The organism is Mesorhizobium sp. BHbdii, from assembly GCF_053848045.1.
This window is the reverse complement of sequence record NZ_JBSPKX010000004.1, coordinates 1-56588: the sequence shown is the minus strand read 5'-3', so window position 1 is coordinate 56588 and position 56588 is coordinate 1. Positions and strand designations below refer to the sequence as shown.

The following is a 56588-nucleotide window of genomic DNA, read 5'->3' as shown; positions in this document are numbered from 1 at the left end:
CCAAGATCGTCGACCGCAAGAAGGACATGATCCTGGTGTCCGGCTTCAACGTCTATCCGAACGAACTGGAGGAAGTCGTGGCCCTGCATCCGGGCGTGCTCGAAGTGGCGGCGATCGGTGTGCCGGACGAGCATTCAGGCGAAGTGCCGAAGCTGTTCGTCGTCAAGAAGGACCCGTTGCTGACCGCTGAGGTGCTGACCGTCTATTGCCGCGAGAACCTGACCGGCTACAAGCGGCCAAAATACATCGAGTTTCGGACCGAACTGCCGAAGACGCCGGTGGGCAAGATTCTGCGGCGGGCGTTACGGGGATAGGGATAATTTTGGGCGATTGCCTTACTGTAGATGACACGGCGGACACGCTTTCCCGTCACGATCCGCTGACATTCATCAAGACGAACATGCGTATCGCCCCTGTTCCTGCGCTTCCCGAAATCCGGCTTTATGCAGCCCATCCCGCGAGCGGTCTGTGGCGGCTCACGCATGAAGAAGGACAAGCAGCCGAGCCGGAAGAAGAAGGAACCGAAGCCGACGAGGACGGGCCCGAGCCGCAGCCACCTTACTGGGCCTATGCCTGGGCCGGCGGCGCGGTGCTTGCCCGCTACATCCTCGATCGGCCGGAGTCCGTGGCCGGGCTTCGCGTGCTCGACCTCGGCGCCGGGTCGGGCCTTGTCGGCATCGCCGCGGCAAAGGCCGGAGCGCGCGAAGTGCTCGCGTCCGAGATCGACCGCAACGGCGTCGCCGCGCTCGGTCTCAATGCGGCCGCGAACGGCGTCGCAATCACAGTCGTCGGCCACGACATCACCGCTGGTCGGCCGCCGCCGGTGGATGTCGTGGCAGCCGGCGACTTGTTTTACGGGCAAGATCTCGCCGACCGGGTCATCCCCTTCCTCGACCGCTGCCTGGCCGCACGCATCAATGCGCTGATCGGCGACCCGGGCCGGGCCTACCTGCCCCGCTCGCGGCTTCGGCTGCTGGCCGAATACCGCGTGCCGGATGTCGGCGAAGCAAAAGGCGCGGCGATGAAGCGGAGCGGTGTCTTCTCGTTCGAGCCGGAGTAACCCTGCGAGTTCAGGTCGTCTCCTTGACCCTTGCCGAAAGAAAGTCGGGCAGGTCGGCAACCGAATCCAGAATGACGTCGGCGATCTGTGACAGTGATTCCCGCGTGCCGGTGCCGGAGAGCACGCCTATTGCCAGACCGCAGCCGCCGGCCCGCGCCATCTCCAGATCGTGGCGATTGTCGCCGACCATGGCGATCGCGGTCGGCCTCAGGCCGGTCAGGTCCGAGAAGGCAAGGATGGTATCCGGCGCCGGTTTCGGATTGGCCACCGCGTCGTAACCATAGGCGGCGTCGAACAGCTGCGCGACGCCGAGCGTCAGCAATGTCTTTTCCGCGCCAGTGGTCGAATCGTTGGTGGCGACGCCGAGCCGGTAGGATTTCCTGTGAAGAACGCCGAGCGTCTCGACGATGCCCGGCAGCGCCACCGCCATCGCCGAGCCCTGCACCGAGGTGATCTCGTTGAAGCGGGCGACGGCAAGCATCTGGTCTTCATCCGACAGCCGCGGAAACCAAAGCTCGACGACATCCATGTTGGTGCCGGAGGCAAAGATGGAGTCGGGCTTGAAGCGTTTGGTGGCGAAATCGTAGCCCGCCGCGGCAAGCAGCCTGTCGGCCTTCCAGCGGTCGCCCTCCGACGCATCCATCGCCATGAAATCGGCTACGCCGAGCCATGTTGCGTTGAAGTCGACAAGCGTGCCGTCCTTGTCGAACAATATTCCCTTGATCTCGGCCAAGCCGCTTACTCCGATCCGCGCAATCGGTGGATGTGTCCCACCAGTCCGGCGGTCGAAGCGTCCCGCTTTGCGGCATTCTCCTTGCCTTCCACGACAGGCAGCAGCCCGGTCGCCAGTTCCTTGCCCAATTCGACGCCCCACTGGTCGAAGGAATTGATGTTGAAGAGCGTGCCTTCGACGAAGACGCGGTGCTCATAGAGCGCGATCAGCCGTCCGAACGTATGCGGATCGAGTTGTCTGTAGAGGATCGTCACAGAGGGCCGGTTGCCGGAGAAGACGCGGTGCGGGGCGATCCTGTCGACCTCGGCGGGCGCCATGCCTTTCGCCAGCATCTGCGCGCGCGCTTCCTCCAGCGTGCGGCCCTTCATGAAAGCCTCCGACTGCGCCAGGCAGTTGGCGAGCAACAGATCGTGGTGATGCTTGAGGTCCGGCTCATGGCCGATGGCCGCTGCGAGGAATTCGACCGGAATGAAATCGGTGCCCTGGTGCAGCAGCTGGAAGAAGGCGTGCTGGCCATTGGTGCCGGGCTCGCCCCAGACCAGCGGGCCGGTCGGCGTGGTCACAGCGCCGCCGTCGAGGGTGACGCTCTTGCCGTTCGATTCCATGTCGAGCTGCTGCAGATAGGCCGGCAGCCTCGACAGGCGCTGATCGTAGGGGATGACGGCGCGAGCGGGGTATTTACAGATCACCCGATGCCACCAGCCGACCAGCCCCATCAGCGCCGGCAGGTTCCTGGCCAGCGGCGCAGTCTGGAAATGCTCGTCCATCGCATGCGCGCCGTCGAGAAAGGCGCGAAAATTCTTCGGGCCGACGGCGATCATCACCGGCAGGCCGATCGCGCCCCAGACCGAATAGCGTCCGCCGACCCAGTCCCAGAAGCCGAAGACGCGGTCGGACGCGATGCCGAACTTGGCCACCAGCTCCAGCGCCGTCGAGACGGCGGCGAAATGCTTGCCGACCGCTTCCTTGCCGAGCGCCTTCTGCACCCATTCGCGCGCCGTCTCGGCATTGGTCATCGTCTCGACCGTGGTGAAGGTCTTCGAGGCCACGATGAACAGCGTGGTTTCGGCGGAAAGGCCCATCAGCGTGTCGTGGATATGAGCGCCGTCGATGTTGGACACGTAGTGCGTGCGCGGCCCGTCGTGATAGGGCGCCAGAGCCAGCGTCGCCATGGCCGGGCCAAGGTCGGACCCGCCGATGCCGATGTTGACGATGTCGGTGATCTTCTTGCCTGTGGCGCCGGCCGCCTTGCCGGAGCGCACGGCATCGGCGAAGACGCCCATCGCGTCGAGCACGGCGACAACCTCCGCCTTCACATCCTGACCGTCGAGCACGATGCCCTTGCCGTTCAGGTTGCGCAGGGCGGTGTGCAGCACGGCGCGGCGTTCGGTGACGTTGATCTTCTTGCCTGAGAACATCGCGGCGCGCCGGCCTTCGAGATCGGCGGCTCCCGCCAGCTTCTCCAGCATATCCATCGTCTGCGCATCGACCGCGCATTTCGACCAGTCGAGCAGCAGGTCGCCGTCGGTGGCGGAGAATTTTTCGAAGCGCTGCGGATCGGCGGCGAAAGCCTCGCGCATGCTGCCCGATTTGGCCGCACGGTGATCGCGCAGGGCGTCGAGCTGTTTTTGAAAGGACGATTGATCCACTGCCTCACTCCGAGCCTTGAAATGCCAACCTAACAGACCGGATGTTTCCGGCGCGTGTCGTCGCGTCCAAACTATCTAGCCGAAATCAACTGGTTTCAATGCGCAGCGATGACGCACGGCGTCACGCTGGGATGACGCGTTGCGTCACGCTGCGTCACGCTGGGATGACGCGTTGCGTCACGCCAGGGGATGACGCGTTGCGTCACGCCAGGGGATGACGCGTTGCAGCGAAGGATCACTGGCGTAAATCCCAGCGATCAGAAAAATTGATTGGCGCAACAGCTTGTGCCACCGGTACATTCGACTGGTCCAGCCAAGTGAAAAAAGCTGGCCATCGAGGAACATCTTCCATGCCACAGCGAAACGACACGGCCATATGGTCCGGCTTGTTCCGGATTTCGGCGGAATCCGGCCAGACCCTGCAGGCACAGATCCGTCAAGCGATCGTCGCCGCCATCCTAGACCGGCAGATCGCCGCCTCGATGCCGCTTCCGTCCTGCCGGATCCTGGCCGAGAAACTCGGCGTGGCGCGCGGCACCGTGGTGCTGGCCTTCCAGCAACTCGTCGACCAGGGTTTCCTTGTGGCGCGCGAACGGCGCGGCCATTTCGTCAATCCGGACGTGCTGGCGACGCCGGCCAAACCGCACCAGAAGGCGCCCGACCAGGCCAATGAGATCGACTGGAAGGCGCGCCGACAGATCGCGGCCAGCGACATGCCGCCGCCGGCCAAGCACGACAACTGGATCAAGTCGTCCTACCCCTTTGTCTATGGCCAGTTCGATCCGGCACTGTTCCCGACCGCCGAGTGGCGCGAGTGCAACCGCATGGCGCTCGCCGTGCTCGAAATCCGCAACTGGGCGTCCGACATGGTCGACCGCGACGATCCGCTGCTGATCGAGCAGATCCAGGCGCGGCTGTTGCCGCGGCGCGGCATCTTCGCCAACCCCGATGAGATCATCGTCACGCTCGGCGCGCAGAATGCGCTCTACATGCTGGCGACGCTGCTGATGACCAAAGGCTCCAAGGTCGCCATGGAGGACCCCGGCTATCCCGACGCACGCTCGATCTTCCGGCTGGCGGGCGCCGACGTCACACCGGTCCCGGTCGACCACTCCGGCATCGTAACCGCTTCTATTTCCAGTGATTCCGGCTTCGTCTTCGTGACGCCCAGCCACCATTGCCCGACCATGGTGCCGCTGTCGGCGGAGCGCCGGCAGGACCTGCTGGCGCGCGCCAATCGTCACAATCAGATCATCATCGAGGACGGCTATGACAGCCAGCTTCTGGACGAAGCGCCGCAGCAGGCGCTGAAGAGCCTCGACCGCTCGGGCCGCGTCATCTATGTCGGCTCGATGTCGAAGACGCTGGCTCCGGGCCTTAGGCTCGGCTACATCGTGGCCTCGGCCGGGCTGATCTCCGAGCTTCGCGCGCTACGCCGCTTCATGCTGCGTCATCCGCCGGCCAACAACCAGCGCGCGGTCGCACTGTTCTTGTCGCTTGGCCACCATGAGGCGCTGGTGCGGCGGCTGTCGAGCGCTTTCGACGAACGGCGCAAGCGTCTGATCCATGCAATTTCCGCTTTCCTGCCGGAGTGGCGCTCGACCGATTCCGCCGGTGGCGCGTCGCTCTGGCTCGAAGGGCCGCGCGGCACCGATTCGCGCGGGCTGGCCGAGGCCGCTGCCTCGCGCAGCGTCATCATCGAGCCTGGCGACCGCTTCTTCGACCGCACCGAAAAGCCGTCGCGCTTCATGCGGCTGGGCATCTCCTCGATTGCGCTGCAGCACATCGAGCCCGGCATCCGCGAACTGGCGACGGCGGCCGGGCGCAGGCCGGCGGCGGCTTGATGCCTCGGTCGGGGCGTGACAGAGACCGGCCGCCATTCTTTAGCGCTCTGGCATATGTGACGGGACCGTCTGGCTCATAGGCTGCACCAATGCCGGCGGCATAGTTCGAGGCATAAGGGGACGAAGCACGCCGATGGTGGACCAACCACCGCCGCCCGCTTCGCAGCTAAAGGTGGAGTGCCTCCCATGTCAGTGGCTGTTGAGAAGCCGGATATGCCCTCGGACCAACGTTCGCGGCGTTCCGGGGGGCGCGAAGCGCGCCGCGCCATGCGGGCGGCGCCGCTTGCCGACGATATCAAGCCGGTGCGCGCCGGCCTCGAAGGCGGAAGCTACGGGCCGCTCAGCGAAAACGACCGCGAGCGCATCCACGAAGCGGTGCTAACGCTGCTTGAAACGGTCGGCTTCGCCAATGCCATCCCATCCTGCATCGAGGCGCTGACCAAGGCCGGCGCCACGCTCGGCGAGGACGGCCGCATTCGTTTTCCGCGCGCGCTCGTCCTCGACACCATCAAGAAGGCCGCACGCCACTTCACCCTGCATGGCCAGGATCCCAAGCACGACATGCTGATCCAGGGCAAGCGCGTGCATTACGGCACGGCGGGCGCCGCCGTGCATCTGGTCGACGTCGAGAAGCGCGAGTATCGAGAGTCGCTGCTGCAGGACATCTATGACGCCGCCCGCATCGTCGAAGGGCTCGACAACATCCATTTCTTCCAGCGGCCGATGGTGCCGCGCGACATTCCCGATCCGCTCGACATGGATTTCAACACGCTCTACGCCTGCGTGATGGGCACGTCGAAGCATGTCGGCACGTCCTTCACGGTGCGCGAGAACGTCAAGCCGGCGCTCGACATGCTCTATGCCATTGCCGGCGGCGAAGCGAATTTTCGCGCGCGGCCTTTCGTCTCAAATTCGAACTGTTTTGTCGTGCCGCCAATGAAATTCGCCGAGGACGCCTGCGGCGTGCTCGAGGCCTGCGTCGAAGGCGGCATTCCAATCCTGTTGCTGTCGGCCGGCCAGGCAGGCGCCACGGCGCCGGCGGCGATCGCCGGGGCGGTGGTGCAAGCAGTGGCCGAAGTGCTCGCCGGCCTCGTCTATGTCAACGCCATCAAGCCGGGGCATCCGGCGATCTTCGGCACCTGGCCGTTCGTCTCGGATCTCAGGACCGGCGCCATGTCAGGCGGTTCGGCCGAGCAAGCGGTGCTGACGGCTGCCTGCGCCCAGATGGCGCAGTTCTACGACCTGCCCGGTGGTTCGGCCGCCGGCATGACGGATTCGAAACTGCCTGATATCCAGTCCGGTTACGAAAAGGGCATCACCGACGTGATGGCGGGCCTTGCCGGCCTCAATCTCGTCTACGAATCGGCCGGCATGCACGCCTCGCTGCTCGGTTTCTGCCTGGAAAGCCTGATCATCGACAACGACATGCTTGGCCATTGCCTGCGCTGCGTGCGCGGCATCGAGGTGACCGATGAGTCGCTGTCGATAGACACCATCGCCGACGTCTGCCTGAAGGGGCCGGGTCACTATCTCGGCAATGAGCAGACGCTGCGGCTGATGCAGACGGAATATTTCTACCCGGCGGTTGGCGACCGGTTTTCGCCGAAGGAGTGGAACGAGAAAGGCAGGCCCGACATCTTGCAGCGGGCGATCATCGAGAAGAAACGCATCCTCGCCGAGCGCTTCCCGCGCCATGTCCCGAAGCTGGTCGACGACAAGTTGCGCGCCCGCTTCGGCAATCTTATCCATCTGCCGCGCAGCGGCATGGGCGGCTGAGAACGCTTCTCGTCAAAACGGTCAGTCGGTCCTCAACCCATAGCGCTCGACGACCTCGCCACTGATCAGCTTGGCATGCAGCGTCATCAGTATGATTTGCGCATCGAAGCTGTCGCCGGCCTCAAGTGCCGCCTCCAGCCGGCGCTCCGCATCCAACCTATGTTGAAGGCCGTTGGATTGCTCGAATGCTTCCGGCCCGGCAACACAATAGCCAAATAGCTGCGCCACCGCTGGATAGGCTTGTAGTGGCGGCTCGTCAGACCAGTGGTCCTTCATCAGATTGACGATGGTGAGCTTTGCTCCCTCCGGCACAAGGGCGGGATGAAGGTCGACGCCGCGTAACGCGGCGTCGAGTTGCCTGAGGTCGCCTGATCGGCCGAACATTCCGAGGAAGCCTAGGGAAGAGCGTGGTCTCGCCATGATGTTCCTATCCGAATGCCCGAACTACAATGAAGCGACGGCTGCACGCAGCCGCTATCCGCTCGCTGCCAGCAACAAAACACCGGCGAGGGCCGATCCCGCAAGCGTCGGCAGCATGCCGATCTTCAGCTTCAGAATGGCGATCATGGCAGCACACGACAGCAGCGCCGCGCGCCAGTCGATGGATGAGAGCACCGGCACGTCCATTCCAAGCCCGATGTTGCGCACTTCGCCGAAGATGACGTGCAAGCCGAACCACAGAGCGAGATTCATGATGACGCCGACGACGGCGGCAGTGATCGCGGTCAGCGCTGCCGACAGCGCCTTGTTGCCGCGCAGGGCTTCGATGTAGGGCGCACCGAGGAATATCCAGAAGAAGCAAGGCGTGAACGTCGCCCATAGGGTGAGCATCGCCCCAAGCGATCCTGCAAGCAGCGGGCTCAACGATCCGGATTGGCGGAACGCGGCAAGAAAGCCAACGAACTGCAGGACCAGAATGAGCGGACCAGGCGTGGTTTCGGCAAGCCCGAGGCCATCGACCATTTCACCGGGTGCGAGCCAGCCGAAGGACTCGACCGCTGCCTGCGCGACATAGGCAAGGACCGCGTAAGCGCCGCCGAAGGTGACGACCGCCATGACGCTGAAGAAGCCACCGATCTCAGTCCACACGCTGGTGGATCCGGTGAACGCCCAGATCAGCAGCACGGGGCCGAGCCAGATCGGCAGCCAGATCGCAATGATGCGCGGCGCATGCCATCGCGTCGGCCTGGTGTGGGCCAGCTCGCCGCGCTCGAACATCAGGTCGACCGCGCCCTTGATGTCGGGAACCGCGTCTTTGCCGTGTGCCGCACCCGAAAAAAGGGCCGGCGCAACACGGTTTCCAATCCAGCCCGTCACGCCGGCAAGCAGGATGATGAGCGGAAACGGCAGGTTCAATGCATAGATGGCAATGAAGGCGGCGAGCGCGATCGAAACCATGACCCGGTTCTTCAGGGCCCGACGTCCGATCCGGATCATCGCCTCGATCACGATGGCGAGCACGGCCGCTTTCACCCCGAAAAACAGCGCCTCGACGAGGGGAGCGTCGCCGTATAGCGCATAGAGGATGCTCAAGGTGAGCATCACAAGCGCGCCCGGAGCGACGAACAGGATACCGGCGACCAGGCCGCCGATCGTCCGGTGCAACAGCCAGCCGATATAGATGGCGAGTTGCTGGGCTTCAGGGCCGGGCAGCATCATGCAGTAGTTCAATGCATGCAGGAAACGTTGCTCGCCGATCCAACGCCGTTCCTCGACCAATTCCTTGTGCATGAGCGCGATCTGGCCGGCCGGCCCGCCGAAGCTGAGCAGGCCGATTTTCGCCCAGAGCTTTACGCCTTCGCGGAAGGTTGGCGCAGTCGGCGCTTCGACGATCTCGCCCCCCGAAGCCTCGGTTCTGTCAGAAACCGGGGCGCTCATGGCTTGCTCACGCTTGGCCAGTTGTGCGTCTCCTCGGTGGCGTCGCGGCACCATCGGTAAAACGCATCGTAGAGCAGCATGCCTGCCTCCAGCTGTTCCAGATCGTCGCGAAACATCCGCGACAGGCCAAGCGAGGCGGCCAGGAGTCCGGCCGCCTGGGGAACCAGATCGAGACTTGCAGTGTCGGCTGCGCGCACAATAATGGCCAGGCGGTCGAGCGCCTCGGATTCGAGCCCGAACTCTTCGATCATCGTGTCGAAGGTGCAGCGTTCGCCGCGATGTGACCAGAACACATTGTCGATGTCGAAAGGCACGGCCTGAAAGCGATCCGCAGTGGCCAACACTTCGGCCGCCTCGACAAAGAGGAAAACAGCGCTCGGATCGATGAAACGCCGGATCAACCAGGGGCAGGCGATGCGATCGACCTTCGGGCGGGCCCGCGTCACCCATACGGTGCGGCCTTTTCCATCGCGGGGCGGTATCTTGCCGGCATCGACCAAAAGCCCCTTGGCATCGCGCCAGGCCTCGAAGCCGCCTTCGAGGGATTCGGCACTGACGCCCTCATGCCGCAGCCATGCGGCCACGCCTTGCGAGAGCTTTTGTCCTCTTTGGCAGATGACCTCCACTCGGCTGCCGGCGTATTCGGACGCCCAGGTAGAGACGGTTTTGAAATCACGCCGGCTTGTGGCCGGGAGCAGGCGCGGATCGGCGTTGTAATCATCTTCGATGCGAACATCGATGATTGCAGGCGCACCCGGCAGACCAATCAGACGGGATAGTTGGGATACGGTGATAGCGGTTGTCGACGGCATGGCGTCCACCTCCTTGAGAGAGAAGCTTGGACGCGAACGTTGGGCTGACGCCTCACGGGGTCGTCGCGATGCACCCCTTGCATGATCGTGGATTTGTTGCGCCCGCTTGTCAAGCGTTATGCCTGAAGCAAAGGATGCTCTGGCTCCGGCGGCCGGTTTGGCGGAGCCAGAACACGTCTGGGAGGAAAACCATGAAAAAGACCTATCACGGCAGCTGCCATTGCGGTGCGGTGCGTTTCGAAGCCGACATCGACCTCGCCGAAGGCATCCGCAAATGCAATTGCAGCTTCTGCTGGAAGCTCGGCTACCGGAAATCCTTCGCGGCCTATGAGGCCGTGCGGGTGACGGGCCGCGACCGGATGAGGGAATACAAGGCGACGCCGTCGAACTGGCCGGAAGGCGACATCAACCACCATATGTGCCCGAACTGCGGCGCGAATTTTCTCTCGCGCGGCTATCTCGACTTCATGGGCGGGAACTTCTGGGCGGTGAACGTCGCCTGCCTCGACGACGTCACCGAAGAGGAACTCTCCGCAGCACCAATTGTCTATGAGGACGGCAAGCGCGACAGGCAGGACAAAGCGCCGGAGATCACCGGCTATCTCTGAACGGCGGGCCCAGCAAACATATAGCGGCGGCTCGATCGTATCAAGCCGCCGCCAGCGGAAAGCGCCGCAGACCGGCGTCTAAAGCGCCTCGTCTGAAACACGCGACCCCCTTTAGACCTTGCTTTTATGCATGTCGTTGTCCCAAAACCGCTGCACACTTTTGGGCGACATTCATTAGTGATTGTCCCGCGGCACGCCGCGGGTGTGCGCCACATCCTGGTATTTCACCGCCGGTTTCAGCACCATTCCTTCGGAAAACTGGTCGACCATGCCGCGCTGGATCTCCTGCCATGGCGTCTGGTGCTTGGGGTAGTGATAGCCGCCACTGTTCTGCAGCTCAGCGCGACGGCGCGTGATCTCGTCGTCGGTGACGAGAATGTCGGCGGTGCCCTTGCGCAGGTCGATGCGGACGCGGTCACCGGTCTTCAACAGCGCCAGCCCGCCGCCTATGGCGGCTTCGGGCGAGGCGTTGAGGATCGACGGCGAGCCCGACGTGCCCGACTGGCGACCGTCGCCGATGCAGGCCAGCGCATGAATGCCCTTCTTGATAAGATGGGCCGGCGGCTGCATGTTGACGACTTCCGCGCCGCCCGGATAACCGATCGGGCCGGCGCCGCGCATGAACAGGATCGTGTGCTCGTCGATGCCTTGCGCCGGATCGTCGATGCGGGCGTGGTAGTCTTCGGGCCCGTCGAAGACCATGGCGTTGCCTTCGAAGGCCTCGGGGTCCTTCGGGTTCGACAGATAGCGTTCGCGGAATTCGGGCGAGATACCGCTGGTCTTCATAATCGCCGAATCAAACAGATTACCCCTAAGATTGATGAAGCCGGCATTGGCTTTCAGCGGCTCGGCGACGGTGCGGATGACGTTGAGATTCTCGTTGACGGCCCCACTGCAATTGTCGCCCATCGTCTTGCCGTTGACGGTCATGGCGTCGGGATGGGGCAACAGCCCGGCCTTCATCAGTTCGGCCACCACCGCCGGCACGCCACCGGCATGATGATAATCCTCGCCGAGATATTCGCCCGACGGCTGCAGGTTGACGATGAGCGGTATTTTGAGGCCGACCTGCTGCCAATCGTCATTGTCGAGCGGCACGCCGAGATGGCGTGCGATGGCGTTGAGATGGATCGGCGCGTTTGTCGAGCCGCCGATGGCCGAATTGACGACGATGGCATTCTCGAACGCCTGTCGGGTCATGATGTCGGAGGGCTTCAGATCCTCATGCACCATGTCGACGATGCGTTTTCCCGTCTCATAGGCGATCTGGCCACGCTCGCGATAGGGAGCGGGGATCGCGGCCGAGCCAGGCAGCTGCATGCCGAGCGCCTCGGCAAGCGAATTCATGGTGGTGGCGGTGCCCATGGTGTTGCAATAGCCGGTGGACGGCGCCGAGGAGGCGACGATGTCCATGAACTCGTCATAGCCGATTTCGCCTGCCGACAGGCGCTGGCGCGATTCCCAGACGATGGTGCCGGAGCCGGTGCGCTTGCCCTTATGCCAGCCGTTCAGCATCGGGCCGACCGACAGCGCGATAGCCGGAATGTTGACGGTGGCCGCTGCCATCAGCAGGGCCGGCGTCGTCTTGTCGCAGCCGATGGTGAGCACGACGCCGTCGAGCGGGTAGCCGTAGAGCACCTCGACCAGGCCGAGATAGGCGAGGTTGCGGTCGAGTGCGGCGGTTGGGCGTTTGCCCGTCTCCTGGATCGGGTGGCATGGGAACTCGAAAGGGATGCCGCCCATCGAGACGATGCCGTCGCGCACGCGCTTGGCCAGCTCGATATGATGGCGATTGCAGGGCGACAGATCCGAGCCGGTCTGGGCGATGCCGATCAGCGGCTTGCCCGACATCAGTTCGGCACGCGTCAGCCCGTAATTCAGATAGCGCTCGAGGTAAAGCGCCGTCATCCCCGGATTGTCGGGATTGTCGAACCACTCCTGCGAGCGAAATTTCTTTTTCTGCGTGGGGGCGCCGGCCATCATGGTCTCCGTATTTGTATGACAAATCGATATGACAACGCGCGAGAGCAGGCAAGAGGCACGCGCCATCCGAATCCGGACTTTGGTGCGATAGACATGCGTCTACCCTCACGCTAGACCGCATCGGGGCCTGTCAGTTTGTATCCTGGAGATTTTGATGGCTTTGGTGATCGAAGGCGAGGAACGCATCGCCGCACCCCTGCAAAAGGTGTGGGAAGCGCTGAACGACCCGGACGTTCTGAGGCAGACCATTCCGGGCTGCCAGAGCCTCGAAAAGAAGTCGGACACCGAGATGGGAGCGACCGTGGTGGTCAAAATCGGCCCCATCAAAGCGACGTTCAACGGCGAGGTGACGCTGAGGAACCTCAACCCGCCGCATTCCTACACCATCCAGGGCGAGGGCAAGGGTGGCATCGCCGGCTTCGCCAAAGGCGGCGCCGATGTGACCCTGACCGCCGATGGCCCGGAGGCGACGATCCTGAGATATGCGGCCAAGGCCGACGTCGGCGGAAAGATCGCCCAGCTCGGCAGCCGGCTGATCGAATCGACATCGAAGAAGCTTGCCGGGCAGTTTTTTTCGTCGTTCGGCGAGAAGGTGGGCGGCTGATCCCTCCCCCTTGAGGGGAGGGTGGCCCGAAGGGCCGGGTGGGATCCGCAGCGACGCGCTCCGACATTTCTTTCGTAAGAGGTCGAGGCGGTTGAGACGACCCCTCCCGCCGCGCTTAGCGCGGCACCCTCCCCTTAAGAGGGAGGGATATCCGCGTCACTCAAACACGATGCTCGGCACGGCGGCTTCAGCCGCGCCGCGTTCTTCGTTGACCCTGCCCCAGACGTTCGAGGCGATGTCGCGGTATATCTTCGCCTCGGCGCTATCGGGCTTCGAGACCACCACCGGCGTGCCGGCATCCGAGCTTTCGCGGATGCCCATTTCGAGCGGCACTTCGCCGAGGAAGGTGACACCGAGACGCTCGGCCTCGCGGCGCGCGCCGCCATGGCCGAAGATGTCGTAGCGCTTGCCGGTGTCGGGGGCGAGGAAATAGCTCATATTCTCGACGATGCCCAACACCGGCACGTCGACCTTCCTGAACATGTTGAGGCCTTTCCGGGCATCGATGAGGGCCAGATCCTGCGGTGTCGAGACGATAACGGCGCCGGCCAGCGGCACCTGCTGGGCCATGGTCAGTTGCGCATCGCCGGTGCCGGGCGGCATGTCGACGACGAGCACGTCTAGCGGACCCCATTCGACCTCGCGCAGCATCTGCGTCAGCGCCGACATCACCATCGGCCCGCGCCAGATCATCGGCGTCTCCTCATCGACGAGGAAGCCCATCGACATAACCTTCAGGCCGTAATTCTCCATCGGCTTCAGGATTTTGCCGTCGACGGTCTGCGGCCGGCCATGGATCTTGAGCAGCCGCGGCATGGACGGGCCGTAGATGTCGGCGTCGAGCACGCCGACCCTCAGGCCGTTGGCGGCGAGGCCAAGCGCGATGTTGACGGCAGTGGTCGACTTGCCGACGCCGCCCTTACCGGAAGCGACAGCGATAATCGCCTCGATGCCGGGCACGCCGCGCTTGCCCTGGCTGTGCGAGGCTGGAGCGTGCGGAGCCGGACGTGGCGCGGCAGCCGGTGCGGCCGGCGGCGCGGGCCTGGGGGCAGGCCGCGCCGGAACCGGAGCCTCCATGCCGCCGCCTTTCCTTTCCGCCGTCAGCGCGACCACGGCGCCAGCGACACCGGGGATCGCCTTGACGACCCGCTCGGCGGCGGCACGCATCGGCTCCATCTCCTGGGCCCGGGCAGCCGGCACCGTGATCGAGAAGAAGACCTTGGAATCGGCAATGAAAATCTCGGAAACCATGCCGAGGTCGACGATGTTGCCGGTGAAGTCCGGTCCGTTGACCGTCTTCAGGCGCTCGATGACGATTTCCTTGGTAACGTTTTCCTGGACGGCGGGCATCAGCTTTTCCTCTGCTTTCCGCTTGAGATAATGCAGTTCCCGAACATAACCAAGCGGCGGAACGACACGCACCGGGCATGGCATCAAAACTCGCGTCTGCTCGTAGGGATTTGCGGGAGTCGAAACGTCCTTACGGAAGAGGCACGCCGATAGCGCAAGCTGCGGTCGCCGAAAGACGAAGCAGCCCTATCTTGTTGCAGGGCTTCGGACGTGCTCGCCAGCAAGGAAAGGAGACCAATCATGCTCGCAAACAGCAACGCAACGGCCAATCTCGCGGTGAAGGACCTGGCCAAGGCCAAGGCCTTCTATGAAGACGTTCTGGGGCTGACGGAGGTTCACAACGAGGGTGGCGAACTGATCGTCTACAAATGCGGCGACACCAGCATCAATGTGTATCACTCGAAGTTCGCCGGAACCAACAAGGCGACGGCGGTGACCTGGATGGTCGGCGACGAAATCGAAAAAATTGTCAGCGGGCTAAGGTCGAAAGGCGTTGTTTTCGAACATTACGACATGCCTCACACAACGGTCGAAGGCGACATCCACGTCGGTCACGGCATGAAGGTCGCCTGGTTCAAAGATCCAGACGGTAACATCCTGAACCTTGTGGACAGGTAGATTCGCTCTGCCGCACCCATGCGACCCCAAGCGCCACCCACGTCACGTCGCCAGGCTGACCGCGAAGTAGGTGAGGGCCGAAATCGCAGCCGTGGCCGGCAGAGTGACAATCCAGGCGATGACGATGTTGCCGGCGATGCCCCAACGCACGGCCGAGACGCGGCGGGCGGCGCCGACACCGATGATGGCGCCGGTGATCGTATGCGTCGTCGACACCGGAATGCCGAGCCAGGTGGCGGCGAACAGGGTGATCGCGCCGCCGGTCTCCGCGCAGAAACCCTGCATCGGATTCAGCCGGGTGATCTTCGAGCCCATCGTGTGGACGATGCGCCAGCCGCCGAACAATGTGCCCAGCGCCAGCGCCGCCTGACAGGTGATGACGACCCATAGCGGCACGTAGAAATTTTCTCCGAGCATGCCCTGCGAATAGAGCAGCACGGCGATGATGCCCATGGTTTTCTGTGCGTCGTTGCCGCCATGGCCGAGCGAATAGAGCGAGGCGGAAACGAACTGCATGACGCGGAACGTGCTATCCACGGCAAACGGTGTCTTGCGCACGAACACCCAGGAAACTGTAAGGATCAAGACAAGCGCCAGCAGAAATCCGGTCGCCGGCGACAGAACGATGGCCGCAATGGTCTTGCCGAGCCCGGCCCAGACGAGAGCGCCGCTGCCTGCCTTTGCAATGCCGGCGCCGACCAGTCCGCCGATCAGCGCATGCGAACTGCTGGAGGGGATGCCGAAGAGCCAGGTGACGATGTTCCAGACAATGGCTCCGACAAGGGCGGCGAAGATCACCCCCGGGGTGACGATGCTGGCGTCGATGATGCCCGTTCCCAGCGTCTCCGCAACATGAAGACCGAAGAACAGGAAGGCGATGAAATTGAAGAAGGCTGCCCACAGCACCGCGTAATGCGGCCTCAGCACGCGGGTGGAGACGATGGTGGCGATGGAGTTGGCGGCATCGTGCAGGCCGTTGAGAAAATCGAAGAATAGCGCAACGGCGATGAGCCCGACCAGCACGGGAAAGGCGATGGCGGCTTCCATTGTCTAAACGTTCTCGATGACGATGCCGCTGATCTCGTTGACGACGTCTTCGAAGCGGTCGACCACCTTTTCCAGCTCGCCATAGATCTCGCTGCCGATCAGATAGGCCATCGGGTCGCTGCGGCCATGCCTCTTGAACAGGTCCTTCAGGCCCTGCTCGTGCAGATCGTCGGCGCGGCCCTCCGCGCGCATGACCTCCTCGGCGATCGCGTTGAGGCGCACGCTGTGAGTCCCGATCTTGCTGAGCAGTGGGATAGCCTCGGCGATCAGCTTGGCTGCAATGACGATGATGCCGCCCATTTCCTGCATCAGCGGGTCGAATTGCTTCTTCTCGAACAGCTTCACCGTCTTGACGGTTTTGTGCATCATGTCGATGGCGTCATCCATCGACTGGATCAGGTCCTTGATGTCACCACGATCGAAAGGCGTAATAAACGAACGCCGCACAGAAAGCAGGACTTCCGCGGTGATGTGATCGGCCTCGTCTTCAAGATCGATGATCTTCTGGCCCCAGCGATCAATGTCCTTACCCTGGAGAAGCTGTTCGAGCGCCTCGGCGGCGCCGACCACGGTACGGGAATGCTGCTCGAACAGGTCGAAGAAGCGATCTTCGCGCGGCAGCAGTTTGCGGAACCAGCCCAGCATGTTCAACCTCCGGTCGCCTACGACTTCGTTTCATCCACATAGCGCCGCATTCGCCCGCCGGAAACAGTAAGCCGGCTGAAAGATGTGGACGCAGCCGATTGCACGTGCGGCTTGCGGCGGAACGCAAATTCCCCGACCTTGCGCGTGACGCACCGGACGGATGGCATGATAGACAAGCTGGAATTCTTCATTGCGCTGGCCAGGGAAGAGCATTTCGGGCGGGCGGCGGAGGTGTGCGGCGTCACCCAGCCGACGCTTTCGGCCGGCATCAAGCAACTCGAGGGCCAGCTCGGCGTGATGCTGGTATTGCGCGGTTCGCGCTTTCAGGGGCTGACGCCGGAGGGAGAACAGGTGCTGGTGTGGGCGCGCCGCATCGTCGGCGATAGCAGGACCATGCGCGAGGAGATGCGGGCAGCGCGTCACGGCCTTTCGGGGCGCATCCGAATCGCGGCCATCCCGACGGCGCTGGCCATGGTGGCGCGGCTGACGACACCTTTTCGGGCAAAACATCCCGGCGTCACCTTCTCGGTGCTGTCGCGCACCTCGATCGAGGTGCTGTCGCTGCTCGGCAATTTCGACATCGACGCCGGCATCACCTATCTCGACAACGAGCCGCTGGGGCGGGTGACCAGCGTGCCGCTCTATGATGAACGCTATCAGCTGATCACCGCGGTCGGAAACCCCTATTCCGACCGCGACAAAGTGACATGGGCGGAGCTCAGCCAGCTGCCGCTCTGCCTGCTGACGCCCGATATGCAGAACCGTCGCATCATCGACCAGCATTTGGCCGAAGCCGGCACGCAGGTGCGGCCGACGCTCGAATCCAATTCGATGATCGTGCTGTTCTCCCATATCCGTACCGGCAAATGGTCCTCGATCATGCCGCTCAACCTATCGGAAACATTCGGCTTTTCCGAGCCGATCCGGGCCATTCCGATTGTCGAGCCGGATGCCAGCCACACCGTCGGGCTGGTGGCGACGCCGCGCGAGCCGCACACCCCGCTGGTCTCGGCGCTGCTGGACGAGGCGATGGCGCTGGCAGACGATTTCCGCGCCCGCCACTGAGCTAGGGATGCAGGCTGAACGGCATCGATAGAAGATTTCTATCGAGCAACGGATCAGCTTTATTGATTAGGTGGGTTTCCTCTGATTTTTTAACCACTTAGCGGAAGATTACTACGACCAGGGAGGGCGCTGCGTGACAATGCAGCCTGCAAGTACCGAGATCGCGTCGCGCACGGCGGTGATCGTCCAGGAGCTGAAGGGCCTCGAAGGCCCGCTGTTGCCGATCCTCCACGGCATCCAGGAAGAGTTCGGTCATGTGCCGCAGGACGCGCTGCCGGTAATCGCCGAGGCGTTGAACATCTCCAAGGCGGAGGTGCACGGCGTCGTTACCTTTTATCATGACTACCGCCGCCACCCGGCCGGGCGGCATGTGCTGAAGCTTTGCCAGGCGGAAGCCTGTCAATCGATGGGCTCGGACTCGATCGCCGCCAAACTCAAGCAATTGCTGGGCATCGGCTTCCACGAGACGGCCCGCGACGGTTCGGTGACGCTGGAACCAGTCTATTGCCTCGGCCTTTGCGCCTGTGCGCCATCGGCGATGCTGGACGGCGAGGTGATCGGCCGGCTCAATGACGAAAAGCTCGACGAGATCGTTGCCGAGGTACGTTCATGATCCCGCGCATCTACATTCCCGGCGATTCTGGCGCACTGGCGCTCGGTGCGGAGAAGGTCGCCAAGGCGGTTCGTGCGGAACTGGCCGATCGCGCCATTGAGGCCAAGATCGTGCGCAATGGTTCGCGCGGCGCCTATTTCCTCGAGCCGATGGTCGAAGTGGCGACAGACAAGGGCCGCGTCGCGTACGGGCCGGTGAAGCCTTCCGACGTCAAAAGCCTGTTCGACAGCGGTTTCCTCACCGGCGGCTACCACAAGCGCTGGCTGGGCGCACCCGACAAGATCCCGTTCCTGGCCAAGCAGACGCGCCTGACTTTCGCGCGTTGCGGCGTCACAGATCCGTTGTCGCTCGACAATTACAAGGCGCATGGCGGGCTGAAGGGCCTGCAGAACGCGGTGGCCATGACGCCGGCCGATGTCGTCAGCCAAGTGACCGAGTCCGGCCTGCGCGGACGTGGCGGCGCCGGCTTCCCGACCGGCATCAAATGGAAGACGGTGCTCGATACCACGGCCGACCGCAAATATATCGTCTGCAATGCCGACGAGGGTGATTCGGGCACATTCGCCGACCGCATGATCATGGAAGGCGACCCGTTCGTGCTGATCGAAGGCATGGCCATTGCCGGCATCGCGACGGGCGCTACCAAGGGTTTCATCTATATCCGCTCGGAATATCCGCACGCGGTAGCGGTCATGCAGAAAGCCGTCGAGATCGCCCGCAAGGCCGGCCTGCTCGGCCTCAACGTGCTGGGTTCTCCAAATACCTTCGACATGGAAGTCCGTGTCGGTGCCGGCGCCTATGTCTGCGGCGAGGAGACCTCGCTGCTCGACAGCCTCGAAGGCAAGCGCGGGCAGGTGCGAGCCAAACCGCCGCTGCCGGCGCACAACGGCCTGTTCGGCAAGCCGACGGTGATCAACAACGTCATCTCGCTGGCGTCGGTACCTGTCATCATGGATAAGGGCGCAGCCTTCTACAAGGATTTCGGCATGGGCCGTTCGCGCGGCACCATCCCGATCCAGATCGCCGGCAACGTCAAATATCCCGGTCTCTATGAGGCTGCGTTCGGCATGACGCTGGGCGAGATCGTTGATGACATCGGCGGCGGCACTGCGACAGGACGTCCGGTCAAGGCCGTGCAGGTCGGCGGCCCGCTCGGCGCCTATTTCCCGCGCGCGCTGTTCGATACGCCGTTCGACTACGAAGCGTTCGCCGCCAAGGATGGATTGATCGGCCATGCCGGTATCGTCGTGTTCGACGACAGCGCCGACATGCTGAAGCAGGCGCGCTTCGCCATGGAATTCTGCAGCATCGAAAGCTGCGGCAAGTGCACGCCCTGCCGCATCGGCTCGACGCGCGGCGTCGAGGTGCTGGACCGGCTCGCCCAGAACATCGAACCCGAGAAGCAGATCGCGCTGGTCACCGACCTTTGCAACACGATGAAGTTCGGCTCGCTTTGCGCTCTGGGCGGCTTCACCCCATACCCGGTCATGAGTGCACTTAACCATTTCCCCGACGACTTTCGGCCGACGCCGGTCGCCGAAGCAGCGGAATAGGAGCGGACAGGTATGAACGCGGCATTCGACATCAAATCGCTGGTCCAGGAAATCGACTACGGCACGCCCGCTTCGGAAGCGGAACAGCAGGTGACGCTGACGGTCGACGGCAAGTCGGTGACCGTGCCGGCGGGGACCTCGATCATGCGCGCTTCGATGGAAGCGGGCGTCGAAATCCCCAAACTCTGCGCGACCGACATGCTGGACTCGTTCGGCTCCTGCCGGGTCTGCCTCGTCGAGATCGATGGACGCGGCGGTACGCCGGCCTCTTGCACGACGCCGGTCGGCGAAGGCATGGTCGTGCACACGCAAACCGACCGCCTCAACGCCATCCGCCGCGGCGTGATGGAACTCTATGTCTCCGACCACCCGACCGGCTGGAATGACAAGGCCGGCACAGGCGCCAGCGAGTTCGACAAGGTCGCCAACACGGTCGGTCTGACCGAGAACCGCTATGGCGTTGACGGCCGCAACCACGTCAAGCAGGAGAACGGCGTAGCGCCCGGCCATGGTTCGCTGGCTGTTGACTACATCGCCCGCGATGAATCCAATCCTTATTTCACCTATGATCCCGCGCAATGCATCGTCTGCTCGCGTTGCGTGCGGGCCTGCGAGGAGGTGCAGGGCACCTTCGCGTTGACCATTGAGGGCCGCGGCTTCGAATCACGCATGGTCGCCGGCATGCACGAGGATTTCATCGCTTCCGAATGCGTTTCCTGCGGCGCCTGCGTGCAGGCCTGCCCGACCGATGCGCTGCGCGAGAAAACGGTGCTTGCCAAGGGCCTGCCGGAGCGCTCGGCCGTGACCACCTGCGCCTATTGCGGCGTCGGCTGCTCGTTCAAGGCCGAGGTCAAGGGCGACGAGGTCATTCGCATGATGCCCTACAAGGAGGGCAAGGCGAACCACGGACATTCCTGCGTGAAGGGCCGTTTCGCTTACGGCTATGCCACCCACAAGGATCGCATCCTGTCGCCGATGATCCGGGAAAAGATTGTCGACCCCTGGCGGGAGGTGAGTTGGGAAGAGGCGATCGCCCATACGGCCAAGGAATTCCGCCGTATCCAGTACCAGTATGGACGCACCGCGATCGGCGGCATCACCTCCTCGCGTTGCACGAACGAGGAAACCTATCTCGTCCAGAAGCTGGTGCGGCAAGGCTTCCGCAACAACAATGTCGATACCTGCGCGCGCGTCTGCCATTCGCCGACCGGCTACGGGCTCGGCCAGACCTATGGCACCTCGGCCGGCACGCAGGATTTCGACTCCGTCGATTACACTGACGTCGCCGTCATCATCGGCGCCAATCCTGCTTCCGCCCATCCGGTGTTCGCCTCGCGGCTGAAGAAGCGGCTGCGCCAGGGCGCCAAGCTGATCGTGCTCGACCCGCGCCGCACCGAGATGGTCAAGTCGGCACATATCGAAGCGGCCTATCACCTGCCGCTGAAGCCCGGCACCAATGTGGCACTGCTGACGGCGCTGGCGCATGTCATCGTTACCGAAGGTCTTTTCGACGAAGCCTTCATCCGCGAACGCTGCGATTGGGCGGAATTCCAGGACTGGGCTTCATTCGTCGCCTTGCCGGAAAACAGCCCAGAAACCGTCGGCAGATTGTCCGGCGTCGATCCCGAACTGATCCGCGGCGCGGCACGTCTCTATGCCACCGGCGGCAATGGCGCGATCTATTACGGCCTCGGCGTCACGGAGCACAGCCAGGGTTCGACCACGGTGATGGCGATCGCCAACCTCGCCATGGCCACAGGCAATATCGGCCGGCCGGGCGTCGGCGTGAACCCGCTGCGCGGCCAGAACAATGTGCAGGGCTCATGCGACATGGGTTCCTTCCCGCATGAGCTGCCGGGCTATCGCCACATCTCCGGCGAAGCCGTGCGCGACATCTATGAGAGCCTTTGGGGCGTGAAACTCGACGACGAGCCCGGCCTGCGCATCCCCAACATGCTGGACGCCGCCGTCGACGGTACCTTCAAGGGCATCTACATCCAGGGCGAGGACATTCTGCAGTCCGACCCTGATACCAAGCATGTCGCGGGCGGTCTTGCGGCGATGGAATGCGTCGTCGTGCACGATCTCTTCCTCAACGAGACCGCGAACTACGCGCATGTGTTCCTGCCGGGCTCGACCTTCCTCGAGAAGGACGGCACCTTCACCAATGCCGAGCGCCGCATCAACATGGTGCGCAAGGTTCTGGAGCCAAAGGCGCGCTACGCCGACTGGGAGGCCACGCAGGAGCTTGCCCGCGCGATCGGGCTGGACTGGAACTACCAGCATCCTTCCGAGATCATGGACGAAATCGCCAAGACGACGCCAAGCTTCGCCAACGTCTCCTTCGAGCTGCTCGACCGTGTCGGATCGGTGCAGTGGCCCTGCAACGAGAAGGCGCCGCTCGGCACCCCGATCATGCATGTCGATGGTTTCGTGCGCGGCAAGGGTAAGTTCATCCGCACCGAATATGTGGCGACGGATGAGCGGACCGGGCCGCGTTATCCGCTGCTGCTCACCACCGGCCGGATCCTGTCGCAGTACAACGTCGGCGCCCAGACGAGGCGCACCGAGAATGTGATGTGGCACGCCGAGGACCGGCTGGAGATCCATGCGCACGACGCCGAGAACCGCGGCATCCGCGAAGGCGACTGGGTGCGGCTGGCGAGCCGTTCCGGCGAGACGACGCTGCGCGCGCTGATCACCGACCGCGTGTCGCCGGGCGTCGTCTATACGACCTTCCATCACCCAGACACGCAGGCGAATGTGATCACGACCGACTTCTCGGACTGGGCAACCAACTGTCCGGAATACAAGGTCACCGCCGTGCAGGTGACGCCGTCCAATGGCCCGACCGACTGGCAGAGGGACTATAACGAGCAGGCCCGCCAGAGCCGGCGCATCGCCCCGCTGGAAGCGGCGGAGTAGTCTTGGCCGCGCGCCGCAAAGCAACGACGCAGATATCGCGGCTGGCACACCGCGCCAGCGGCACTGCGGCCGCCAACCGCATGGTGCCGGAAGAGACGCCGGTGGCGTTCTCCTTCGCCGGCACCACGCATGCGGTGATGATGGCGAGCCCGGCCGAGTTCGAAGATTTCGCGCTCGGCTTCTCGCTCACCGAGGGCATTATCGCTGCGCCAGAAGAGATCGAGGCGATCGAGGTCGAGGATCTCGGCGCCGGGATCGACATCCAGATCCGGTTGAAGGACCGGGCCAACACGCGCTTCCAGGCGCGGCGCAGACGGCTCGCCGGCCCCGTCGGCTGTGGGCTGTGCGGTATCGAGTCGATCGAGGAAGCGATGCGTTCGGTCGATGCGGTCGGTTCGTCCAAGCTTACGCTTAGTGTCGAGGACATCACCCGCTCGGTCAAGCTCTTGTCGAAGGTGCAGCCGCTGCACACGGAGACCGGAGCGGTACATGCCGCCGGCTTCTACGTGCCCGGCAAGGGCATCGTCATGGCGCGCGAGGATGTCGGCCGCCACAACGCCCTGGACAAACTCGCCGGTGCGCTGGCGAAAGCCGGTATCTCAGGCGCGTCGGGCGCGGTCGTGGTGACGTCGCGTGTCTCGGTGGAGATGGTGCAGAAGACGGTCGCCATCGGTGCTGCCATCATCATCGCCGTTTCGGCGCCGACCGCCCTTGCCATCCGCACGGCCGAGACCGCCGGAATGACGCTGGTGGCGCTGGTGCGCGCCGATGATTTCGATATTTTCACCCACCCTGACCGGGTGGTTTGCGGAGTTGCCAAGCATGTCGCATGACGAAGACCACATCACCAGCACCAAGGAAAAGCTGGTGCGCATGGCCAACCAGATCGCGGCCTTTTTCCATTCCAAACCGCGCGAAGAAGGCATTGCCGGCGTGGCCGAGCACATCAACAAGTTCTGGGAGCCGAGGATGCGGCAGCAGTTCTTCGAGATGCTGGACAGCGGCACCGAGAATTTCGACGAGCTCGTGGTGGCCGCTTCGGCCAGGATCAAGCGACCAAAGACGCCCGAGCAGGCTGACATGAGCCTTGGCTACACCCAGCCTACGCAGGCCGAAAGCGCGGGCCCGCTGAAATAGCCTAAAGCGCGTCGCATTTGAACGGATTCATGCGACGCACTTTAAGTTCTTGTTTTTGGCGCATGTCGTTATCGCAAAACCGCTGCGCACTTTTGCGCGACATGCACTAGGAGCCGCCAAAGGGTCCTATATTCCAGTCCTCTAAAGTTTGGCTGCCGCAAACGGCTTGGCTCTGCTATGGTTGACGATAGGAAATCGTCTGGCCGGGCGGGGTCGTTGCGTGAGGCCGATCGAGACCAGATATGCCCGTAGCGGTGACATGCGGATCGTATCAGGTGGTCGGCCAGGGTTCGTTCGATCTCGTTTTCGTGCCGGGCTTCATTTCCAATCTCGACCTGCACTGGGAAGACGAAGGCTATAGCCGGCTGCTGCTGAAGCGGCTTTCAGCCTTCTCGCGGCTGATCCTGTTCGACAAACGCGGCACCGGACTGTCGGACCGCATCGATACCAATCACCTTACCTAGCCTTGAAACACGCATGGACGACGTGCGTGCGGTGATGGTCGCCGCCGGCAGCGGGCGTGCGGCATTACTCGGTGCTTCGGAAGGCGCGCCGATGGCGATGCTGTTCGCCGCCACCTGTCCGGAGCGGACGCGGGCGCTGGTGCTCGCGCTTCGACGGACCGGCGCGCGCCATACGCTGCGCGGTGGCGCTGCGTGATGCGGCACAGGGGATCCGCGTGGCCAGCGCGCAGGGCGTGCATGTTGGCGAGATTGAATCGCGCGGGCCGCCAACGGGGCTGACCGCGGGCGTGACGATGCAGCTCGCCGCCCAGGCCGCCCGCGGCAACATTCTGGCCGTCAACGGGGAGAAGGGAGACTACCCGTGCGCAACCATCACATGGCGGACGGCCGTGTAGTCTTCCAAGGCATAGAGTGACATGTCCTTCCCGTAGCCGGACTGTTTCAGCCCGCCATGCGGCATCTCATTGGTCAGCATAAAATGGGTGTTGATCCAGGTGCAGCCATATTGCAACCGAGCGGCTGTCGCCATGGCGCGCGAGACATCCTTGGTCCACACCGAGGACGCGAGGCCATAGTCGCTGTCATTGGCCCAGTTCACCGCCTCGTCGACCTCGGAAAAGCGGGTAACGGAGACAACCGGCCCGAATACTTCGCGGCGCACGATCTCGTCTTCCTGCAGCGCGCCGGCGACGACGGTTGGCTGGTAGAAGAAGCCGGAGCCCTCGCCCGGCTTGCCGCCGGCGGTGATCTCGATGTGCTTCAGTTCCGAGGCGCGCTCGACGAAGCTCGAGACGCGGTCGCGCTGGCGACGTGAGATGAGCGGCCCGATCTCGTTCTCGGTGTCGTCGGAGCGGTTGTATTTGATGGTCGAGACGGCGGAGGAAAGGTCAGCGACGAGCTTGTCGTAGATCTTCTTGCCGGCATAGATGCGGCAGGCGGCAGTGCAGTCCTGGCCGGCATTGTAGTAGCCGAAGGCGCGCAGGCCATTGATCACCGCGCCGAGGTCGGCATCTTCGAAGACGATGACCGGCGCCTTGCCGCCGAGTTCGAGATGCGTGCGCTTGACCGATTTGGCTGCCGCCTGCAGCACCTTCTTGCCGGTGGCGACGTCGCCGGTGATCGAAATCATGTTGACTTTCGGGTGGTTGATCAGCGTGTTGCCGACGCTGTCGCCGCGGCCGAGCACAACGTTGACGACACCTTCCGGCAGAATTTCAGCGAGGATCTTCGCCAGCTTCAGCGAGGTCAGCGGCGTCTGCTCCGACGGCTTGAAGACGACGGTGTTGCCGCCGGCAATCGCCGGCGCCAGCTTCCAGGCCATCATCATCAGCGGATAGTTCCATGGCGCGATCGAGGCGACGACGCCGATGGCATCGCGGCGGACCATCGAAGTGTGACCGGGGATGTATTCGCCGGCGACCTGGCCGGGCATCGAGCGGACAGCGCCGGCAAAGAAGCGGTAGCAGTCGACGATCGCCGGGATCTCGTCGTTGAGCACGGCATTGATTGGCTTGCCACAATTGAGCGCCTCGAGGGCAGCGAAATCTTGTGCCGCGGCCTCGACGCGATCGGCGATTTTTAGGAGATAACCGGAGCGCTGCGCCGGTGTGGTGCGCGACCAGGTGACGAAGGCCTTTTCGGCCGCCAGCACCGCTGCCTCGATCTGCGCCTGGCTCGCTTCGGGCAGATTGAGGATGGTCGCCCCGGTCTTCGGATTGAGGATTGGTTCCTCGGTTTCGGTGCCCTTCTCGAATTTCGAGCCGATCAGCATCTTGGTGTCCATGGAAGTCTCTCCCTTATGGATTCTTGACGTCATTTGCCCGAACCGGCGATCTGGTCGCCGTCGCGGGTGAGGTAATAGGCGACGAGGATGGGCAGCAGCGTCACCAGCACGACGACCATGGCGACGACATTGGTGACCGGGCGCTGGCGCGGACGGATCAGCTCTTCCAGCATCCAAATCGGCAGCGTCTGCTGCTGGCCGGCGGTGAAGGTGGTGACGATGACCTCGTCGAACGACAGCGCGAAGGCAAGCATGCCGCCGGCGAGCAGGGCGGTGGCGATGTTGGGCAGCACGACATGGCGGAAGGTCTGGAAGCCGTCGGCGCCAAGGTCCATCGATGCCTCGATCATCGAGCCGGAGGTGCGGCGAAAGCGGGCGACAGCATTGTTGTAGACAACGACGACGCAGAAGGTGGCGTGGCCGAGCACGATCGTCCAGAACGAGAACGGAATCTCGGCCAGCGAAAAGGCTGAACGCAGCGCGATGCCGGTGATGATGCCGGGCAGCGCGATCGGCAGGACGACCAGCAGCGAGATGGTTTCGCGGCCAAAGAACCGTGTTCGCGACACGGCGGCCGCGCAGAGCGTGCCGAGGACCAGGGCGACGAGCGTCGAGATAGCGGCGACACGCACCGACAGCGACAGAGACTGCCACACGTCCGGGCGGTTCCAGGTGACGGCGAACCATTGCGTCGTCAGCCCCGGCGGCGGCCAGACGAAGCTCCTTTCCTCGGTCGTGAAGGCATAGATGAAGATCAGGAATATCGGCAGATGCAGGAACAGCAAGCCGCAGGCAGCGGCGATCTTCAGGCCGAGAGGAGCGGATGGTGAGCCATCAGAGCGCATCGAAGGCCCCCATGCGCTTGGCGCCCCAGAGGTAGAAGCCCATGATGACGATGGGCACCACGGTGAAGGCGGCGGCGAGCGGGATGTTGCCGGCGGTGCCCTGCTGCGAATAGACGGCCTGGCCGATGAACAGCCGCGAGGTGCCGATGATCTGCGGGATGATGTAATCTCCGAGCGTCAGCGAGAAGGTGAAGATCGAGCCGGCGACGATGCCCGGGAGCGCCAGCGGGAACAGCACGTTGCGGAAGGTCTGGCCGGGCGAGGCCCCGAGATCGGACGAGGCCTCGACCAGATTGCCGGGCACGCGCTCGAGTGCCGCCTGCACCGGCAGGATCATGAAGGGCAGCCAGACGTAGACGAAGACGATGAAGGTGCCGGTGGACGACACCGACAGGGAATTACCGCCGACGATCGGCAGCGACAGCCAGGCATCGAGCAGCCATAGAAGATGCAGCTTGGCGAGCAGCCAGGTCAGGATGCCTTCCTTGGCGAGGATGAGCTTCCAGGCGTAAATCTTGACCAGATAGCTCGACCACAGCGGCAGCATGATGCCGAGATAGAACAGCGCCTTCCAGCGGCCGCGCGCATAGCGCGCCGCGTAATAGGCGATGGGAAAGGCGATGATCGCGGAGGCGAACGTGACCAGGGCCGCCATCGTCACCGTGCGCAAGATGATGTCGAGATTTGCGGCCTGCAGCAGATCGCCATAGGTCTTCAGCGTGAATTCACGGTTGACGAGGCCGGAGAATTCGTCGATCGAGAAAAAACTCTGCAAGAGCAGTGCGAACAGCGAGCCGATATAGACGATGCCGAGCCACAGCACCGGCGGCAGCAGCATCAACAGCAGCAGGAGCTTGGGCCTGCGCCAGAACAGGTCCGACAGCGCGCCGCGCAAGCCGCGCGCGCGAGGAAGGAGGGCTGGGGCAGGTTTTGCCTGGGCAGCGGTCAGAGTCATGGTTTCGTCGACCGGTTGCGTTCCTTCGCGCCCCCCTCTGTCCTGTCGGACATCTCCCCCACAAGGGGGAAGATTGGCAGCTTCAATCTCGCCGGCCATTCTGCAACGTTAGAGATTGGCGAAAGTAGTCGCGACAGCCAATCTCCCCCCAAGTGGGGGAGATGTCCGGCAGGACAGAGGGGGGCGCCGTGAAGCGCCTTGCCTCGGCTATTAGCGACAGTTGCCGAAAGCGCCATCATGCCGGCTCGTCCATAAGATGCAAATGCTCGCGGTTGAAGGTGAGCACGACCGCCTCACCTTCCTTCGGCAAGGCGGCACCGGCCGGCACGATGGCGTGCAGGCGCAAGCCGTCGGCGTCGAGCGCCAGTCTGGTCGTGGAGCCGAGATAATTGGTCGAGACGAGACGAGCGGCAACGCCCTCGCCCTTCGCCGCCCGGCCGATGCGAATGGATTCAGGGCGCAGGCTGCCCCAGCGATGCTGGCCGGAATAACGCTGAACGAAATCCGGCGGCAGCACATTGGACGAGCCGACGAAATCGGCGACGAAGCGCGTCTTCGGGCGCTGGTAGATGTCCTCCGGCGTGCCGATCTGCATGATCTTGCCGTCGTTGAAGACGGCGACGCGATCGGCCATCGACAGCGCCTCGCCCTGGTCGTGGGTGACGAAGACGAAGGTGATGCCGAGCGCCTTCTGCAGCGACTTCAGCTCCTCCTGCATGTTCTCGCGCAGCTTGAGGTCGAGCGCGCCAAGCGGCTCATCGAGCAGAAGCACCTTGGGCTGGTTGACCAGTGCGCGGGCGAGCGCGACGCGCTGGCGCTGTCCGCCAGAAAGCTGGCTGGGACGGCGGGCGCCGTAGCCGGGAAGCCGGACCAGCGAGAGCGCCTCCTCCGCCGCCTTCTGCCGCTCGGGCTTGCCGACGCCCTTGACCATCAGGCCGTAAGCGACGTTGTCGAGCACGTTCAGATGCGGGAACAGCGCGTAGTCCTGGAAGACGGTGTTGACGTTGCGGCGATAGGGCGGGACGCCTTCGGCGCGTTCGCCGAAAATGGAGATCGACCCCGATGTCGGCTGCTCGAAGCCGGCGATTAACCGCAGGCAGGTCGTCTTGCCGGAACCCGAAGGTCCAAGCATGGCGAAGAACTCGCCCGGCGCGATATCGAGGTCGACCACGTCGACGGCGCGCACGCTGCCGAAATGGCGCGAGACTCTGGCGAACGAAACGGCGGAGGTCATGGGCTGTCCCAGGCTGATCAAATTCAGGCGACGGCGCTGCCCCTCATCCGCCTGCCGGCACCTTCTCCCCGTATAGTGACGGAGAAGGGGCTAGCCGCAACGCTCGCGATCCCCCTCTCCCCGTTCTTCACGGGGAGAGGGTAAGGGTGACGGCAGGGCTGCGCTCTCACAACGAGCGAGACGAACTCACCGCCCGCCGATGACGCCGATATAGTCCGACACCCAGCGATAGTAAGGCACGCACTGGTCCTGGGTGGCGCACTTCGACACCGGCGTCTTCCAGAACTTGATTTTTTCGAAGTTGTCGTAGCCGTTGGTCTTGCAGCCTTCGTCGCCGAGCAATTCGTTGCCCTTGCAGGCAGCCGGCACCACTGGGAGCGAACCGAACCAGGCGGAGACATCGCCCTGCACTTTCGGCGACAGCGAGTGCTCCATCCACATATAGGCGCAGTTCGGGTGGGCTGCGTCGGCCGCCAACATGGTCGTGTCGGCCCAGCCGGTGACGCCTTCCTGGGGAATGGTCGAAGCGACGGGCTTCTTGGCGGCAATCAGCGTGTTGACCTGATAGGGCCATGAACCGGAGGCGACGACGCCTTCGTTCTGGAAGTCATCGACCTGGATGGCAGCGTCATGCCAGTAGCGTCCGACCAGCGTGCGTTGGACGCGCAGCAGATCGAGGGCGGCCTTGTACTGATCCTCGGTCAGCTCGTAGGGATCCTTGATGCCGAGCTCCGGCTTGTGGAACCTCAGATAATTGGCAGCGTCGGCGATGTGAATCGGCCCGTCATAGGCCTGGACGCGGCCCTTGTTCGACTTGCCGTCAGGCAAGGTCATCTCCTCGAAGACGACGTTCCAGCTCTTCGGCGCTTCCTTGAACACCTCGGTGTTGTACATCAGCACATTCGGTCCCCACTGGTAGGGGGCGCCGTAGTGGACGTCGCCAACCGTGAACCATGGCGCATCCTTCAGCCGGTCGTCTACCGTGCTCCAGCTCGGGATGAGATCGGTGTTGATCGGCTGGACCCGCTTGCCGGCGACGAGGCGCAGCGAAGCGTCGCCCGAGGCGGTGACGAGGTCGAAGCCGCCCTCATTCATCAGCGCAACCATCTCGTCGGAGGTGTTGGCGGTCTTGATGTTGACCTTGCAGCCTGTGTTCTTCTCGAAAGACGTGACCCAATCATAGTTCTTGTCGGTTTCGCCGCGTTCGATGTAACCAGGCCAGGCGACAATGTTGACCTGGCCTTCGCCCTTGCCGAGTTCCTTGACTTGGCCGATCGCCTGGCCGGAGAAGGCCAGCGCGACCGTCAATGCAGTGCACGACTTCAGGAATGAGTTCATCATCGATCTCCCATTTGAGGGGCCGCACTCTCGCGGCGGCTTTGGTCCCTGATTGTGAAAGTGCTGTGAAATTTCCGGTTTCGCAAATTCATTTATCAGAAAGGGGATATCGGTTTTTCCGATAGACTTAACGACCAATCTTCTCCGGCCGCTGACGGACCATGCGCTGCGACTGTGCAAGCCCGATGAAGTCGCGCGCGGCCTGGGGCAGGCCGGAGCCGCGCCGCCAGACCGTGCCGACCTGAACAACCGGCAAGGAGCCCGAAATATCGCGCGATTCGATGCGGTCGCCTTCGAGCGACCATGGCCGGTAGACGAGGTCGGGCAGCAGCGCCACGCCGGCGCCGGTAGCGACGAGGCTGCGCACCGCTTCGACCGAGCGGGTGCGGAAGGCGACGTGCGGCTTAGCGCCGATCGCCGCCAGCAGTTTTCCGGTATTCTCCTCGATCTCGTCGACGGTCAGCATGATCAGCGGCTCCGAGGCGATATCGCCAATGCCGATGATGTCGGCGCCGGACAGCGGATGGCCAAGCGGCAGCCATAGCCGATAGGCCGAGACTTCGAGAATTTCGGACTGCAGGGCGGTGCGGTCGCGCAGGTTCGAGGTGACCATGACGGCGATGTCGAGCTTGCCGCCGATCAGCAGATGTTCGAGGTAATCGCCATTGTCCTCGATGGCCGAAATCTCAACGCCCGGATAGGCGCGGCGATAGCGGGCGAGAAGGTCCGACAGCACATAGCCGGCGACCAGCGAAGTGACACCGAGTTGCAGCCGGCCGCCCGCCGCCGCTTGCTCGCCGAAGAAGGCGCGGCGCGCGTCGGAAACGTCGGCAAGGATCTTTGTCGCGTGGCGCAGGAACTGATGGCCCTTGTGGGTGATGTTCAGGCCGCGCGGATGGCGCTCGAACAGTTCGACCCCGAGATCGCCTTCGAGCTCCTTGATCGCCTCGGTGACCGACGATTGCGAGATGGACAGATTCTGCGCAGCACCCGACACCGTGCCTTGCTCGGCGACGGCGATGAAGAATTGCAATTGGCGGATTGTGAAGGCCATCGCCGAACTAAACACCGGGACGGCAAGGAAGAAAAGCCGCCGATCTCAGGCTCGCCGCTTTACTGCTCTGGCCAGGTCAGGTCCCGCTATCGTCACCGGCAATGCTGAGCCGTGCGCCCGCTTGCCCAAGGGCGGAGGCGATGGCGCGCGGCGGCGGCCGATCGGTGACGAGTTCGGAAAAACCGTCGAGGCCGCAGACCTGGACGAGGCCCTGGCGGCCGAACTTGGTGTGGTCGGTGATGACGAGCGAGCGCTGGCCGCGCGACAGCACCATGCGGGCGAATTCCGCCTCTTCCAGATCATAGTCCATCACGCCCGTGACGGCATCGACCGCGCCGGTGGAGATCACCGCGTGGCTGACGGAAAAGCGGCTGACGAATTCGATGGCCGAGACGCCGAAGGCGGCGCCCGAATCGCTGCGCAGTTCGCCGCCGGCCATATAGACCTTGTTGCCGTTGACGGTGGCCAGCGTGCGGGCGATGTCCGAAGAGTTGGTGACCACCGTCAACCGCCGGTGGCCGAGCAGCTCGCGGGCTAGGAAAGAGGTGGTGGTGCCGGTGTCGAGCATGATCGATTCGCCGTCGCGGATGGTTGCGGCAACCATGCGGGCAATGGCGCGCTTGGCATCGGCATTCTCGCGCATGCGCCGCTCGAATGGCGCCTCGCCGGCCATCGATGGCAGGCCGACGGCGCCATGCATCTTCAGGATCGAACCGTCAGTGGTCAGCGGCTTGACGTCGCGGCGCACGGTCTCCAGCGAGACGCCCAGCCGGTCGGCCAGGCTGGCGATGGTGACGGTGCCCTCTTCCTGCAGGAGACGCAGGATTTCGCCATGCCGCTTCGAATGGATCATCCGGTTCGCCCAATCGGGTTGTTGCGCTACTGACTGTTTCTAAGGCAAATCGGCCACAGTTCACAAGGAATCCTAAAGGATTCGGGCAAGAAGACAGAAAAAGCCACAAGTTTTCGTTGACAAGCCGGAACACATGGCGTGACACTAACTCGTGACAGGCTCGGAACTGCCACGGGAGAACGATGGCAGAGCCGCACCAAATTTCGCCTGCCCGAACGTCTGGAAAATCGTCTGACGTAAGGGAAAAGGACTGTTTCGAATCCGCGGGGGCGGATGCCGGTGTCGAAGAACCCGGCACAGGGGCTCGTCGGTGCGGTGCGGGATACCGATCCTGGCATCCCGCACCGACGAGATTTTCGCATTGCTCCCTCCTGCCGGCCGCCATCTTTGTCTCGCCCGCGGCGTCTTGAACCCCGCCCAACGAGGGATGAACCTGTGACCGCCGAGGACCGCATCCGCGCCCTGCCCTGCTGGACCGGCAGCATCGAGATCGCGCCGCTGCCGGGCGGCCTGAGCAACGCCAACTATCTGGTCAAGGACACAGCTGGGCGGCATGTCGTGCGCTTTGGCCAGGACTTTCCATTCCACCACGTCTTTCGCGAGCGCGAGGTGATGACCGCGCGCGCGGCGCACGCCGCCGGCTTCGCGCCTGCGGTCCACCATTCCGAGCCCGGGATCTTGGTGACGGAATTTCTCGGCGCCAAGACCTATGTCGCGGAAGACGTACGCGCCAATATCGGCCGCGTCGCCGCCCTGATGCGCGGCTTCCATCGGGAGATGCCCAATCATGTCTCCGGCGCCGGCTTCATGTTCTGGGTGTTCCATGTCATCCGCGACTATGCGCGCACGCTGGAGGAAGCCGGCAGCCGCATGCGAAGCGAGTTGCCGCGGCTGCTGACGCTAGCGGACGAACTTGAACGGGCGCAGAAACTGCTGCCGATCGTCTTTGGCCACAACGATCTTTTGCCGGCTAATATTCTCGACGACGGCCATAGACTGTGGCTGATCGACTTTGAATATGCCGGCTTCAACACGGCGATGTTCGACCTCGCCGGCGTCGCCTCGAACGCCAGCATGAACGACGAGGAGTCCTTCGCCTTCCTGACTGCCTATTTCATGAAGGAGCCGGACGAGGCGATCCGCCGCTCGCATGCGGCCATGCAATGCGCATCGCTGCTGCGCGAGGCGATGTGGAGCATGGTTTCCGAACTTTATCTCGACGCGCCCGGCATCGACTACGTTGCCTATACCGACGAAAACCTGGCGCGGCTCGATGCCGCGCTGGAAAACTACCGAACGAAATACGGACAGAAATCATGACATTGCCCGCTCACGCCGAGATCGTCGTCATCGGCGGCGGCATCATTGGCTGTTCAACGGCCTATCATCTGGCGCGTGACCACAAGGCCGATGTCGTGCTTTTGGAACAGGGCAAACTGACTTCGGGCTCCACATGGCATGCGGCGGGGCTGGTCGGCCAGTTGCGGTCTTCGGCCTCTATCACCCGCGTGCTCAAATATTCGGTCGATCTCTACAAGGGGCTGGAAGCCGAAACCGGGCTGGCCACCGGCTGGAAGATGACCGGGTGCCTCAGGCTCGCTACCAATGCCGACCGCTGGATCGAGTATAAGAGGCTGGCGACGACGGCGAAAAGCTTCGGCATGGATATGCAGTTGCTGTCACCGGCCGAGGTCAAGACAATGTGGCCGCTGCTGGAGGCCGGCGATCTCGTCGGCGCCAGCTGGCTGCCGACCGACGGGCAGGCAAGCCCTTCCGACATCACGCAATCGCTGGCCAAAGGCGCGCGCATGCATGGCGCCAGACTGTTCGAGGATGTCCGCGTTACCGGCTTCGACATGAAGGATGGCCGCATCACCGCGGTAAAGACCAACAAGGGCGATATCGCCTGCGGCAAGGTGGTGAACTGTGCCGGGCAATGGGCGCGGCAGGTAGGCGCCCTTGCCGGCATCAACGTGCCGCTGCAGCCCGTGAAGCACCAGTACATCGTCACCGAAAGAATCGACGGGTTGGCGACCGATGCGCCGACGATCCGCGACCCCGACCGCCGCATTTATTTCAAGGAGGAGGTCGGCGGGCTGGTGATGGGCGGCTATGAGCCGGACCCGCAAGCCTGGACGACCGATCTTCCCGGCGGCGATGTCCCTGATGACTGGGAGTTCCGGCTGTTCGACGACGATTACGATCATTTCGAGCAGCATATGAACCAAGCGATCGCGCGGGTTCCGGCGCTCGAAACCGTCGGCGTCAAGCAGATGATCAATGGGCCGGAGAGTTTTACGCCGGACGGCAATTTCATTCTCGGCGTGGCGCCCGAATGCGCCAACATGTTCGTCGGCGCCGGCTTCAACGCCTTCGGCATCGCGGCGGGCGGCGGCGCCGGCTGGGTGCTGGCGCAATGGGTGGTCGACGGCGAGGCGCCACTCGACCTGTGGGTGGTAGATATCAGACGCTTTTCCGACCTGCACCGCGACCGGCAATGGGTCCGCGACCGCACGCTGGAAGCCTATGGCAAGCACTACACGATCGGCTTCCCGCATGAGGAGTATGTCACGGGCCGGCCACGGATCGTGTCGCCGCTCTATGAACGGCTGCAAAAGCACCGCGCCGTGTTCGGCTCCAAACTCGGTTGGGAGCGGCCGAACTGGTTTGCGCCTGAAGGCGTCGAGCCGAAGGACATCTATTCGATGGGCCGGCAAAACTGGTTCGCGCCGGTCGGCGACGAGCACCGGCACGTGCGCGAGAACGTCGGTATTTTCGACCAGTCGTCCTTCGCCAAATACGAAATGACCGGTGCGGATGCGCTGAAGGCGCTCGACTGGATCTGCGCCAACGACGTCGCCAAGCCGGTCGGCCGGCTCACCTACACGCAGCTTCTCAACACGCGCGGCGGTATCGAGGCCGACTTGACCGTGGCGCGGCTCGGCGAAGAACGATTCTACGTCGTCACCGGCACCGGTTTTAGGACGCATGATTTCTCGTGGATCGGCGACCATGTCGGCAACGAGCTCGACGTGACGCTCACCGATGTCACCGAGGATTTCGGCACGCTTTCGCTGATGGGGCCGCGCGCCCGCGACGTGCTGGCTGCGGTGACCGATGCGGACGTGTCGAACACTGCTTTCTCGTTCGGACATGTGCGGGAAATCTCCATCGCCGGCCACACAGTTCGGGCGCTGCGCGTCACCTATGTCGGCGAGCTCGGCTGGGAGCTGCATGTGCCGATCGCGGCGACTGGCGAAATCTTCGACGCGCTGATGGCGGCGGGCGAGAAGCACGGGATTCGCCCGGTCGGCTACCGGGCGCTGGAATCGCTGCGGTTGGAAAAAGGCTACCGCGCCTGGGGCTCCGACATCACGCCCAATGACACGCCGCAGGAGGCCGGCCTCGGCTGGGCGGTGAAGCTTCGCAAGAATACCGATTTTCTCGGGCGGCGGGCTCTAGAAAAGATCAGCGGCGCCGCGCTGAAAAAACGCTTTGCCGGCTTCACGGTCGAAGATTGCGAGATCGTGCTGCTCGGGCGCGAAACGATCCTGCGCAACAGCGAGCCGGTCGGCTACCTGACCAGCGGCGGCTATGGCTACACGGTCGGCAAGAACATCGGCTACGGCTATGTGCGCAACGCCGATGGCGTCAGCGACGATTTCCTCGCCTCCGGCGACTACGAGCTGGTGGTGGCGATGGAGCGGACGCCGGCAAAGATCCATCTCGAGCCGCTTTACGATCCGGCGGGAGCAAGGATCAGAGCCTAGATCAGTTCACGCGCAGAACGAGCCCGCGGCTGGGCACCGTGTCCGCCTCGCCCGGCATGGAGACATAGGGCGACGTTTCCTCGGCGCGCGTAACGACGCCCTTCGCCTCGAGGTCGGCGATCCGTGCGGAAAAGCCGGCGGCTATAAGCACTGAGCTTAAGTCCGTACGTCAGATCGAGAACCGCTCTAGGGTTACTGACATCCTATTCACTTTTCCTGAAACTTGTCTAGCGTTTCCCCTGGAGTCTACACGTTCGAGACTGTTCTTCTATGACGAGGGCACAATATGCAAATAAACGAAATCAAGGAGAAAAAGCAGAAGATTATCGAAAGGTTCGGCCCCTGGACGGCAGGTTCCATCCATCTGGCCGATCAAATTGACACGTTCGATGAGCCGCACTGGGACGCCCGATTGAGGCGCTTCGTGCAGATCGCTGCAGATCTTGCGGGGAAGCCGTTGGAGAAGCTTCGCGTTCTGGACCTGGCGTGTCTCGAGGGGCAATACGGGATTGAGTTCGCGCTCCATGGGGCCGACGTGCTCGCCATCGAGGGTCGGGAGGCGAACCTTGAGAAGGTGCACTTCGCTAAGGAGGTACTCTCCCTGGACAACCTCGAACTCGCCCTAAATGACGTGCGCAACCTCGACGAGGAGCGCCATGGTCGTTTCGATGTTGTTCTATGTTTGGGGATCCTTTATCACTTGGATGCTCCGGATGTCATGGACTTCGTGGAGAGAATCTCGAAGGTTTGCGGAAAGATATCAATAATCGATACCCATATCAGCCTCAGCGACGAAGCGTCGTACTCTTGGAAGGGGAAGACCTACTGGGGCAGGTATGGCAAGGAACACGATACTGATGCGACCTCCGAGGAGAAGCTGGCAGCGCTCTGGAACTCGCTCGACAACCCGAAGGCCTTCCTCTTCACGCGTGCATCGCTCTGCAACCTACTCCGACACGTGGGCTTCACGTCCGTCTACGAGTGCTTGAACCCCTACGAGTATCATAATCCCAACTGGCCGCTGGCTCCAGAAGGGGACAGGCATGTCGTCTGGAGGGATCGCATCACCCTGGTTGCTATCAAAGGGCGGAGTCAGCCACTGCTCTCCTCGCCCATTACGGACGCATCGCCCGAGATCGATCGCCCCGAAAGGCCAGAGTATATCGAGCAGCTCCCGTGCATTCCCGAAGTGTCGCGCAGAAGGTCGAGAGGTCTGCGGTCGCGATTGAGCAGGTTCCTGCCCGGCCCTGTGAAGGCAGTGCTGAGGAGGATCATCCAATGAAATGTCGGACAGACGGCGGCGTTGACGCACCTTCACCGACGGCTGCAAGCCGCCTGAATTCCCCGGAGGCGTAAAGAAGGTCGGCTCTTGGGCACTTTTGATACTGCTGGCGAAGTCGGAAATAAGCCCAGTTCGGAGGCAACATGTTGCTTGTAAACTCGGGCTGTCAATTGTCTAGCCGCGGCCAAATTGACTTCGCCAGCAGTATCACTTTTGGTGACATCGAGCGACACGGGAACCTTAACGAGGGGAATGGAAGAATGATCAGTTCACGCGCAGAACGAGGCCGCGGCTCGGCACGGTGTCCGCCTCGCCCGGCATGGAGACATAGGGCGACGTCTCCTCGGCACGTGTGACGACGCCCTTCGCATCGAGGTCGGCGATCCGCGCGGCAAAACCGGCGTCCCACAGCGTGTTCTTGACCGTCAGCACGATTATCCCGCCCGGCCGGCAAATACGGATCAGTTCGTCGAGCCCCTCGGCGCCGACATGGCCCGAGGTGAAGACGCCGGCCGATATGATCCCGGCATAGGCATTATCGGCGAAAGGCAGCGGGCCGCCGAGCGCCAGGCAGTGAAGCGCCGAATAGACGCCCTTGCGCTCCGCTTTGGCCAGCATGCCCGCCGAGATGTCGAGTGCCTCGACCTGCGGATAGCCCGCGATCTTCAGCCACTCGCCGATGAGCCCGGTGCCGGCACCGGCATCGAGGAGCGGTGCCGCGCCGCGCGGCAAGTGGCGGGCAAGCAGGGCGAGGCAGATAGTCGGATGGCGATAACCGGCCGCCGACATGTCGGCGTCGTAGGTGTCGGACCAGCGGTCGTAGAGCGCCGCCACTTCTTCAGGCCGCTTCGCTGCATAGGCCGCGGCGAGCGCGCCTTCATTTTTCCTGTCCGCCATCGCAGTCCCGTCCGCAAAATCAAAGCGCAGCAGCGTCCTTCCGCGTCCGACAGGACCGTGCGGCGCTGGAGTGAATCGCATGCCGCGGATGATAGCCAAACGGCGAAATTTGTGGAACCGTCGTGGCCACAAATAAAGACGCAAAGAGGGCGGAAGCGATGGTGGACGAGGAAGCACGTGCGGCGCTTGCAGCCATTCCGGGGCTGGCCGGTTACGAGGGACCCTTGGAGCGGCTTGGCGGCCTCACCAACCTCGTCTTCAGGGCTGGAGATGTCTGCCTGCGGATTCCCGGCAAAGGCACCGAGGAGTATATCAATCGCGCCAACGAGGCGGTGGCGGCGCGGGAAGCCGCCAAGGCCGGCGTCAGCCCCGAGCTGCTGCATGTCGACGGCGAAACAGGTGTGATGGTGACGCGCTTCATCGCCGGCGCCGAGACGATGTCGCCAGAAAAATTCAAGACCCGGCCGGGCAGTCCGGCGCGCGCCGGCAAGGCCTTCGGCAGATTGCATTCATCCGGCGCGGTGTTTCCCTTCCGCTTCGAGCTGTTTGCGATGATCGACGACTATCTGAAGGTGTTGTCGACCAAGGACGTCGCCCTGCCTGCCGGTTACCACGACGTCGTTATCGAGGCGGAAACCGTGCGCTCGGCGCTTGCCGCGCATCCGCTGCCTCTCGTCGCCTGCCACTGCGATCCGCTGTGCGAAAACTTCCTCGATACGGGCGACAGGATGTGGATCGTCGACTGGGAATATTCCGGCATGAACGACCCGCTTTGGGATCTCGGCGACCTCAGCGTCGAAGGACAGTTTGATACGGCGCAGGAGGAAGAGATGATGGGCGCCTATTTCGGTGGCGAGCCAACGCCGGCGGAGCGCGGCCGCATCGTCATCTACAAGGCGATGTGCGATCTCTTGTGGACGCTGTGGGGGCTGATTCAGCTCGCCAACAGCAATCCGGTTGACGATTTCCGCGCCTATGCCGACGGTCGCTTTTCACGCTGCAGGGCGCTGATGGAGACGGCCGATTTCTCAAGGCATCTGACGGCGGTGCGCGCGGGTTAGGCGCCAGAAATCTGGAACCTTAAAGCACGCCACGTGATGGGATTCACGCGGTGTGCTTTAAGTCCTTGTTTTTATGCATGCGGTTGCCCCAAAACCGCTGCGCACTTTTGGGCGACATGCATTAGTTGACGCCTTTCGGCACGTTTTCCGGCGGCACAGTGTCCACCACCTTCTGGCGATAGAAAATGAACAGGCCGGCCAGCACGATGATGCCCGAGCCGATCAGGATGCGCGGGCCGGGCATGTCGCCGAAGAAGGCCAGCCCGAAGATGACGGCCCACAGCAGCAGGCTGTAATGCAGGGGCGCCAGCGTCGAGGCGGGCGCCAGCTTCAGCGCCCTGGTGATCATCAGATGCGCACCGCAGGAGACGATGCCAAGAAGCAGCATGGCGCCGAAATCGAGCGAGGACGGCGTCTGCCAGTTGCCGATGGTGAGAAATCCGCCGACCAGCAATGTGCCGATGGTTTGCCACGTAACCAACGAGGTGTCGCTGGTGCCGCGCAACCGCCGGTTGAGGATGATGGCGAAGGCGAATGAAATGCTTCCGGCCAGCGCGAAGGTCGACGACAGCGAAAACGCGGCCGAGGACGGTTTGAGCATTATCAGCACGCCGCAGAAGCCGACCAGGATCGCCATCCAGCGGCGCCAGCCGACCTTTTCACCGAGCAGCAGGTGCGACAGCGCCGCCACGTAGATCGGTCCGGCCATGTAGAAGCTCATGACGTCGGCGAGCGGCAGATAGACGACGGCGGCGTAGAATAGCGCCGTGTCGAGGGTCGTCATGACGACGCGCAAGACCTGCAGTTCCAGGCGCTCCATGCGGAACAGCCTGGCCGTACCTTGACGCGCGATCATCGGGCCGAGCACGAAAAAAGCGCCAATGGAACGGATCAGGACGACCTGGCCGACGGAAAAGCTGGCGACCAGCCATTTGCCCATCGCATCGTTCAACGCAAACAGGAAATCGCCGGCCAGCATCAGCAGAATGCCGGCCAAAAGCACGTTCCTGGTCGTCGAATTCTGGGCTGGTGGCTGTGCCATGCCGATATCGCTTCCTCCCGCATGAAAGCTCGGTAAGCAGCGTCGTAGACGCAAGCAGCCGCTTTGACGAGCGGAAATCGGGAGCCCGGCCAGACCAGAGCCGGAAATCGGCTGGGCCTACACCAGAGCGGCGGACTTTCAAATCGAATCGTACCGCCGCACTATCTTTTTAGCATCGGATTTTCTCAAACCGTTATCCACTTTTGGGTCCGACGCTCTAGATCGCCGCTTCAACGGCCTACTTTGGCCGTGGCCGAATGATGACCGGGCGATAGATCACCGGCCGATCCCAAGGATCGAAAGCCGAGGCACTTCTCAGGTCCGCGCGGCGCGCCAGATCGATGCGCTGCAGACATTCGGCGAAGGCATCATTTTTCCTGACGAAGCCGTAGGACCGGCATTTCGCCTCGTCCGCGGCACGACGGTCTTCGGCCGTCATGCAGCCTGCACAGGTCGCCGCCAACGCGACCACCATCGCCGTCTTGTGCCACATCGTGTCCTCCTCACCACAAAAGTGGAGACTGACTGTAGACTTAAGATCAGGACCTATCAATCTGATCGACGTGTGCGGCCTGATGCAGGCTCAACATCTTATCGGGCCTGCCAATTATTGGTCGTGAAGTGGGCGGCGATGCCTGCGGTTCACTGTTCCCGGCCGTCCGGCGATCGAAAGCCGCGTTTCCTGCCTGGCCCGCTCGGCCACCACCTTGCCCCTGGCGATGACGCAGAGGCGCTCGGGGCGCAGGCGCAAGGCCTCGACCGGATCGCCGGCATCGAGGACGACGAGGCTGGCGCGCTTGCCAACCGCCAGGCCGAGATGGTCGAGGCCCATAATGGCGGCGTTGACATTGGTGACCATGTCGAAGCAGCGCGCCATGTCGGCCGGGCTCGACATCTGGGCGACGTGAAGGCCCATGAAGGCGACGTCGAGCATGTCGGCGGTGCCCAGCGAATACCAGGGGTCGAGCACGCAATCCTGGCCCCAGCCGACGCGGATGCCGTGGGCAAGCATTTCCTTGACCCGCGTCAGACCGCGGCGTTTGGGGAATGTGTCGTGGCGGCCCTGCAGCATAATGTTGATCAGCGGATTGGGGATCGCCGAGACGCCTGCCTCGGCGATCAGCGGCAACAGCTTCGAGACATAGTAACTGTCCATCGAGTGCATCGAAGTGAGATGCGAGCCGGCGACCCTGCCCTGCAGGCCGAGGCGTTGCGTCTCATAGGCCAGTTGTTCGATATGTCGCGACAGCGGATCATCGGTCTCGTCGCAATGCAGGTCGACCATCAGGCCGCGCTTTGCCGCGATTTCGCAAAGTTCCGTCACCGAACGCGTTCCGTCGGCCATAGTGCGCTCGAAATGCGGAATGCCGCCGACGATGTCGACACCCATGTCGAGCGCCCGGATGGTGTTATCGCGCGCCGTCGGCGAGCGATAAAACCCATCCTGCGGGAAAGCGACCAGTTGCAGGTCGATATAGGGCGCGACCGTCTTCTTCACATCGAGCAGGGCTTCGACCGCCAGCAGCCTGGTATCGCAGACATCGACATGGGTGCGGATGGCGAGCAAGCCCATTGTGACAGCCCAGTCGCAATAGGCGAGCGCGCGCTCGCGCACCGCTTCGTGCGTCAACAGCGGCTTCAGTTCGCCCCACAGCGAAATGCCTTCCAGCAGTGTGCCCGACGCGTTGATGCGCGGGATGCCCAGCGAGAGCGTGGCGTCCATGTGAAAATGCGGATCGACGAAAGGCGGCGAGACCAGATTGCCATGGGCGTCGATCGCCGTGCCCGCGGTAACGTTCAGCTCGGGCTCGATGGCCGCGATCGTCTCGCCGATGATGCCGATATCCGCGATCGTGCCGTCGTGCAGCATGCCGCCGCGGACGATAAGGTCGAAATCCATCTGAAGCCACCTCGTTCAAAAAGCCGTTTCTTTCCGTGCAGCGTGCTGCCGCAAGGCGGAACCTCCAGGCGCGGTTCTTCCTTCTCCCCTTGTGGGAGAAGGTGGCCGCGAAGCGGCCGGATGAGGGGTGTTCCAGCTTGGCACCGACGGCACTCCGTCCAGCACCCCTCAACCGTCTTGGCGCTACGCGCCAATCCACCTTCTCCCACAAGGGGAGAAGGAAACGCGAACCTACTCCGGCACATACCTTACCGCACCCTTGGCAGCACTGGTCGCCATCGAGGCGTAGGCGCGCAAGGCCATCGTCACCTTGCGCTTGCGCTTTTCCTCGGGCTTCCAGGCGGCAGCTCCCTTGGCCTCCATCGCTGCGCGGCGGGCGGCCAGTTCAGCATCGTCGACGGCAAGCCGGATGGTGCGGTTCGGGATATCGATCTCGATCGTGTCGCCCTCATGCACCAGCCCGATCAGCCCGCCTTCCGCCGCCTCGGGAGAGGCATGGCCGATCGACAGGCCCGAGGTGCCGCCGGAAAAGCGGCCGTCGGTGACCAGCGCGCAAGCTTTGCCGAGGCCCTTCGATTTCAAATAGCTGGTCGGGTAGAGCATTTCCTGCATGCCGGGGCCGCCGCGTGGCCCTTCGTAGCGGATGACGACGACATCGCCGGCCTTGATCTCGTTAGACAGGATCGCCTTGACGCTGGCGTCCTGGCTTTCGAACACCCTTGCCGGGCCGGTGAATTTCAGGATCGATTCATCGACGCCGGCGGTCTTGACGATGCAGCCGTCCAGCGCAAGATTGCCCTTCAGCACGGCAAGGCCACCGTCCTTGGAAAAAGGATATTGGGTCGAGCGGATGACCCCCTTCTCCCGGTCGAGATCGAGTTCGTCCCAGCGGCGATCCTGGCTGAAGGCGACCTGCGTCGGCACGCCGCCCGGGGCCGCCAGAAAGAAGTCGCGGACATTCTGGCTTGACGTGCGCGAGATATCCCAATGGTCGAGCGCTTCGCCGAGCGTTCGCGTATGTACGGTCGGCAGGTCGCGGTTGATCAGTCCCGCGTTATCGAGCTGACCGAGGATCGCCATGATGCCGCCGGCGCGGTGGACGTCTTCCATGTGCACATCCGCCTTGGCGGGGGCAACCTTGCATAGCACCGGCACCTTGCGTGACAGCGCGTCAATGTCGTCCTGATCAAAATCGATCTCGCCCTCATGCGCGGCAGCCAGGATGTGCAGCACGGTGTTGGTCGAGCCGCCCATGGCGATGTCGAGCGTCATGGCGTTCTCGAAGGCGCCCTTCGAGGCGATGCTGCGCGGCAGCGCGGTGTCGTCGTCCTGCTCGTAGTAGCGCTGGGCGAGATCGACGATCAGATGGCCGGCCTCGACGAACAGCCGCTTGCGGTCGGCGTGTGTCGCCAGCGTCGAGCCGTTGCCGGGCAGCGACAGGCCTAGCGCCTCGGTCAGGCAGTTCATCGAGTTGGCGGTGAACATGCCCGAGCAGGAACCGCAGGTCGGACAGGCGGAGCGCTCGATGGTCTTGACGTCCTCGTCGGAGATCTTGTCGTCGGCGGCCGCCACCATGGCGTCGACCAGATCGAGCGCCTGCGTCTTGCCGGCGAGCACCACCTTGCCGGCCTCCATCGGCCCGCCGGAGACGAAAACGGTGGGGATGTTGAGACGCAGCGACGCCATCAGCATGCCCGGCGTGATTTTGTCGCAATTGGAGATGCAGACCATAGCGTCGGCGCAGTGGGCGTTGACCATGTATTCGACCGAGTCGGCAATCAGCTCGCGCGACGGTAGCGAATACAGCATGCCGTCATGGCCCATGGCGATGCCGTCATCGACCGCAATGGTGTTGAATTCCTTGGCGACACCGCCGGCCTTTTCGATCTCGCGGGCAACCAGCTGCCCAAGGTCCTTGAGATGGACGTGGCCCGGCACGAACTGAGTGAAGGAGTTGACCACGGCGATGATCGGTTTGCCGAAATCGGAATCCTTCATGCCGGTGGCGCGCCACAGGCCGCGGGCGCCGGCCATGTTGCGGCCATGTGTGGTGGTGCGGGAGCGATAGGCGGGCATAGACTGTCCTTGCTGTCTGGGTCGCGCCCGGACAGGCGCGGAAAACCGGAATTGAGCGGCGTTATATACGCCGCGGTCTGCTCTGGCCACGGTTTTGCGATGCGCCGGGATCTTGAGCCAAAGACGGTAAGCCGGCCCAGGCAGTAAAAAGTCAGAGGTGCTGTCGGATTATGTTTTGCCCGAGCGTCCTTGGGCAGACGGCGCGGACGGGCATCAATTGCCAGCCGGCCGTTTTACGAGTGACAACAAAAACCAGCCCGAGGAGCAAGCAAATGCAAAAGATCACCCCCTGCCTGTGGTTCGACGACCAGGCCGAGGAGGCCATGAACCATTACATCTCCATCTTCAAGAACTCGAAGGTGCTGAGCGTGATGCGCTGGCCCAAGGGCAGCGGCGATCGTGAGGGCAAAGTGCTGGTAACCTATTTCGAGCTCGACGGCGTTCAGTTCCAGGCGCTCAACGGCGGGCCGCAATTCAAGTTCACCGAGGCAGTCTCGCTGTCCATCGACTGCAAAACGCAGGAGGAGGTCGACTATTTCTGGGACAGGCTCATCGAGGGCGGTGGCGAGCCCAGCCAGTGCAGCTGGCTGAAGGACAAATTCGGCGTCTCCTGGCAGGTCGTTCCCGAGCAGTTGCCGAAGCTGCTGCAGGACCGCGACACGGAAAAGGCCGGCCGTGTCATGCAGGCGATGATGCAGATGACCAAGATCGACATCGCCAAGATCGAAGAGGCGGCCAGGGGGTGATCGAACGCTCGTCCCTTCTCCCGTGGGGAAGGGACGCAGCTCAAGCTGCCTTGTCGCGGACCTGATAATCCTTGACCGCGGCGAAGCGAATCGCCTTCCAGCGCTCGGCCTCGTAGTTGAGCGAAAAGGCGTGCTGGGCCAGGAACACCGGGTCGTTGTCGAGATCGCGGGCAATGTCGCCGCGATGCGCCTCGATGAAGCGATGCACCTCGGCCTTGTCGTCAGCCGATATCCAGCGGCACACGGAAAAGCGCGACATCTCGAAATCGACGGGCAGCGTGTATTCGAAGTTCAGCCGCTCCTTCAGCACGTCGAGCTGCAGCGCACCGACGACACCGACGATGGCCGGTGATCCATCCTCCGGCGAGAACAGTTGCACGACGCCTTCCTCGGCCATCTGGTGCAGCGCTTCCTTCAGCTTCTTGGCCTTCATCGCGTCGCCGAGGCGAACGCGGCGCAGGATTTCCGGCGCGAAGTTCGGCACGCCGCGAAACAGGATCTCCTCGCCCTCGGTCAGCGTGTCGCCGATGCGCAGCGTGCCGTGATTGGGGATGCCGACGACGTCGCCGGCGAAAGCCTCGTCGGCGGTGACGCGGGTGCGAGCGAAGAAGAATTGCGGCGCCGACAGGCTCATCGGTTTTCCCGTGCGCACCAGCTTGGCCTTCATGCCGCGCTCGAGCTTGCCCGAGCAGACGCGGACGAAGGCGATGCGGTCGCGGTGGTTGGGATCCATGTTGGCCTGAATTTTGAAGACGAACGAGGTCATCTTGTCCTCGGTCGCCTCGACCTTGCGGGTATCTGCCTCCTGCGCGCGCGGCGGCGGCCCGTAGGCGCCAAGCGCCTCGATCAGGTCGCGCACACCGTAATTGCGCAGCGCCGAACCGAAATAGACCGGCGTCAAATGACCCTCGCGGAAGGAATCGATGTCGAGCGGACGGCAGGCTTCGCGTGCCAGCTCCAGCTCCTCGATAAAGCCTTCGCGCTCGTTTTCCGGCAACAGGCCGGCAACGCGGTTGGAATCGGGACCGTTGACCGGCGTGCGGTCCTTCTCGGCGTCGCCCTTGCGTACCGCGTTCAGCGCCAGATGATAGGTACCGGAAAAGGTTTTGCCGCGGCCGATCGGCCAGGTGATCGGCGCGGTGTCCAGCGCCAGCTTCTGCTCGATCTCGTCGAGGATCTCGAACGGGTCGCGGCTTTCGCGGTCCATCTTGTTGACGAAGGTGATGATCGGGATGTCGCGCAGCCGGCAGACCTCGAACAGTTTGAGCGTGCGCGGCTCGATACCCTTGGCGGCGTCGATGACCATGACCGCCGCATCGACTGCCGACAGCGTGCGATAGGTATCGTCGGCGAAATCCTCGTGGCCGGGCGTGTCGAGCAGGTTGAAGACGTTGTCCTCATACTCGAAGGTCATCACCGAGGTGACGACCGAAATGCCGCGCTCGCGCTCGATCTTCATCCAGTCCGACCGGGTCTGGATGCGATCCTTCTTGGCCTTGACCTCGCCGGCAAGCTGGATGGCGCCGCCGAACAAAAGCAGCTTTTCGGTCAGCGTCGTCTTGCCGGCGTCCGGATGCGCGATGATCGCGAAAGTGCGGCGGCGCTCCACCGCGTTCGTGATGTCTTCAGCCAATTTATGGAATCCCATGTGGTGCGCGGGCTTCTAGCAGCGCTTTTGCAGCCTGTCGAACAATTTTGGGCGGATGGCCGGTCTTGAGATAGGGTCGCCGCAACGACATCAGGAGACCCGATTCGACAAAGGACCATCCATGAGCGCAGCCAAGCAAGTCATCGTCGTCGGCGCCGGCATCATCGGCGCGTCTGTCGCCTGGCATCTGGCGAACGCCGGCGCGAACGTAACGGTGATTGCCGACAGCGGCGCCGGCGGCGTCGCCACGCCGAATTCCTTTTCCTGGATCAATGCCAGTTGGGGCAATCCAGAGCCGTATTTCCGGCTGCGTACCCGTTCGATGGCCGAATGGACGCGGCTTGCGCATGACGTGCCCGGCATTCCGTTGGAATGGTGCGGCGGCCTGTGCTGGGACCTGCCGCCGGCCGAGTTGGAAGCCTATGCAGTCGAGCATTCTGCCTGGGGCTACGGCATCGAGCACGTCGACCGCATGGGAGCCGCACGTATAGAGCCCAATTTGACCAAGCTTCCCGATTTCGCCCTTCACGTGGCAGAGGAGGGCGTCGCCGAGCCGGTCGCGGCCACGCAGGCGCTGCTGGTGGATGCCGAGCAGCGCGGCCTGCGGGTGATGGGCGGAACGGCCGTGACCGCGTTGGTGCAGACCAATGGCAGGATTACCGGCGTGGATATGTCAGGCGGACGGATCGCTGCCGACGAGGTGGTGATCGCAGCGGGCGCCGGCTCTCCGGCAATTGCGGCGACGGCTGGGTTAAAACTGCCGATCGAGACGCCGCCCGGCCTGATCGTCCATTCACGCCCCTACGAAAAGCTGCTCAACGGCTTGGTGATCGGCGATCGGCTGCACATGCGCCAGACTGCCGAGGGCCGCATCATCGCCGGCTCGGATTTCGGCGGCGCCGATCCGGGAATGGATGCCGCAGCCACCGGTCGCGAGCTGTTTGCGGCGATGAAGAGCATGCTGCGCGACGCCGACCGGCTGGAACTGGATTTCCACACCGTCGGCTATCGGCCGACGCCGATCGACGGCTTTCCGATCATCGGACGGGCTGAAGGCCTGAGCGGCCTTTATGTCGCGGTCATGCATTCCGGCATCACACTGGCCCCAGCCGTCGGCCTGTTCGCCGCCCGGGAAATCCTCGACGACGCGCGCGACCCGCTGCTTGAGCCGTATGGGCTGACGCGGTTTGCTCAATAGCCGCGCGGACGGCGAAAACCGCCGCTCAGCAGCGCTATTGCCCTGGCGACGCCGAGCAGCCGCGCTTCCGACCAGCGGCGGCCGACCAGTTGCAGGCCGATGGGCAGGCCGTCGCGGTCCTGCCCGCAGGGCATCGACAGTGCCGGGTGGCCGCTGTAGTTGAACACCGCGCCGTAGGCCGGCAGCATCCAGTAGCTCTGCTCCCTGTCATCAACCTTGATCGGTGTTCCCGGCTCGCAATGCGGGAAGGCGGTGGTCATGGCGACGGGGCAAAGCAAGACATCGCAACCTTCGAAAAAACGGTCCCAGGCAAGAATTGACTGGTCGCGGCGGGTGAGCGCCTCGAACCAGCGCGAGACCGGTGTCGGTTCTTCCGGCAGCTTCGGCTGCGCAGCCTCTAGCATCATGCCGATCAGCGCACCGCCTTGCGTCAGATCGTTGTGCAGGTCGAGCGTCGGCAGTCTTGCTTCCTCGACGGCTGCCCCCGCAGACTTGAGTTGCTCGGCCAGACTTTCGACCGCGGCCCTGATCTCGCCGGCTACCGGAAAACCCGGAAAGGCCGGCGCGAAAGCGATGCGCAGGGTCTTGAGATCAAGCTTCGGCATGTCCTCGACCGGAACCGGCGCAAGATCTGTGTCGCTGCCATTCGGCCCTGCTATGATCCGCAGGATCAGCCCCAGATCTTCGACGTTGCGGGCCAGCGGACCGATACAGGACATCAGCCGCACGCTGCGCGGCGCACCGGTGGGATCGGGAAAGGCGCCGGCCAGGGAGACGCGGTGCTCGGTCGGCTTGAGGCCGTAGACGCCGCAAAAGGCTGCAGGCAGGCGGATCGAATCCTGCATGTCGGTGCCGATCTCGAACGGTGTCATGCCGGTGCTGAGCGCTGCCGCGGCGCCGCCGCTGGAGCCGCCGGCGGTGCGCGATAGATCCCAGGGATTACTGGTGCGGCCAAACAGCGGATTGTTCGACTGCCAGTCGCCCAGCATCGTTGCGACATTTGTCTTGCCGACCAGCACGCCGCCGGCCGCCTTCAGCCTGAGAACGACCGGGCTGTCTTTTCTCGCCACATAGTCGGCAAAGGCCGGGAAGCCGACCGTGGTCTTTATGCCTGACGTTTCGTGCGTGTCCTTCAGCGTGAACGGCACACCGTGCAGCGGCCCGACAGCGTCGCCGCGCGCCTGGGCTTCGTCGGCTTTCTTCGCTCGAGCGCGAGCCCCTTCCCTGTCAAGCGTGACGACGGCCTTGACCGCCTCATTTTTCCTGTCGATCTCAGCCAAATGCGCGTCCAGCGCTTCCACGGCGGAAATCTTGCGGTCGCGGATCGCGGCAGCCAATTCTCTGGTGGAGGAAAAGACGAGATCCATGACCAATGCTCCGGCTTGGTAGCGGCGCCAGCCTCACCAAATGGCGGGGCTACGGCGCGTCTTCAAGCCGAGTTCAGCATTCCAGAACAAGCGGTGCTTGATCGGAATTGCGCTGCGAGGGTCTGCTGAGGTCGGCGCCGTCCCGCGATATTGCCGCGACCGCAAGGGATCTACACGGCCAGCGCCAGTCTTACCGGCTGGAGCACAAACGGGCGAATGGTCATGCCGTCTCTGGTGATGGTGACGAAGCTAGAGGGCGGGATCGGCTGCCAGTCGCCGCCATCACGGTCGAAAGGCTCCGAACATAAGGCATCGCCCGCCGCCATTGCCGAAGACGGAGGTGTAGAGCGTCGGCGCGTGGGGATCGGTCGCATAGCGCACCGCATGGAGCGATCCGCCGTCCGACAAGGCGGCGGTAAGTCTCAGCGCCGGTTCGAAGCCGGCCCGGTGCGAGGCGTCCATAACGCGGCTGGTGGCGCGGAGAACAGCGCCCTCCGCATCACCCGACAGCCCCTCGTCGATCATCAGGAGAAAGAAGAGTTCGGAATCGGTGGTGCTTTCGCGCTGGGCGAAGACCGCGTCAGAGAGCGAATTTTCCAGCGCGCGGCGGATTGTTTCGAAGCCGCCGATCCGGCCGTTGTGCATGAACGACCAGCGGCCGGCAGTGAAGGGATGACAGTTCATGCGGCTGGTGGCGCCGCCGGTCTGGACCTGATCTGGCGACACAGGCTCTTCAGATTGGGATCGGACCAGGCCGGCAGGATGTCGCGATAGAGACTCGGTTCGGGCCGCTCGCCGTACCAGGCGAGGCCAAAGCCATCGCCATTGGTCGGCGACTTGGCTTCCTGGGCGATAAGCGAATGGCAGGGCGCCGTGACGATGTCTTCGAGGAAAACCGCTTCGCCAAGATAGGCCGCCCAGCGGCACATCGCTTAATCTTCCCTCAGGCGCGATCCATGAAAGCCGCAGGCTCCTTGATCGCGTGTGTGCCTCTGTTGTGCGTGCGCTCATAGAGCTCGCGAACGATTCGGCTGGCCGTGGTCTCAAACAGAAACGGCAAGAAAGCGTGAATGAGCGCGGCGAACGCTGCCATCAACAGGCGCGAGCAGAACCACGCCGCGAAGGCCATATGGCTGAAATAGGTCTCACCAACTTTGGCCGGGTGAGAGGTAAAGAGCCTTGCAAGCCGTGTCGTCATGGTAATGCCTCCTACCGGGATAAGCCCCCGATGCTAAGTATTCTGGCATGAGCTTTTGGTTCATTGGTCCCAAATCATCCTTGTGTTTGGCCAATTATTGGGACAAATATCCCACATGCCGCTGGAAATCGATGAGATCGACCGAAGATTGCTGGCCGAGTTGCAACGCGACGGTACACTGTCGGTCGACCAACTGTCGGAAAGGGTGTCGCTGTCCCGCAATGCCTGCTGGCGCCGGGTCAAGCGGCTGGAAGAAGACGGCGTAATTACTGGCCGGGTGGCGCTGGTCGATGCGGACAAGCTCGGCCTCGGCCTTTCGGTGTTCGTCCTGATCCGGACCTCCAATCACGATCCGAACTGGCTGCAAAAATTCCGGGCGGCAGTCACCGGTTTTCCCGAGATCACCGGCGTCTACCGGATGTCCGGCGACCTCGATTATGTGCTGCGTGCCCGCGTCGCCGACGTGAAGGCGTATGACCGGCTCTATCAGCGACTGATCGCCAAGGTGGCGCTGTCGGATGTTTCAGCCTCCTTCGTCATGGAGGAGATCAAGGAAACGACGGTCGTTCCCGTAGAACTGCGCTGAAGTGGAACTGCGCTGAAAGAAAGCCGTTGATAGCATTGCCGCCGAGTTGACCGAATCGGCGTTGGTAGCGATAGGATCAGCCTCATGCGCGCAGCCCTCTACACTTCCTCCGTCATCGGTCCGGCCGTCGGCTTCGTCAGGCTGCCGCATGGCGAGGGCCTGCCGCTTCCCGCCTATGAAAGCCCGGGCGCCGCCGGCATGGATCTGCGCGCCGCGGTGCCGGACGATCGGCCGCTGCTGATCCTGCCGGGAAAACGCGCGCTGGTGCCGACCGGACTGATCCTGGAGATCCCGGAGGGCGTGGAAGGTCAGGTCCGGCCGCGCTCGGGCCTCGCCTTCAAGCATGGCCTCACCTGTCTCAACACGCCGGGCACCATTGACAGCGACTATCGCGGCGAGGTCAAGGTGCTGCTGATCAATCTCGGCGACGAAGATTTCGCAGTGACGCGCGGCATGCGGATCGCCCAGATCGTCTTTGCGTCCGTGATGCAGGCGACGGTCGAGGAGCGCACATTGGCCGGGGGCACGGCGCGCGGCTCGGGCGGCTTCGGATCGACCGGCACGGCCTGATGAGCATAGTGAATGAGAATACCCAAACTCGTCATCTTCGATTGCGACGGGGTTCTGGTCGACACCGAAAACCTGGCCAATCGACGCCTCGCCGAATGGCTCAGCACTGCCGGCTACCCGGCCAGCTTCGAATATTGCCGTAAGAATTTCTCCGGCCGCTCCATGATATCGGTGCAAAAGGAGGTCGAGGCGACCGGCGTCAGCCTCGGCGCCGATTTCGTCGAGCGTTGGAACGCCGGCCTGCCGGACCTGTTCGCGCATGGCGTCGAAGCCGTCCCCTATGTCAGGGAGTTCATCGAAGCCGTGCACGCTGCCGGCATCGCAACTTGCGTCGCTTCATCGGCACGGGTTTCGAAAATGCACATCACGCTCGGCCAGACCGGGCTGCTGCAGCTGTTCGAGCATGCGCTGTTCAGCTCGACCATGGTTTCGCGCGGCAAGCCCTTTCCCGACCTGTTCCTGCATGCTGCAGGCACGATGGGCTTCGCGCCCGCCGACTGCATCGTCATCGAGGACAGCGTCGCCGGGACGTTAGCCGGCATTGCCGCCGGCATGCGCGTATTTTCCTACTACGGCGACCCGCATTCCGACCGCGACGGCCTGACCGAGGCCGGCGGCATCCTGTTCGACGACATGCGCGACCTTGCCGGGCTGGTGCCGATCCACTGATCTGATCTTCAGGCTTCCCATCCGGCTGGATGCCTCGGTCGTCCGTGCTAGTTTGCGAACGTTCGACAGTTGGAGGCGCGAGCATATGAATTCCATCCTGCTTCGCTTCATCCTCGCCTGTTTGCTGCTGCCGTGCCTGTGGACTGCGGCCGGCGCCCAAGGCGTCAGTTTCCCGGACCTTGGCAGCGCCGTTCCCGGCCGCAAAGACACGATCTATCTCGACCTCGCCAGGATGGTCATTCCCGATCTGGCGGCGGACAAGGACGGCTTCTATCGGGGCTCCATGCCGATCGAGATGCGCCATATCGAGGGTTCGGATAGCGGTGGCTCGCCGCCCGTAACGTCGGGCTTTTCTGATGCTGGCGTGCTCCAGATCAAGGCAGGCGGCAAGGATCGGCTGGCCATGCTGTTTGACCTCGGGAGCTCCTCCGACAGCACCGAGGGTTTTGCGGTGCTGGCGCTCTACGATCTTGCCAGCAGGCCGAGACTGCTCGACGCTGTCAATGTCGCCGTCGACCGGAGCACCTATTTCCGCGACCCGGGCAAGCTGGCGATCGGACCCGGCGATGACGCCATCATCACCCTGAGCACGCATTTCAACTCGAGCCAGGGCTATGTGAGCACGCCGCTGATCCTGGTCCGCGATGACAGGTTCGAACTGATCGACATGATCCACACGTTCGACGAGGCGCTGTGCGCCTACAAGCGCACGCAGGAGTTGGCCTTTCAGACCATTGCGGACGGCCAGCCCTATGCGGCCATCAAGGCGACGGTGACCGATGCCACCGTGCCGAATGGCGAAAGCTGCGACGAACCGGCGCCTGAGGCTTCCTCGCGCGACATCTCCGTCACCTACCATTGGAGTGGGACCGCCTACGTCAAGGGGTCCGACGCACTGGACAAATTGGCAGGAGAGAACGCCAATCGCTTCTGAGCCAATCGCATTCGTTTGCCCGGCGGGCAGTGGCGGGATAAAATGCGCTTCGCACTCTGGGGAGCATCCATGGACAAGGGCAAAATCTTTCGCGACCTGCACAGCTCGATCTTCGTCATGCCCAACCCTTGGGACGTCGGCACGACGAAACTGCTGGCTTCCTTCGGTTTCAAGGCGCTGGCGACGACCAGCGCCGGCTTTGCCTTTTCGCGCGGCCTGCCCGACGGCGCGGTGACCTTCGAGGCGATGATCCACCACTGCCGCGAGGTGGCGGCGGCGACCGGCCTGCCGGTCTCGGCCGATCTCGAAAAGGGCAAGGGCGACAGCGCGACAAGTGCATCCGAAACCATCTTCGCGGCCGAGGCCGCGGGCCTCGCCGGCTGCTCGATCGAGGACCACACCGGCGAGCCCGACAAGCCGATCTATGATTTTTCGCATGCCGTCGAGCGCGTCGCCGCCGCAGCGGAGGCGGCACGGGCGCTGAAGCACGATTTCGTCTTCACCGCGCGGGCTGAGAATTTTCTATGGGGCAAGCCCGACATCGACGACACGATCAAGCGGCTGCAGGCCTTCGAGAAGGCCGGCGCCGACGTGCTCTACGCGCCGGGCATCAGTGACATCGAGACGGTGCGAACCGTCTGCTCGGCGCTGACCAAGCCGGTCAACGTCATGGTGAGGCCCGGCTTCACCATCGCCGATCTTTCCCTGGCAGGCGTCAAGCGCATTTCGCTCGGGCCCTGGCTGACCAATTTCGCCTTCGGCATGCTGGAGACGGCGGCGCGCGAGATCCAGCAGGACGGCACCTTCGGCTTCACCCGCACCGCCATGCCTTTCGGCAAGCTGCAGGCGTTGTTTGCCGAACCCAACGCATGACGCTCACCGTCGTCGACATGCACACCGGCGGCGAGCCGCTGCGGATCGTCACCGGCGGCTATCCCAAGATCCCTGCAGGCACGATCCTGGAAAAGCGCGCCTATGTGCGCGACCACCTCGATCATCTCAGGAAGATCCTGATGTTCGAGCCGCGCGGCCACTACGACATGTATGGCGCGCTGCTGGTGGAACCCGACCTGCCCGGCGCCAACCTCGCCGTGCTGTTCATGCACAATGAGGGCTATTCGACGATGTGCGGCCACGCCATCGTCGCGCTCGGCCGCTACGCCGTCGACGAGAGGCTGGTGGCGCGGCAGGAGCCGGTGACGACAGTCAATATCGAAGCGCCGTGCGGGCTGGTCGTCGCCTCGGTCGAGGTGCAGGACGGCAAGGCCGGCGCGGTGTCGTTCGAAAGCGTGCCGGCCTTTCTGTTCGCCCGCGACCAGGAGATCGAATTGCCGGGCTTCGGTTCGATCGGCTTCGACATCGCCTATGGCGGCGCCTTCTATGCGCTCGCCGATTGCCGCCAGTTCGGGCTGGAATTCGGCAGGAACCGCGTGCGCGATTTCGTCGATGCGGCGACAATGCTGACCGGGAAACTGAAGGCCGAGTTTCCGCTGTCGCATCCCGACCATGCCGACCTTGCCTTTCTCTACGGCACCATCCTGACCGACGGACAGGACGCATTTTCCGATACCCCGACCAAAAACATCTGCGTCTTCGCCGAGGCCGAGGTCGACCGTTCGCCGACCGGCTCGGGCGTCACTGCGCGGCTGGCGGCAATGCATGCCAAGGGCGAAATCGCCGGCCAGACGCGGCTGTTCGAGAGTGTTGCAGGCTCGCGCTTTTCCGGCAGCGTGGCGAGGACCGCGAAAGCCGGGCTGCATGACGCCATTATCGCCCGAGTCGGCGGTCGCGCCTACTACTGCGGCCGGGCCGAATTCATCGTCGAACCCGACGACGAGTTGGGACGCGGTTTTCTTTTACGCTAGCGCCGGGGGTGTGCTGAGATTCGGGTCAGCCCGTGCTGAGAACGGTGGGTTCCGAGAACCGGAACGGAGCGTAACGTTTGGGTGCTAACCGGAAGCCAAGAGACCGCTTCGCAAGCCGGCGTCACCCGAATATCAGCACCCCCTAAGCCGCTTCCCGCGCACTGATCGCCTTGTGCAAATGCACCATCATGGCGGCGGCGAAGAGCGGCGTCAGGAGGTTGAGCAGCGGCACGGCGAGGAAGGCAGCGATAACCAGCCCGGCGAGGAACACCGTGACGGCATGTTTTTTGCGCAACGCCCGTGCCTCGGCCTCCGGGCGAAAACGCATGGCGGCGAACTCGAAGAACTCACGCCCCAGCAGATAGCCGTTGACGATGAAGAAGGCAGCGATGTTGATGCCCGGCACCAGCAGAAGCAGCAAGGCCACGATGTTGCCGACGATGACGACGCCGAAGAATCTTATCGCCAGCACCATCGAGCGCAGTGCCGGCATGGCGCGGCCGGGCGGGTCATTGGGATAGTCGGTGCGCTCGACCACTTCGGCGACGTCGTCGAGGAACAGGCCGGCGATGATCGCCGTCACCGGCGCGATCAGCAGCGCCAGACCCAGCGCGAGACCGATGCCGGCGACGATGACGCCCAGCCATCCGGCCCAGGACGGCAGGCTGGGCAGCCATGCGTCGATCCATGGCCAGGCCAGCCATTCGAACAGGCCCTCGATGGCGAACCATAGCGCGGCGAGCGCCAACAAGGTCAGGCCCAGCGTTTTTGCGAACACCGAGCGGAATTCGGGCGAAAACAGCCGGCTGGCGGCGGCGCGGGCGGCGCTAGAGATCACGGCGTTTCCAATTCCATGGCTGGTATCTCCGAGGCAGGCGGAGACAGGCAAGACACAGGCGGACAGCGCGTTGCAGTGCATCTGCCGTTCGACCAGATTAATAGATCCCGACCCTAGGCAAAGCCGCATCAAATCGCTAGACCCGCCCGCGGCCGGCGTGCCAGAAAGCCGGTGGTTTTCGCGGAGACATCATTGATGCCGAACTATGACGTGCTTTGTATCGGTAATGCCATCGTCGACATCATCGCCCAGTGCGACGAGGCATTTCTGGAAACGAACGGCATCATCAAGGGCGCGATGAACCTGATCGACACGAGGCGCGCCGAGCTCCTCTACAGCCGCATGGGCCCGGCCATCGAAGCCTCCGGCGGCAGCGCCGGCAACACAGCGGCAGGTGTCGCCAGCTTCGGCGGTCGCGCCGCTTTCTTCGGCAAGGTCTCGAACGACACGCTCGGCGAAATCTACGCCCACGACATGCATGCGCAGGGCGTCGCCTTCGACACCAGGCCGCTCAA

The 56588-nt window shown here is 63.3% G+C and carries 53 protein-coding genes and 2 pseudogenes (1 of these 55 running past the window's edge); 28 read left to right on the top strand and 27 right to left on the bottom strand.

Going from position 1 to position 56588, the window contains the following annotated elements; genetic code table 11:
- Positions 1-314, top strand: partial view of a long-chain-fatty-acid--CoA ligase gene (locus tag ACWTU8_RS20950; RefSeq protein WP_455849678.1) — the final stretch only. The gene continues 1549 nt to the left of window position 1, outside the view; the window shows 314 of its 1863 coding nt (coding positions 1550-1863); the start codon falls outside the window, past its left edge; it ends in the stop codon at positions 312-314.
- Between the two features lie 86 nt (positions 315-400).
- Positions 401-1060 (top strand): class I SAM-dependent methyltransferase, encoded by a 660-nt coding sequence (locus ACWTU8_RS20945; protein WP_455849677.1) that lies wholly within the window; start codon positions 401-403, stop codon positions 1058-1060.
- Between the two features lie 10 nt (positions 1061-1070).
- Here the strand turns inward: ACWTU8_RS20945 and ACWTU8_RS20940 are convergent, their stop codons facing one another.
- Positions 1071-1793: an HAD family hydrolase gene (locus tag ACWTU8_RS20940; RefSeq protein WP_029357042.1), complete on the bottom strand. Its 723-nt coding sequence runs from the start codon at positions 1791-1793 to the stop codon at positions 1071-1073.
- 5 nt (positions 1794-1798) lie between these two features.
- On the bottom strand, positions 1799-3442 hold the full coding sequence (gene pgi / locus ACWTU8_RS20935) for a glucose-6-phosphate isomerase (protein ID WP_455849676.1): 1644 nt from the start codon (positions 3440-3442) through the stop codon (positions 1799-1801).
- Positions 3443-3792: 350 nt separating this feature from the next.
- On the opposite strand from pgi, the gene pdxR reads away from it, so the two are divergent.
- Both pdxR and ACWTU8_RS20925 read left to right on the top strand, forming a co-directional pair.
- Entirely contained in the window at positions 3793-5286 is a 1494-nt protein-coding gene (gene pdxR / locus ACWTU8_RS20930) for a MocR-like pyridoxine biosynthesis transcription factor PdxR (protein ID WP_455849675.1), read from the top strand.
- Between the two features lie 186 nt (positions 5287-5472).
- On the top strand, positions 5473-7062 hold the full coding sequence (locus ACWTU8_RS20925) for a trimethylamine methyltransferase family protein (protein ID WP_455849674.1): 1590 nt from the start codon (positions 5473-5475) through the stop codon (positions 7060-7062).
- Positions 7063-7083: 21 nt separating this feature from the next.
- Here the strand turns inward: ACWTU8_RS20925 and ACWTU8_RS20920 are convergent, their stop codons facing one another.
- From ACWTU8_RS20920 to ACWTU8_RS20910, 3 genes are read right to left on the bottom strand one after another with little or no spacing between them, the layout of a single operon-like run.
- Positions 7084-7482: a hypothetical protein gene (locus ACWTU8_RS20920; protein WP_455849673.1), complete on the bottom strand. Its 399-nt coding sequence runs from the start codon at positions 7480-7482 to the stop codon at positions 7084-7086.
- A gap of 54 nt (positions 7483-7536) precedes the next feature.
- Positions 7537-8940 (bottom strand): chromate efflux transporter, encoded by a 1404-nt coding sequence (gene chrA / locus ACWTU8_RS20915; RefSeq protein ID WP_455849672.1) that lies wholly within the window; start codon positions 8938-8940, stop codon positions 7537-7539.
- Positions 8937-9752, bottom strand: coding sequence for a chromate resistance protein ChrB domain-containing protein (locus tag ACWTU8_RS20910; RefSeq protein WP_455850016.1), 816 nt, complete (start codon positions 9750-9752; stop codon positions 8937-8939). The genes chrA and ACWTU8_RS20910 overlap by 4 nt, the downstream gene beginning before the upstream one ends.
- Positions 9753-9943: 191 nt before the next feature.
- Between ACWTU8_RS20910 and ACWTU8_RS20905 the strand changes: the two genes are divergently transcribed.
- Positions 9944-10360, top strand: coding sequence for a GFA family protein (locus tag ACWTU8_RS20905; protein WP_455849671.1), 417 nt, complete (start codon positions 9944-9946; stop codon positions 10358-10360).
- A gap of 174 nt (positions 10361-10534) precedes the next feature.
- On the opposite strand, the gene ACWTU8_RS20900 is transcribed toward ACWTU8_RS20905, so the two are convergent.
- Complete coding sequence (locus ACWTU8_RS20900) at positions 10535-12340, bottom strand: IlvD/Edd family dehydratase (protein WP_455849670.1); 1806 nt, start codon at positions 12338-12340, stop codon at positions 10535-10537.
- A gap of 157 nt (positions 12341-12497) precedes the next feature.
- On the opposite strand from ACWTU8_RS20900, the gene ACWTU8_RS20895 reads away from it, so the two are divergent.
- Positions 12498-12947: an SRPBCC family protein gene (locus tag ACWTU8_RS20895; protein ID WP_455849669.1), complete on the top strand. Its 450-nt coding sequence runs from the start codon at positions 12498-12500 to the stop codon at positions 12945-12947.
- A gap of 156 nt (positions 12948-13103) precedes the next feature.
- On the opposite strand, the gene ACWTU8_RS20890 is transcribed toward ACWTU8_RS20895, so the two are convergent.
- The gene (locus ACWTU8_RS20890) at positions 13104-14297 is read right to left on the bottom strand and encodes an Mrp/NBP35 family ATP-binding protein (RefSeq protein ID WP_455849668.1); all 1194 of its coding nucleotides are present in this window, start codon (positions 14295-14297) and stop codon (positions 13104-13106) included.
- Positions 14298-14537: 240 nt separating this feature from the next.
- Between ACWTU8_RS20890 and ACWTU8_RS20885 the strand changes: the two genes are divergently transcribed.
- On the top strand, positions 14538-14915 hold the full coding sequence (locus ACWTU8_RS20885; protein ID WP_455849667.1) for a VOC family protein: 378 nt from the start codon (positions 14538-14540) through the stop codon (positions 14913-14915).
- 42 nt (positions 14916-14957) lie between these two features.
- On the opposite strand, the gene ACWTU8_RS20880 is transcribed toward ACWTU8_RS20885, so the two are convergent.
- Positions 14958-15962: an anion permease gene (locus tag ACWTU8_RS20880; protein WP_455849666.1), complete on the bottom strand. Its 1005-nt coding sequence runs from the start codon at positions 15960-15962 to the stop codon at positions 14958-14960.
- Positions 15963-15965: 3 nt separating this feature from the next.
- Positions 15966-16607, bottom strand: coding sequence for a DUF47 family protein (locus ACWTU8_RS20875; protein WP_455849665.1), 642 nt, complete (start codon positions 16605-16607; stop codon positions 15966-15968).
- A gap of 165 nt (positions 16608-16772) precedes the next feature.
- Between ACWTU8_RS20875 and ACWTU8_RS20870 the strand changes: the two genes are divergently transcribed.
- The 8 genes from ACWTU8_RS20870 to ACWTU8_RS20835 all read left to right on the top strand — a co-directional run bounded on the left by ACWTU8_RS20870 (position 16773) and on the right by ACWTU8_RS20835 (position 24560).
- Positions 16773-17672, top strand: a complete 900-nt coding sequence (locus ACWTU8_RS20870; RefSeq protein ID WP_065005975.1) for a LysR family transcriptional regulator — start codon at positions 16773-16775, stop codon at positions 17670-17672.
- Positions 17673-17805: 133 nt separating this feature from the next.
- Positions 17806-18285, top strand: coding sequence for a formate dehydrogenase subunit gamma (locus ACWTU8_RS20865; RefSeq protein WP_455849664.1), 480 nt, complete (start codon positions 17806-17808; stop codon positions 18283-18285).
- Positions 18282-19838 (top strand): formate dehydrogenase beta subunit, encoded by a 1557-nt coding sequence (locus tag ACWTU8_RS20860; protein WP_455849663.1) that lies wholly within the window; start codon positions 18282-18284, stop codon positions 19836-19838. Before ACWTU8_RS20865 ends, ACWTU8_RS20860 begins: the two co-directional genes overlap by 4 nt.
- Positions 19839-19850: 12 nt before the next feature.
- The gene (fdhF, locus tag ACWTU8_RS20855) at positions 19851-22763 is read left to right on the top strand and encodes a formate dehydrogenase subunit alpha (protein ID WP_455849662.1); all 2913 of its coding nucleotides are present in this window, start codon (positions 19851-19853) and stop codon (positions 22761-22763) included.
- Between the two features lie 2 nt (positions 22764-22765).
- The gene (fdhD, locus tag ACWTU8_RS20850; protein ID WP_455849661.1) at positions 22766-23596 is read left to right on the top strand and encodes a formate dehydrogenase accessory sulfurtransferase FdhD; all 831 of its coding nucleotides are present in this window, start codon (positions 22766-22768) and stop codon (positions 23594-23596) included.
- Entirely contained in the window at positions 23586-23900 is a 315-nt protein-coding gene (locus tag ACWTU8_RS20845) for a formate dehydrogenase subunit delta (protein WP_455849660.1), read from the top strand. The genes fdhD and ACWTU8_RS20845 overlap by 11 nt, the downstream gene beginning before the upstream one ends.
- A 242-nt stretch (positions 23901-24142) precedes the next feature.
- Positions 24143-24364, top strand: a complete 222-nt coding sequence (locus ACWTU8_RS20840) for a hypothetical protein (RefSeq protein ID WP_455849659.1) — start codon at positions 24143-24145, stop codon at positions 24362-24364.
- A gap of 13 nt (positions 24365-24377) precedes the next feature.
- Complete coding sequence (locus ACWTU8_RS20835; RefSeq protein WP_455849658.1) at positions 24378-24560, top strand: alpha/beta fold hydrolase; 183 nt, start codon at positions 24378-24380, stop codon at positions 24558-24560.
- 159 nt (positions 24561-24719) lie between these two features.
- On the opposite strand, the gene ACWTU8_RS20830 is transcribed toward ACWTU8_RS20835, so the two are convergent.
- From ACWTU8_RS20830 to ACWTU8_RS20800, 7 genes are all read right to left on the bottom strand, one after another.
- The gene (locus ACWTU8_RS20830; protein ID WP_455849657.1) at positions 24720-26147 is read right to left on the bottom strand and encodes a gamma-aminobutyraldehyde dehydrogenase; all 1428 of its coding nucleotides are present in this window, start codon (positions 26145-26147) and stop codon (positions 24720-24722) included.
- A 29-nt stretch (positions 26148-26176) separates the two neighbouring features.
- Positions 26177-26992 (bottom strand): ABC transporter permease, encoded by an 816-nt coding sequence (locus tag ACWTU8_RS20825; protein WP_455849656.1) that lies wholly within the window; start codon positions 26990-26992, stop codon positions 26177-26179.
- A complete protein-coding gene (locus ACWTU8_RS20820; protein WP_455849655.1) occupies positions 26982-27947 on the bottom strand; it encodes an ABC transporter permease in 966 nt (321 codons plus the stop codon). Before ACWTU8_RS20820 ends, ACWTU8_RS20825 begins: the two co-directional genes overlap by 11 nt.
- A gap of 235 nt (positions 27948-28182) precedes the next feature.
- Positions 28183-29181: an ABC transporter ATP-binding protein gene (locus tag ACWTU8_RS20815; RefSeq protein WP_455849654.1), complete on the bottom strand. Its 999-nt coding sequence runs from the start codon at positions 29179-29181 to the stop codon at positions 28183-28185.
- A 186-nt stretch (positions 29182-29367) separates the two neighbouring features.
- The gene (locus ACWTU8_RS20810) at positions 29368-30519 is read right to left on the bottom strand and encodes an ABC transporter substrate-binding protein (RefSeq protein WP_455850015.1); all 1152 of its coding nucleotides are present in this window, start codon (positions 30517-30519) and stop codon (positions 29368-29370) included.
- Positions 30520-30646: 127 nt separating this feature from the next.
- On the bottom strand, positions 30647-31573 hold the full coding sequence (locus ACWTU8_RS20805; protein ID WP_065005986.1) for a LysR substrate-binding domain-containing protein: 927 nt from the start codon (positions 31571-31573) through the stop codon (positions 30647-30649).
- A gap of 76 nt (positions 31574-31649) precedes the next feature.
- Positions 31650-32426, bottom strand: a complete 777-nt coding sequence (locus ACWTU8_RS20800) for a DeoR/GlpR family DNA-binding transcription regulator (protein ID WP_065005987.1) — start codon at positions 32424-32426, stop codon at positions 31650-31652.
- Between the two features lie 435 nt (positions 32427-32861).
- On the opposite strand from ACWTU8_RS20800, the gene ACWTU8_RS20795 reads away from it, so the two are divergent.
- Together ACWTU8_RS20795 and ACWTU8_RS20790 are read left to right on the top strand one after the other, a co-directional pair.
- On the top strand, positions 32862-33746 hold the full coding sequence (locus ACWTU8_RS20795) for a phosphotransferase (protein ID WP_455849653.1): 885 nt from the start codon (positions 32862-32864) through the stop codon (positions 33744-33746).
- Positions 33743-36196 (top strand): GcvT family protein, encoded by a 2454-nt coding sequence (locus ACWTU8_RS20790; protein ID WP_455849652.1) that lies wholly within the window; start codon positions 33743-33745, stop codon positions 36194-36196. The genes ACWTU8_RS20795 and ACWTU8_RS20790 overlap by 4 nt, the downstream gene beginning before the upstream one ends.
- 1 nt (position 36197) lies before the next feature.
- On the opposite strand, the pseudogene ACWTU8_RS20785 reads toward ACWTU8_RS20790, so the two are convergent.
- A pseudogene (locus ACWTU8_RS20785) lies at positions 36198-36332 on the bottom strand (class I SAM-dependent DNA methyltransferase); the annotation flags it as partial.
- 150 nt (positions 36333-36482) lie between these two features.
- On the opposite strand from ACWTU8_RS20785, the gene ACWTU8_RS20780 reads away from it, so the two are divergent.
- Entirely contained in the window at positions 36483-37478 is a 996-nt protein-coding gene (locus ACWTU8_RS20780; RefSeq protein WP_455849651.1) for a class I SAM-dependent methyltransferase, read from the top strand.
- Positions 37479-37742: 264 nt separating this feature from the next.
- Here ACWTU8_RS20780 and ACWTU8_RS20775 read toward each other — a convergent pair whose 3' ends face one another.
- Positions 37743-38375 (bottom strand): class I SAM-dependent DNA methyltransferase, encoded by a 633-nt coding sequence (locus ACWTU8_RS20775; RefSeq protein WP_135933593.1) that lies wholly within the window; start codon positions 38373-38375, stop codon positions 37743-37745.
- 158 nt (positions 38376-38533) lie between these two features.
- On the opposite strand from ACWTU8_RS20775, the gene ACWTU8_RS20770 reads away from it, so the two are divergent.
- On the top strand, positions 38534-39436 hold the full coding sequence (locus tag ACWTU8_RS20770; protein WP_455850014.1) for a phosphotransferase: 903 nt from the start codon (positions 38534-38536) through the stop codon (positions 39434-39436).
- A 121-nt stretch (positions 39437-39557) separates the two neighbouring features.
- On the opposite strand, the gene ACWTU8_RS20765 is transcribed toward ACWTU8_RS20770, so the two are convergent.
- The 4 genes from ACWTU8_RS20765 to ilvD form a co-directional block, all read right to left on the bottom strand.
- The gene (locus tag ACWTU8_RS20765) at positions 39558-40478 is read right to left on the bottom strand and encodes a DMT family transporter (protein WP_455849650.1); all 921 of its coding nucleotides are present in this window, start codon (positions 40476-40478) and stop codon (positions 39558-39560) included.
- A 238-nt stretch (positions 40479-40716) separates the two neighbouring features.
- Entirely contained in the window at positions 40717-40971 is a 255-nt protein-coding gene (locus ACWTU8_RS20760) for a hypothetical protein (protein WP_127318925.1), read from the bottom strand.
- 114 nt (positions 40972-41085) lie between these two features.
- Positions 41086-42378 (bottom strand): amidohydrolase family protein, encoded by a 1293-nt coding sequence (locus tag ACWTU8_RS20755; protein ID WP_455849649.1) that lies wholly within the window; start codon positions 42376-42378, stop codon positions 41086-41088.
- A 231-nt stretch (positions 42379-42609) separates the two neighbouring features.
- Positions 42610-44454 carry a dihydroxy-acid dehydratase gene (gene ilvD / locus ACWTU8_RS20750; protein WP_455849648.1) on the bottom strand — a complete coding sequence of 615 codons (1845 nt, stop codon included), beginning with the start codon at positions 44452-44454 and terminating at the stop codon, positions 42610-42612.
- 272 nt (positions 44455-44726) lie between these two features.
- Here ilvD and ACWTU8_RS20745 point away from each other — a divergent pair, with 272 nt between their 5' ends.
- A complete protein-coding gene (locus tag ACWTU8_RS20745) occupies positions 44727-45200 on the top strand; it encodes a VOC family protein (RefSeq protein ID WP_455849647.1) in 474 nt (157 codons plus the stop codon).
- Positions 45201-45240: 40 nt separating this feature from the next.
- Here the strand turns inward: ACWTU8_RS20745 and ACWTU8_RS20740 are convergent, their stop codons facing one another.
- Entirely contained in the window at positions 45241-46848 is a 1608-nt protein-coding gene (locus ACWTU8_RS20740) for a peptide chain release factor 3 (RefSeq protein WP_082982095.1), read from the bottom strand.
- Positions 46849-46969: 121 nt separating this feature from the next.
- Between ACWTU8_RS20740 and ACWTU8_RS20735 the strand changes: the two genes are divergently transcribed.
- Complete coding sequence (locus tag ACWTU8_RS20735; protein ID WP_455849646.1) at positions 46970-48046, top strand: NAD(P)/FAD-dependent oxidoreductase; 1077 nt, start codon at positions 46970-46972, stop codon at positions 48044-48046.
- On the opposite strand, the gene ACWTU8_RS20730 is transcribed toward ACWTU8_RS20735, so the two are convergent.
- From ACWTU8_RS20730 to ACWTU8_RS20720, 3 genes and pseudogenes are all read right to left on the bottom strand, one after another.
- Entirely contained in the window at positions 48040-49413 is a 1374-nt protein-coding gene (locus ACWTU8_RS20730) for an amidase (RefSeq protein ID WP_455849645.1), read from the bottom strand. The genes ACWTU8_RS20735 and ACWTU8_RS20730 overlap by 7 nt on opposite strands.
- A gap of 170 nt (positions 49414-49583) precedes the next feature.
- Positions 49584-50342 (bottom strand): annotated as a pseudogene (locus ACWTU8_RS20725) (class II glutamine amidotransferase).
- A gap of 14 nt (positions 50343-50356) precedes the next feature.
- Positions 50357-50611, bottom strand: a complete 255-nt coding sequence (locus ACWTU8_RS20720; protein WP_455849644.1) for a DUF6356 family protein — start codon at positions 50609-50611, stop codon at positions 50357-50359.
- Positions 50612-50726: 115 nt separating this feature from the next.
- On the opposite strand from ACWTU8_RS20720, the gene ACWTU8_RS20715 reads away from it, so the two are divergent.
- From ACWTU8_RS20715 to ACWTU8_RS20690, 6 genes are all read left to right on the top strand, one after another.
- Complete coding sequence (locus ACWTU8_RS20715; protein ID WP_065006000.1) at positions 50727-51197, top strand: Lrp/AsnC family transcriptional regulator; 471 nt, start codon at positions 50727-50729, stop codon at positions 51195-51197.
- A gap of 84 nt (positions 51198-51281) precedes the next feature.
- Entirely contained in the window at positions 51282-51767 is a 486-nt protein-coding gene (dut, locus tag ACWTU8_RS20710) for a dUTP diphosphatase (RefSeq protein ID WP_065006001.1), read from the top strand.
- A 12-nt stretch (positions 51768-51779) separates the two neighbouring features.
- Positions 51780-52436 (top strand): HAD family hydrolase, encoded by a 657-nt coding sequence (locus tag ACWTU8_RS20705; protein ID WP_455849643.1) that lies wholly within the window; start codon positions 51780-51782, stop codon positions 52434-52436.
- 85 nt (positions 52437-52521) lie between these two features.
- Positions 52522-53370, top strand: coding sequence for a hypothetical protein (locus tag ACWTU8_RS20700; RefSeq protein WP_455849642.1), 849 nt, complete (start codon positions 52522-52524; stop codon positions 53368-53370).
- A 69-nt stretch (positions 53371-53439) separates the two neighbouring features.
- Positions 53440-54243: an isocitrate lyase/PEP mutase family protein gene (locus ACWTU8_RS20695; protein ID WP_029347760.1), complete on the top strand. Its 804-nt coding sequence runs from the start codon at positions 53440-53442 to the stop codon at positions 54241-54243.
- Positions 54240-55235: a proline racemase family protein gene (locus tag ACWTU8_RS20690; RefSeq protein ID WP_455849641.1), complete on the top strand. Its 996-nt coding sequence runs from the start codon at positions 54240-54242 to the stop codon at positions 55233-55235. The genes ACWTU8_RS20695 and ACWTU8_RS20690 overlap by 4 nt, the downstream gene beginning before the upstream one ends.
- A 142-nt stretch (positions 55236-55377) precedes the next feature.
- Here ACWTU8_RS20690 and ACWTU8_RS20685 read toward each other — a convergent pair whose 3' ends face one another.
- Positions 55378-56073: a sulfate transporter family protein gene (locus tag ACWTU8_RS20685; protein ID WP_455849640.1), complete on the bottom strand. Its 696-nt coding sequence runs from the start codon at positions 56071-56073 to the stop codon at positions 55378-55380.
- Positions 56074-56268: 195 nt separating this feature from the next.
- Between ACWTU8_RS20685 and ACWTU8_RS20680 the strand changes: the two genes are divergently transcribed.
- Positions 56269-56588: PfkB family carbohydrate kinase (locus tag ACWTU8_RS20680; protein ID WP_455849639.1), on the top strand; the 320-nt coding region annotated here is incomplete at its 3' end.

What these genes read in the sequence shown, in the direction of transcription:
- ACWTU8_RS20945 (WP_455849677.1), top strand. Translation starts at nt 401, where the DNA reads ATGCGTATCGCCCCTGTTCCTGCGCTTCCCGAAATCCGGCTTTATGCA.
- pdxR (WP_455849675.1), top strand. Translation starts at nt 3,793, where the DNA reads ATGCCACAGCGAAACGACACGGCCATATGGTCCGGCTTGTTCCGGATT.
- ACWTU8_RS20925 (WP_455849674.1), top strand. Translation starts at nt 5,473, where the DNA reads ATGTCAGTGGCTGTTGAGAAGCCGGATATGCCCTCGGACCAACGTTCG.
- ACWTU8_RS20920 (WP_455849673.1), bottom strand. Translation starts at nt 7,482, where the DNA reads ATGGCGAGACCACGCTCTTCCCTAGGCTTCCTCGGAATGTTCGGCCGA.
- chrA (WP_455849672.1), bottom strand. Translation starts at nt 8,940, where the DNA reads ATGAGCGCCCCGGTTTCTGACAGAACCGAGGCTTCGGGGGGCGAGATC.
- ACWTU8_RS20910 (WP_455850016.1), bottom strand. Translation starts at nt 9,752, where the DNA reads ATGCCGTCGACAACCGCTATCACCGTATCCCAACTATCCCGTCTGATT.
- ACWTU8_RS20905 (WP_455849671.1), top strand. Translation starts at nt 9,944, where the DNA reads ATGAAAAAGACCTATCACGGCAGCTGCCATTGCGGTGCGGTGCGTTTC.
- ACWTU8_RS20900 (WP_455849670.1), bottom strand. Translation starts at nt 12,340, where the DNA reads ATGGCCGGCGCCCCCACGCAGAAAAAGAAATTTCGCTCGCAGGAGTGG.
- ACWTU8_RS20895 (WP_455849669.1), top strand. Translation starts at nt 12,498, where the DNA reads ATGGCTTTGGTGATCGAAGGCGAGGAACGCATCGCCGCACCCCTGCAA.
- ACWTU8_RS20890 (WP_455849668.1), bottom strand. Translation starts at nt 14,297, where the DNA reads ATGCCCGCCGTCCAGGAAAACGTTACCAAGGAAATCGTCATCGAGCGC.
- ACWTU8_RS20885 (WP_455849667.1), top strand. Translation starts at nt 14,538, where the DNA reads ATGCTCGCAAACAGCAACGCAACGGCCAATCTCGCGGTGAAGGACCTG.
- ACWTU8_RS20880 (WP_455849666.1), bottom strand. Translation starts at nt 15,962, where the DNA reads ATGGAAGCCGCCATCGCCTTTCCCGTGCTGGTCGGGCTCATCGCCGTT.
- ACWTU8_RS20875 (WP_455849665.1), bottom strand. Translation starts at nt 16,607, where the DNA reads ATGCTGGGCTGGTTCCGCAAACTGCTGCCGCGCGAAGATCGCTTCTTC.
- ACWTU8_RS20870 (WP_065005975.1), top strand. Translation starts at nt 16,773, where the DNA reads ATGATAGACAAGCTGGAATTCTTCATTGCGCTGGCCAGGGAAGAGCAT.
- ACWTU8_RS20860 (WP_455849663.1), top strand. Translation starts at nt 18,282, where the DNA reads ATGATCCCGCGCATCTACATTCCCGGCGATTCTGGCGCACTGGCGCTC.
- fdhF (WP_455849662.1), top strand. Translation starts at nt 19,851, where the DNA reads ATGAACGCGGCATTCGACATCAAATCGCTGGTCCAGGAAATCGACTAC.
- ACWTU8_RS20845 (WP_455849660.1), top strand. Translation starts at nt 23,586, where the DNA reads ATGTCGCATGACGAAGACCACATCACCAGCACCAAGGAAAAGCTGGTG.
- ACWTU8_RS20840 (WP_455849659.1), top strand. Translation starts at nt 24,143, where the DNA reads ATGCCCGTAGCGGTGACATGCGGATCGTATCAGGTGGTCGGCCAGGGT.
- ACWTU8_RS20835 (WP_455849658.1), top strand. Translation starts at nt 24,378, where the DNA reads ATGGACGACGTGCGTGCGGTGATGGTCGCCGCCGGCAGCGGGCGTGCG.
- ACWTU8_RS20830 (WP_455849657.1), bottom strand. Translation starts at nt 26,147, where the DNA reads ATGGACACCAAGATGCTGATCGGCTCGAAATTCGAGAAGGGCACCGAA.
- ACWTU8_RS20825 (WP_455849656.1), bottom strand. Translation starts at nt 26,992, where the DNA reads ATGCGCTCTGATGGCTCACCATCCGCTCCTCTCGGCCTGAAGATCGCC.
- ACWTU8_RS20820 (WP_455849655.1), bottom strand. Translation starts at nt 27,947, where the DNA reads ATGACTCTGACCGCTGCCCAGGCAAAACCTGCCCCAGCCCTCCTTCCT.
- ACWTU8_RS20815 (WP_455849654.1), bottom strand. Translation starts at nt 29,181, where the DNA reads ATGACCTCCGCCGTTTCGTTCGCCAGAGTCTCGCGCCATTTCGGCAGC.
- ACWTU8_RS20810 (WP_455850015.1), bottom strand. Translation starts at nt 30,519, where the DNA reads ATGAACTCATTCCTGAAGTCGTGCACTGCATTGACGGTCGCGCTGGCC.
- ACWTU8_RS20805 (WP_065005986.1), bottom strand. Translation starts at nt 31,573, where the DNA reads ATGGCCTTCACAATCCGCCAATTGCAATTCTTCATCGCCGTCGCCGAG.
- ACWTU8_RS20800 (WP_065005987.1), bottom strand. Translation starts at nt 32,426, where the DNA reads ATGATCCATTCGAAGCGGCATGGCGAAATCCTGCGTCTCCTGCAGGAA.
- ACWTU8_RS20790 (WP_455849652.1), top strand. Translation starts at nt 33,743, where the DNA reads ATGACATTGCCCGCTCACGCCGAGATCGTCGTCATCGGCGGCGGCATC.
- ACWTU8_RS20780 (WP_455849651.1), top strand. Translation starts at nt 36,483, where the DNA reads ATGCAAATAAACGAAATCAAGGAGAAAAAGCAGAAGATTATCGAAAGG.
- ACWTU8_RS20775 (WP_135933593.1), bottom strand. Translation starts at nt 38,375, where the DNA reads ATGGCGGACAGGAAAAATGAAGGCGCGCTCGCCGCGGCCTATGCAGCG.
- ACWTU8_RS20770 (WP_455850014.1), top strand. Translation starts at nt 38,534, where the DNA reads ATGGTGGACGAGGAAGCACGTGCGGCGCTTGCAGCCATTCCGGGGCTG.
- ACWTU8_RS20765 (WP_455849650.1), bottom strand. Translation starts at nt 40,478, where the DNA reads ATGGCACAGCCACCAGCCCAGAATTCGACGACCAGGAACGTGCTTTTG.
- ACWTU8_RS20760 (WP_127318925.1), bottom strand. Translation starts at nt 40,971, where the DNA reads ATGTGGCACAAGACGGCGATGGTGGTCGCGTTGGCGGCGACCTGTGCA.
- ACWTU8_RS20755 (WP_455849649.1), bottom strand. Translation starts at nt 42,378, where the DNA reads ATGGATTTCGACCTTATCGTCCGCGGCGGCATGCTGCACGACGGCACG.
- ilvD (WP_455849648.1), bottom strand. Translation starts at nt 44,454, where the DNA reads ATGCCCGCCTATCGCTCCCGCACCACCACACATGGCCGCAACATGGCC.
- ACWTU8_RS20745 (WP_455849647.1), top strand. Translation starts at nt 44,727, where the DNA reads ATGCAAAAGATCACCCCCTGCCTGTGGTTCGACGACCAGGCCGAGGAG.
- ACWTU8_RS20740 (WP_082982095.1), bottom strand. Translation starts at nt 46,848, where the DNA reads ATGGGATTCCATAAATTGGCTGAAGACATCACGAACGCGGTGGAGCGC.
- ACWTU8_RS20735 (WP_455849646.1), top strand. Translation starts at nt 46,970, where the DNA reads ATGAGCGCAGCCAAGCAAGTCATCGTCGTCGGCGCCGGCATCATCGGC.
- ACWTU8_RS20730 (WP_455849645.1), bottom strand. Translation starts at nt 49,413, where the DNA reads ATGGATCTCGTCTTTTCCTCCACCAGAGAATTGGCTGCCGCGATCCGC.
- ACWTU8_RS20720 (WP_455849644.1), bottom strand. Translation starts at nt 50,611, where the DNA reads ATGACGACACGGCTTGCAAGGCTCTTTACCTCTCACCCGGCCAAAGTT.
- ACWTU8_RS20715 (WP_065006000.1), top strand. Translation starts at nt 50,727, where the DNA reads ATGCCGCTGGAAATCGATGAGATCGACCGAAGATTGCTGGCCGAGTTG.
- dut (WP_065006001.1), top strand. Translation starts at nt 51,282, where the DNA reads ATGCGCGCAGCCCTCTACACTTCCTCCGTCATCGGTCCGGCCGTCGGC.
- ACWTU8_RS20705 (WP_455849643.1), top strand. Translation starts at nt 51,780, where the DNA reads ATGAGAATACCCAAACTCGTCATCTTCGATTGCGACGGGGTTCTGGTC.
- ACWTU8_RS20700 (WP_455849642.1), top strand. Translation starts at nt 52,522, where the DNA reads ATGAATTCCATCCTGCTTCGCTTCATCCTCGCCTGTTTGCTGCTGCCG.
- ACWTU8_RS20695 (WP_029347760.1), top strand. Translation starts at nt 53,440, where the DNA reads ATGGACAAGGGCAAAATCTTTCGCGACCTGCACAGCTCGATCTTCGTC.
- ACWTU8_RS20690 (WP_455849641.1), top strand. Translation starts at nt 54,240, where the DNA reads ATGACGCTCACCGTCGTCGACATGCACACCGGCGGCGAGCCGCTGCGG.